The 57671-nt window shown below is 48.8% G+C and carries 49 protein-coding genes (1 of these 49 running past the window's edge); 21 read left to right on the top strand and 28 right to left on the bottom strand.

Annotated features, from left to right (window positions below; translation table 11 throughout):
* Both glnD and ACVA58_RS22260 read left to right on the top strand, forming a co-directional pair.
* On the top strand, window positions 1-1979 hold the 3' portion of the coding sequence (gene glnD / locus ACVA58_RS22265; protein ID WP_446512592.1) for a bifunctional uridylyltransferase/uridylyl-removing protein GlnD. Its footprint begins 595 nt before the window's first position; only the last 1979 of its 2574 coding nucleotides appear in the window; the start codon falls outside the window, past its left edge; it ends in the stop codon at window positions 1977-1979.
* A gap of 102 nt (window positions 1980-2081) precedes the next feature.
* Window positions 2082-2462 (top strand): DUF3461 family protein, encoded by a 381-nt coding sequence (locus ACVA58_RS22260; RefSeq protein ID WP_446512551.1) that lies wholly within the window; start codon window positions 2082-2084, stop codon window positions 2460-2462.
* 79 nt (window positions 2463-2541) lie between these two features.
* On the opposite strand, the gene ACVA58_RS22255 is transcribed toward ACVA58_RS22260, so the two are convergent.
* The 3 genes from ACVA58_RS22255 to ACVA58_RS22245 form a co-directional block, all read right to left on the bottom strand.
* Window positions 2542-3006: a flavodoxin gene (locus ACVA58_RS22255; protein ID WP_446512550.1), complete on the bottom strand. Its 465-nt coding sequence runs from the start codon at window positions 3004-3006 to the stop codon at window positions 2542-2544.
* Between the two features lie 65 nt (window positions 3007-3071).
* Window positions 3072-3812, bottom strand: coding sequence for a tRNA pseudouridine(65) synthase TruC (gene truC, locus ACVA58_RS22250; RefSeq protein WP_446512549.1), 741 nt, complete (start codon window positions 3810-3812; stop codon window positions 3072-3074).
* 2 nt (window positions 3813-3814) lie between these two features.
* The gene (locus ACVA58_RS22245; RefSeq protein ID WP_446512548.1) at window positions 3815-4135 is read right to left on the bottom strand and encodes a YqcC family protein; all 321 of its coding nucleotides are present in this window, start codon (window positions 4133-4135) and stop codon (window positions 3815-3817) included.
* Between the two features lie 111 nt (window positions 4136-4246).
* On the opposite strand from ACVA58_RS22245, the gene ACVA58_RS22240 reads away from it, so the two are divergent.
* The 4 genes from ACVA58_RS22240 to ACVA58_RS22225 all read left to right on the top strand — a co-directional run bounded on the left by ACVA58_RS22240 (window position 4247) and on the right by ACVA58_RS22225 (window position 7862).
* Complete coding sequence (locus ACVA58_RS22240) at window positions 4247-5293, top strand: DUF3549 family protein (RefSeq protein WP_446512547.1); 1047 nt, start codon at window positions 4247-4249, stop codon at window positions 5291-5293.
* Between the two features lie 58 nt (window positions 5294-5351).
* The gene (locus ACVA58_RS22235; protein ID WP_446512546.1) at window positions 5352-5657 is read left to right on the top strand and encodes a DUF3301 domain-containing protein; all 306 of its coding nucleotides are present in this window, start codon (window positions 5352-5354) and stop codon (window positions 5655-5657) included.
* Between the two features lie 1619 nt (window positions 5658-7276).
* A complete protein-coding gene (locus ACVA58_RS22230) occupies window positions 7277-7507 on the top strand; it encodes a DUF2789 domain-containing protein (protein WP_446512545.1) in 231 nt (76 codons plus the stop codon).
* A gap of 76 nt (window positions 7508-7583) precedes the next feature.
* Window positions 7584-7862 carry a hypothetical protein gene (locus ACVA58_RS22225; RefSeq protein ID WP_446512544.1) on the top strand — a complete coding sequence of 93 codons (279 nt, stop codon included), beginning with the start codon at window positions 7584-7586 and terminating at the stop codon, window positions 7860-7862.
* Window positions 7863-7938: 76 nt separating this feature from the next.
* Here the strand turns inward: ACVA58_RS22225 and ACVA58_RS22220 are convergent, their stop codons facing one another.
* Together ACVA58_RS22220 and syd are read right to left on the bottom strand one after the other, a co-directional pair.
* A complete protein-coding gene (locus ACVA58_RS22220; protein WP_446512543.1) occupies window positions 7939-8715 on the bottom strand; it encodes a Zn-ribbon-containing protein in 777 nt (258 codons plus the stop codon).
* A gap of 3 nt (window positions 8716-8718) precedes the next feature.
* Window positions 8719-9285 (bottom strand): SecY-interacting protein, encoded by a 567-nt coding sequence (gene syd / locus ACVA58_RS22215; protein ID WP_446512542.1) that lies wholly within the window; start codon window positions 9283-9285, stop codon window positions 8719-8721.
* 63 nt (window positions 9286-9348) lie between these two features.
* Between syd and queF the strand changes: the two genes are divergently transcribed.
* From queF to xni, 5 genes are all read left to right on the top strand, one after another.
* Window positions 9349-10194, top strand: a complete 846-nt coding sequence (gene queF / locus ACVA58_RS22210; protein ID WP_446512541.1) for an NADPH-dependent 7-cyano-7-deazaguanine reductase QueF — start codon at window positions 9349-9351, stop codon at window positions 10192-10194.
* A gap of 154 nt (window positions 10195-10348) precedes the next feature.
* Window positions 10349-12628, top strand: coding sequence for a GGDEF domain-containing protein (locus ACVA58_RS22205; RefSeq protein WP_446512540.1), 2280 nt, complete (start codon window positions 10349-10351; stop codon window positions 12626-12628).
* Window positions 12629-12762: 134 nt separating this feature from the next.
* A complete protein-coding gene (locus ACVA58_RS22200; protein WP_446512539.1) occupies window positions 12763-14319 on the top strand; it encodes a diguanylate cyclase domain-containing protein in 1557 nt (518 codons plus the stop codon).
* A gap of 497 nt (window positions 14320-14816) precedes the next feature.
* Complete coding sequence (ppnN, locus tag ACVA58_RS22195; RefSeq protein ID WP_446512538.1) at window positions 14817-16193, top strand: nucleotide 5'-monophosphate nucleosidase PpnN; 1377 nt, start codon at window positions 14817-14819, stop codon at window positions 16191-16193.
* A 100-nt stretch (window positions 16194-16293) separates the two neighbouring features.
* Window positions 16294-17070, top strand: coding sequence for a flap endonuclease Xni (xni, locus tag ACVA58_RS22190; protein WP_446512537.1), 777 nt, complete (start codon window positions 16294-16296; stop codon window positions 17068-17070).
* 45 nt (window positions 17071-17115) lie between these two features.
* Here the strand turns inward: xni and rlmM are convergent, their stop codons facing one another.
* From rlmM to ACVA58_RS22170, 4 genes are read right to left on the bottom strand one after another with little or no spacing between them, the layout of a single operon-like run.
* Complete coding sequence (gene rlmM / locus ACVA58_RS22185; protein ID WP_446512536.1) at window positions 17116-18198, bottom strand: 23S rRNA (cytidine(2498)-2'-O)-methyltransferase RlmM; 1083 nt, start codon at window positions 18196-18198, stop codon at window positions 17116-17118.
* A 9-nt stretch (window positions 18199-18207) separates the two neighbouring features.
* Complete coding sequence (locus ACVA58_RS22180) at window positions 18208-18588, bottom strand: DUF423 domain-containing protein (RefSeq protein ID WP_446512591.1); 381 nt, start codon at window positions 18586-18588, stop codon at window positions 18208-18210.
* 12 nt (window positions 18589-18600) lie between these two features.
* A complete protein-coding gene (locus ACVA58_RS22175) occupies window positions 18601-19281 on the bottom strand; it encodes an alpha/beta family hydrolase (protein WP_446512535.1) in 681 nt (226 codons plus the stop codon).
* A 14-nt stretch (window positions 19282-19295) separates the two neighbouring features.
* Window positions 19296-20216 (bottom strand): transcriptional regulator GcvA, encoded by a 921-nt coding sequence (locus tag ACVA58_RS22170; protein ID WP_446512534.1) that lies wholly within the window; start codon window positions 20214-20216, stop codon window positions 19296-19298.
* Between the two features lie 477 nt (window positions 20217-20693).
* On the opposite strand from ACVA58_RS22170, the gene csdA reads away from it, so the two are divergent.
* On the top strand, window positions 20694-21914 hold the full coding sequence (gene csdA / locus ACVA58_RS22165; protein WP_446512533.1) for a cysteine desulfurase CsdA: 1221 nt from the start codon (window positions 20694-20696) through the stop codon (window positions 21912-21914).
* A gap of 8 nt (window positions 21915-21922) precedes the next feature.
* Window positions 21923-22354: a cysteine desulfurase sulfur acceptor subunit CsdE gene (gene csdE / locus ACVA58_RS22160; protein ID WP_446512532.1), complete on the top strand. Its 432-nt coding sequence runs from the start codon at window positions 21923-21925 to the stop codon at window positions 22352-22354.
* Window positions 22355-22433: 79 nt separating this feature from the next.
* On the opposite strand, the gene tcdA is transcribed toward csdE, so the two are convergent.
* Window positions 22434-23246 (bottom strand): tRNA cyclic N6-threonylcarbamoyladenosine(37) synthase TcdA, encoded by an 813-nt coding sequence (gene tcdA, locus ACVA58_RS22155; RefSeq protein ID WP_446512531.1) that lies wholly within the window; start codon window positions 23244-23246, stop codon window positions 22434-22436.
* Between the two features lie 101 nt (window positions 23247-23347).
* Complete coding sequence (gene mltA / locus ACVA58_RS22150; protein WP_446512530.1) at window positions 23348-24436, bottom strand: murein transglycosylase A; 1089 nt, start codon at window positions 24434-24436, stop codon at window positions 23348-23350.
* Between the two features lie 248 nt (window positions 24437-24684).
* Here mltA and ACVA58_RS22145 point away from each other — a divergent pair, with 248 nt between their 5' ends.
* Window positions 24685-24918 carry a hypothetical protein gene (locus ACVA58_RS22145; protein WP_446512529.1) on the top strand — a complete coding sequence of 78 codons (234 nt, stop codon included), beginning with the start codon at window positions 24685-24687 and terminating at the stop codon, window positions 24916-24918.
* 13 nt (window positions 24919-24931) lie between these two features.
* On the opposite strand, the gene ACVA58_RS22140 is transcribed toward ACVA58_RS22145, so the two are convergent.
* On the bottom strand, window positions 24932-25309 hold the full coding sequence (locus tag ACVA58_RS22140; RefSeq protein WP_446512528.1) for a DUF2850 domain-containing protein: 378 nt from the start codon (window positions 25307-25309) through the stop codon (window positions 24932-24934).
* A 274-nt stretch (window positions 25310-25583) separates the two neighbouring features.
* On the opposite strand from ACVA58_RS22140, the gene argA reads away from it, so the two are divergent.
* Window positions 25584-26909: an amino-acid N-acetyltransferase gene (argA, locus tag ACVA58_RS22135; RefSeq protein ID WP_446512527.1), complete on the top strand. Its 1326-nt coding sequence runs from the start codon at window positions 25584-25586 to the stop codon at window positions 26907-26909.
* A 41-nt stretch (window positions 26910-26950) separates the two neighbouring features.
* Here the strand turns inward: argA and ACVA58_RS22130 are convergent, their stop codons facing one another.
* The 14 genes from ACVA58_RS22130 to ACVA58_RS22065 all read right to left on the bottom strand — a co-directional run bounded on the left by ACVA58_RS22130 (window position 26951) and on the right by ACVA58_RS22065 (window position 48743).
* Entirely contained in the window at window positions 26951-27643 is a 693-nt protein-coding gene (locus tag ACVA58_RS22130; protein ID WP_446512526.1) for a hypothetical protein, read from the bottom strand.
* 27 nt (window positions 27644-27670) lie between these two features.
* Window positions 27671-29122, bottom strand: coding sequence for a hypothetical protein (locus ACVA58_RS22125; RefSeq protein ID WP_446512525.1), 1452 nt, complete (start codon window positions 29120-29122; stop codon window positions 27671-27673).
* Window positions 29123-29618: 496 nt separating this feature from the next.
* The gene (locus ACVA58_RS22120) at window positions 29619-30677 is read right to left on the bottom strand and encodes a mechanosensitive ion channel family protein (protein WP_446512524.1); all 1059 of its coding nucleotides are present in this window, start codon (window positions 30675-30677) and stop codon (window positions 29619-29621) included.
* Window positions 30678-30852: 175 nt separating this feature from the next.
* Complete coding sequence (locus tag ACVA58_RS22115; protein WP_446512523.1) at window positions 30853-31437, bottom strand: hypothetical protein; 585 nt, start codon at window positions 31435-31437, stop codon at window positions 30853-30855.
* Between the two features lie 11 nt (window positions 31438-31448).
* The gene (locus tag ACVA58_RS22110) at window positions 31449-32750 is read right to left on the bottom strand and encodes a hypothetical protein (protein ID WP_446512522.1); all 1302 of its coding nucleotides are present in this window, start codon (window positions 32748-32750) and stop codon (window positions 31449-31451) included.
* Window positions 32750-33904 carry a hypothetical protein gene (locus ACVA58_RS22105; RefSeq protein WP_446512521.1) on the bottom strand — a complete coding sequence of 385 codons (1155 nt, stop codon included), beginning with the start codon at window positions 33902-33904 and terminating at the stop codon, window positions 32750-32752. The genes ACVA58_RS22110 and ACVA58_RS22105 overlap by 1 nt, the downstream gene beginning before the upstream one ends.
* Window positions 33897-34550: a hypothetical protein gene (locus ACVA58_RS22100; RefSeq protein ID WP_446512520.1), complete on the bottom strand. Its 654-nt coding sequence runs from the start codon at window positions 34548-34550 to the stop codon at window positions 33897-33899. The genes ACVA58_RS22105 and ACVA58_RS22100 overlap by 8 nt, the downstream gene beginning before the upstream one ends.
* Window positions 34540-35481: a hypothetical protein gene (locus tag ACVA58_RS22095; protein WP_446512519.1), complete on the bottom strand. Its 942-nt coding sequence runs from the start codon at window positions 35479-35481 to the stop codon at window positions 34540-34542. The genes ACVA58_RS22100 and ACVA58_RS22095 overlap by 11 nt, the downstream gene beginning before the upstream one ends.
* Window positions 35481-36785, bottom strand: coding sequence for a transglycosylase SLT domain-containing protein (locus ACVA58_RS22090; RefSeq protein ID WP_446512518.1), 1305 nt, complete (start codon window positions 36783-36785; stop codon window positions 35481-35483). Before ACVA58_RS22090 ends, ACVA58_RS22095 begins: the two co-directional genes overlap by 1 nt.
* A gap of 14 nt (window positions 36786-36799) precedes the next feature.
* On the bottom strand, window positions 36800-37522 hold the full coding sequence (locus ACVA58_RS22085; protein ID WP_446512517.1) for an ETEC_3214 domain-containing protein: 723 nt from the start codon (window positions 37520-37522) through the stop codon (window positions 36800-36802).
* Between the two features lie 606 nt (window positions 37523-38128).
* Complete coding sequence (gene recD, locus ACVA58_RS22080) at window positions 38129-40252, bottom strand: exodeoxyribonuclease V subunit alpha (protein WP_446512516.1); 2124 nt, start codon at window positions 40250-40252, stop codon at window positions 38129-38131.
* Window positions 40245-43874, bottom strand: a complete 3630-nt coding sequence (recB, locus tag ACVA58_RS22075) for an exodeoxyribonuclease V subunit beta (RefSeq protein ID WP_446512515.1) — start codon at window positions 43872-43874, stop codon at window positions 40245-40247. Before recB ends, recD begins: the two co-directional genes overlap by 8 nt.
* A gap of 287 nt (window positions 43875-44161) precedes the next feature.
* Complete coding sequence (recC, locus tag ACVA58_RS22070) at window positions 44162-47620, bottom strand: exodeoxyribonuclease V subunit gamma (RefSeq protein WP_446512514.1); 3459 nt, start codon at window positions 47618-47620, stop codon at window positions 44162-44164.
* Window positions 47621-47762: 142 nt separating this feature from the next.
* Complete coding sequence (locus tag ACVA58_RS22065; RefSeq protein ID WP_446512513.1) at window positions 47763-48743, bottom strand: TDT family transporter; 981 nt, start codon at window positions 48741-48743, stop codon at window positions 47763-47765.
* A gap of 151 nt (window positions 48744-48894) precedes the next feature.
* On the opposite strand from ACVA58_RS22065, the gene ACVA58_RS22060 reads away from it, so the two are divergent.
* Window positions 48895-49806 carry a LysR substrate-binding domain-containing protein gene (locus ACVA58_RS22060; protein WP_446512512.1) on the top strand — a complete coding sequence of 304 codons (912 nt, stop codon included), beginning with the start codon at window positions 48895-48897 and terminating at the stop codon, window positions 49804-49806.
* Window positions 49807-49810: 4 nt separating this feature from the next.
* Here ACVA58_RS22060 and ACVA58_RS22055 read toward each other — a convergent pair whose 3' ends face one another.
* Entirely contained in the window at window positions 49811-50497 is a 687-nt protein-coding gene (locus ACVA58_RS22055; protein ID WP_446512590.1) for a DNA-3-methyladenine glycosylase I, read from the bottom strand.
* An 83-nt stretch (window positions 50498-50580) separates the two neighbouring features.
* Here ACVA58_RS22055 and ACVA58_RS22050 point away from each other — a divergent pair, with 83 nt between their 5' ends.
* The 5 genes from ACVA58_RS22050 to ACVA58_RS22030 all read left to right on the top strand — a co-directional run bounded on the left by ACVA58_RS22050 (window position 50581) and on the right by ACVA58_RS22030 (window position 54685).
* On the top strand, window positions 50581-50880 hold the full coding sequence (locus ACVA58_RS22050; RefSeq protein WP_446512511.1) for a YebG family protein: 300 nt from the start codon (window positions 50581-50583) through the stop codon (window positions 50878-50880).
* A gap of 273 nt (window positions 50881-51153) precedes the next feature.
* Window positions 51154-52185, top strand: a complete 1032-nt coding sequence (gene dapD / locus ACVA58_RS22045) for a 2,3,4,5-tetrahydropyridine-2,6-dicarboxylate N-succinyltransferase (RefSeq protein WP_446512510.1) — start codon at window positions 51154-51156, stop codon at window positions 52183-52185.
* A gap of 258 nt (window positions 52186-52443) precedes the next feature.
* Entirely contained in the window at window positions 52444-52743 is a 300-nt protein-coding gene (locus ACVA58_RS22040; protein ID WP_446512509.1) for a hypothetical protein, read from the top strand.
* A 360-nt stretch (window positions 52744-53103) separates the two neighbouring features.
* Window positions 53104-54303 carry a multidrug effflux MFS transporter gene (locus ACVA58_RS22035; RefSeq protein ID WP_446512508.1) on the top strand — a complete coding sequence of 400 codons (1200 nt, stop codon included), beginning with the start codon at window positions 53104-53106 and terminating at the stop codon, window positions 54301-54303.
* Between the two features lie 37 nt (window positions 54304-54340).
* A complete protein-coding gene (locus tag ACVA58_RS22030) occupies window positions 54341-54685 on the top strand; it encodes a DUF2799 domain-containing protein (RefSeq protein ID WP_446512507.1) in 345 nt (114 codons plus the stop codon).
* A 63-nt stretch (window positions 54686-54748) separates the two neighbouring features.
* Here ACVA58_RS22030 and ACVA58_RS22025 read toward each other — a convergent pair whose 3' ends face one another.
* Window positions 54749-57244, bottom strand: coding sequence for an FG-GAP repeat domain-containing protein (locus ACVA58_RS22025; RefSeq protein ID WP_446512506.1), 2496 nt, complete (start codon window positions 57242-57244; stop codon window positions 54749-54751).
* Between the last annotated feature and the right edge of the window lie 427 nt (window positions 57245-57671).

Below are 57671 nucleotides of genomic sequence, written 5' to 3'. Positions count from 1 at the left end.
TCCATACCTTGAGCTGGGTAGCCCGTCGTCATTTCGGGGCCACCAGCCTGCTCGAAATGAGCCGCTTTGGTTTCCTGACCGATGCCGAATACCGCGAGCTGGTCGAATGCCAAGACTCGTTATGGCGGATCCGTTTCGCCCTCCACAGCGAGCTACGCCGTTATGACAACCGTCTGACCTTCGGCCACCAAGCCTCGGTGGCAGAGTTGCTGGGCTACCAAGGTGAGGGCAACCGCGGGGTTGAAATGATGATGAAAGATTTCTACCGTACCTTGCGCCGCGTGGCCGAGCTCAACAAGATGTTATTACAGCTGTTTGACCAAGCCATTCTGAATAAGGGCACAGCCCCCGCCCCTATTGCACTTGATGACGATTTTCAGTTGCGTGGCCACCTTATCGAAGCAACAAAACCGGCGCTATTCCAAGCAAGGCCGGAAACTATCCTCGATATGTTCCTGCATGTTGCCCGCAACTCGCAGATTGAAGGGATTGCCGCCCCGACCCTGCGACAGCTGCGTACCGCCCGCCGTCGTCTTAACCGTTTTTTAATTGAGATCCCTGCTGCGCGGGATAAATTCATGGAACTGGTTCGTCAACCCAACTGTCTGCAAAAGGCCTTCCGCCTGATGCATCGCCATGGTGTGTTGTCAGCCTACCTACCACAGTGGAGCCAGATTGTCGGTCAGATGCAATTTGACCTGTTCCATGTCTATACTGTCGATGAGCATACCGTCAGGCTGCTAAAAAACCTCAATAAATTCAACGATCCGATCAACCGGGACCGACACCCGATCTGCTGCGAAGTGTATCCTCGGGTTGCCAAAAAAGAGATCCTCCTACTCGCTGCCATATTCCATGACATCGCCAAAGGACGCGGCGGCGATCACTCCGAGCTCGGTGGTGTCGATGCCTATGATTTCTGTCTTCAGCACGGCTTGTCCAAACCCGAGGCCAATCTGGTCAAATGGCTGGTCAACCAACACTTGCTGATGTCGGTCACCGCCCAGCGCCGTGATATCTACGATCCGGAAGTGATCACCGAGTTTGCCAAGGAAGTACGTGACGAAGAACGACTCGATCACCTGGTCTGCCTCACCGTGGCTGATATCTGCGCTACCAACCAGGAACTGTGGAACAGCTGGAAGCGCACCCTACTGGCCGAGCTGTATTACTCCACCCAAAAAGCCCTGCGCCGCGGGCTCGAAAACCCGCCCGATATTCGTGAGCGGATCCGCCACAATCAACAGATGGCTTCAGCCCTGCTTCGAAGTCAGGGATTTGCACCTCGCGATATCGAAGTATTGTGGCAGCGCTTCAAGGCAGACTATTTCCTGCGCCATACCCACAAGCAAATCGCCTGGCATGCCGAAGCTATCCTCAAGCATGAGGATCATAGTAAGCCTCTGATCTTGATCAGCCAAAAGCCGACTCGTGGCGGTACTGAAGTTTTTGTCTACTGTCGCGATAAAGCAAAATTATTTGCTATCGTTGTCTCCGAGCTGGACAAGAAAAACCTCAGTGTCCACGATGCCCAGGTCATGACCAGCAAGGATGGTTTTGCCCTCGATACCTTCATGGTGCTTGATCCTACCGGTAAGGCCCTAAGTGAAAGCCGCCACCAAACGGTGCGCCGGGCACTGATCAACGCCCTGACCCATATGAAGTCCGATCGCAAGAAAAAGCGTCCGCCCTACAAACTGCAGCACTTCAACGTCAAAACCAAGGTCGACTTCCTGCCAACAAAATCGGGAAAGAAAACCATGATCGAGCTGGTCGCACTGGATATGCCGGGGTTATTGGCCCGGGTCGGCTCGGTGTTTGCCCGTCAGCATATCAGCTTACAAGCCGCGAAAATCACCACCATCGGGGAACGGGCCGAAGATTTTTTCATCGTCACCAATAAAGACGGCGAGCAACTTAGCGAAGAGCAACAAGTTCAGCTGAGGGATGCGCTGATAGAGCGACTAGAAAAACAATAATAAAAAACAACGGGAGGGCTAGCAACAGTCACTCCCGTTGCCAAACCAACAAGAACAACAACACTCCAACATCAACACCAATAACAGAAGCACGAGGCCAGTATGTACCCCAACCTCACAGCCATCGGCATTGAAAAGCCGGAAACGATTGAACGCTACAGCCTGCGGCAGGAAGCCGCCAATGACATTTTAAAAATCTACTTTGCCAAACAAAAAGGCGAGCTATTTGCCAAAAGCGTGAAGTTCAAATTTCCCCGCCAGCGTAAAACCGTCATGGTCAACAGCGGGAGCCGGGAATACAAAGAAGTAACGGAGATCAACCGCACTCTGACGTTTATCATCGACGAACTGGATCGCATCACCAACAAAAAGCATAGTGAAGTTGATATTAAGAAGAAGATCCTTGGTGACCTGCGCCACCTGGAGCAAGTAGTCAGTCACAAGATCGCCGAGATCGAGGCTGATCTAGAAAAGCTTAAGTAACCCCCTCCCCTCTTCACTGATACAAATGGAGCCCAATTAAGGGCTCCAATCTCGAATAGTATGTTAACTCGAATAAAAGCTAAGCCGCATCAGCTTGCTTGGCCCAGCCCTCGATCCAAGGCATCGCAACTTCCAGTGCATCGAAGTGAACGCAAGCATCCACATCCAACCGCTCCGTCAATGGCTTGGCCTGCAACTGAACCAGCAGCTCATCAAACTGACGTCCGCCACCACAAAAGCGATCTTCACCATAGCTCGAATCACCCAGTGCAATCACCCCGTAACGCAGCTGGGGCATCAGAGGAAAGGAATCATTGAGCGCTTGGTAGAGCGGCAGCAAGTTATCGGGGATCTCCCCTTGGCCCGTGGTCGAGGACACCACTAACGCCAGCTCTTGTTGATAACCGAGGAACTCATCCAATGTCGGCTCTAGAAACAGTTCAACCTTGTGGCCAGCCTCCACCAGATAACGCACTACTTCTTCTGCAACCTCTTCAGCTCCGCCGAATACCGAGCCGACAAATACACCTATTCTTGCCATCATCCAACACCTTCCTTTGTGTTCTAGTTACATGTTAAATGTGGTCTTTTAAGCGGTTAGATGCAAGTTTAATCGCAAGGTGCCATCAACTCGGTTTCCCAGCCAAATGCATCCATCACCCGCAGCCATGGCTCATCGACACCGGCACGGATATCCAGCTGTTCGCCCGTTAGGGGGTGCTGCAGTTGCAGGCGCGAAGCATGCAACATCAATCGGCGGCAGTCATAATTTTCGCGGAACATCCGATTATGGCGGCCATCACCGTGATTAACATCACCAATAATATGGTGGCTCAGGTGGTGCATATGGCGGCGCAACTGATGCTTACGCCCTGTCTCAGGCTTCATTTCTACCAAACAATAACGACTAGTCACATAGCGGCCAACCGGAATATCGGTTTCCACCTTGGCCAAAGGTGCGTACGCGGTAACAGCCGACTGAGCTTCTTTGTCTTTATTGGCATCTTTATCGGCAATTTTATCTAACTCTTCTTTGAGTGGGTAATCCAATACCGCCGCTTCCTTCACCCAGCCTCGCACCACTGCATGGTAGGTCTTTTTCACATCCCGCCCGGCAAACAAAGGCATCATCAGCGCTGCAGTTTCACTCGACAGGGCAAACAGCAACACACCGGAAGTCGGCCGATCCAACCGGTGTAACGGAAACACATGCTGGCCGATTTGATCGCGAAGGGTCTGCATAACAAACACCGTCTCATGACGATCAAGCCAAGAGCGATGCACCAGCATACCGGCAGGTTTATTAACCGCAACCAGGTGTTCATCACGGTAAAGGATTTCGAGTTCCATCACTATTTACTCTTAAATAATTGGTCAAGTTCGCGAGTCACAGCCAAGGTTGCCGCTTGACCCTTGTTTTCCTTCATCGCTTCCTCAACATAGGGGGAAATTTCAAATGCCGCAGGCAACGCCATCTTCATGGCAAGCATGTGGTTCAATTTGGGGATAAATATCCACTGCAGCCACTGCTCGCAGCGCAGGGTATCAATGGCGAACGGTTGGCAGCTGTTCAGCGCCTCAGCCGGTGGTTGCTCGGCCTCCCAATGATCATACGTTTGCAAAACCGTGGTTAGCTTATCCAGCAACAGCTGGCAATGACGGAATTTATCCATCACACCCCCTCTAAATGATGAATGTTATTTTGATAAGGGGCGAAGGATACCACCTCAATGAAGTTTGGGTATATACTCGTTCTCCTTGATTAAAGAGCACTGAGACTGCCCATGGATAATTTTCATACCCTAACCCAACTCTTAGACAATGCCGGGTGCCAGTACAAGATTTTTGACCTTGGCCGCCGCGTCAGTGAAATCGATGTTGAACAATTCAAGGCAGTAGAAGAGAACCGCCAGCCCTATCCATGGCCTCTGCAGCAGCATGCCCACCTGTCGATCTCATTTTGGCAAGCTGACAACCCACCGTGGATATGGTTCCTACGCTTACCGCTCGATGAACGCGGCCTACTAAAGCAAGCCGCTGTCGGTGACTTCATCAAATATGTTATCGAAGCGATGGGAGCAACCCTTAATAGCACCCCGACGGAAGAAGAGCAGGAAAAGCTCGCAGCTAATCCGTATACCTTCAAGCCAAGCGATGACAAAATGGCCATCTTCCATGCTCAGTTGCGCAGCCAACTTTCTTTGTCTACCAGCCACTACTACGAGCATGCCCAGCACTACCTTACCGGTGAACAGGGCTGGGACAAGTGGCAGGGTGTCGGTCTACAAGGCTTAGCTGATGTCTGCGCTCGCATCAAGCAAGAGAACAATGCGACTTTGCTGCGCAAAGCCACCAACAACCTGCCTCTGACGCCGCTTTATGCTTTGCTCGGTTGTTTGGAGCACTGCCAACTACCTGAACCACTGGCTGCGCGCCTCGCCGAACGCCTGGATGAAGAAACAGCTGTCGATACCCCTGATCTGTTTCTCGTTGCTGCATTGATCCGCGCCCTATCCGGTGCTGAAACCACCCAGCTTCGTCAGCCGCTTGAGCGCTTGCTAGCCCAACCAGAACTTTGCCACCCAGAGGTTTTGGTTGCTATCGCTGGTCGCTGCTGGAATGGCCTGGCTGATCCCAAAATAGCGAGTACCTTCCTGCTGCGCCTTGCTGAAACGGGTGATCAAGCCCTATTCAACCAGCTATTTGCCGATTTGGTGATGCTGCCAATGCTACGTGGCATAATGTTGCAGGTACTACACGGGCAAGCAGACCCAGCACTGGTTGAGGCTATTATAAAGCTTCAGCAACATGCCCGAAGCCCACAGCAATAAGGATGTTCTAGGCCGGAAGGCCCGGAAAAACAAGGATGTAATGGAGTCAATGTAAGAAATGGATAACCTGTTAGGTATTTTACTGCTGGCAATTGTTGGCTACCTGTTCTGGCAACAGCGGCGACAGACAGAGCGTGCCAATTTTTTTATCAACCAACGCTGTGAGCATTTAGGGCTACAACTGCTCAATACTGCACGGGGAGAACACCGCCTTCGTGATCGCAACGGCCGTTGGGGGTGGCATACCACTTATTTGTTTGAATTTTCCGCCAGTGGGCAAGATGCCTATCAGGGGCATATTGTGATGAAAGGATTTCACTTGCTGACTATCCACATACCGCCCCACAGGATGCCGGGGGAGTAGAAAAAAGAACGGGCGCAACTTTCGTTGCGCCCTTAGGTCTTACATGCAGCAGTCCGGCTACTATGGTGCTCCCTGCGACAATCCTTGTTGTTCTAAATCCTTAGCGGTAATCCCTAAACCCCATCCCCGGGTTATCCTTGGTAGTTCCTTGACCTGCCGCGTTGTCCTTTTGCGACTCTCTCATCCTTCCTGGCGGTGTCCCTGCCTTCATCCTGAAGGGTTCCTGACACTTATCCTTAAGCTATCCTCTTGCCCTGTCCTAGAGCGCTATCCTTAAAGCCCCAATCCCTGAGGTGTTCCAGCCTTTCCAAAGCAGTCCTGTTCATCCTGACGGTAATCATCCTGATCCCCGACGGTATCCATTCCGTGTCCATGACATCTTGTCAGCTAACAACCCTGTTAGCACCGCCCTTCCTAGGCTTGCAGTATCCTACTGCGTTCCAGTTCCTGTGCCGCTATCCTGTCGACAAGGGCCATATTACGCCTTTTGCTCACTCATACAATTGACTATCTGACCGCATATCTCCACAGAGATCATTCACCATAAAAATGAAAAGGTTAATTATTTGATTAATAAAGACAAAACAAGAATAACTTCCTCTTTTATCTAAATATGATCTTTGCAATTCTTACAGCTTTGTAAGCGATCTCTCACAAGGAGGCAAGGCCATAACTGCACTCAATTGCACAAGCTTAAAATACCGTATTTCAATTTGATTACAGAGAATAGTCAAAATTATTACGAGTTTAACAATATGATCTGCAGATAATGGGTTATTTAGTGATATAGAAGCTAGACAAAGTATTTCACTCGCCTAGTGCCAAATACCAACAGTCGGTGCAGTGTTTATAAAGAAAAGTGAATAAGCCGAAGAGTAAACGATGGGGTATCTGGAGCTGGTTTTGAGAAGCAGAAAAAAGAGCGGGCGCAACTTGCGTTGCGCCCTTAGGTCTTACGTGCAGCAATCCCGCTACTATGGTGCTCCCTGCATCATTCCGTTGACAGCTGTATTCCTTCAGCATTGTCCTTTTTTACTTCGTCCTGAAGTGATCCTGTGGCCTTCCTGACCCGCCAGTCCATCCTGTCCTGACTCTCAACATCCATCCTGGAGGTGTCCCTAACTTCGTCCTGAAGTGGTCCTTTGTCATCCTGACTGGTAAACATCCTGCTTACCATTGTGCCGTTCCTCGGCTATCCCTTCACAGTCCTTGTTCGATATACCATCCTAGTACACCGGTCTCATCCTGAGACTAACCAAATCCTTGGTTTATTTCCTGTTCCGTTCCGTCAGTTCCTTCCGACAGGATTAATATTACGGATTTCTCCCCTGACAAAACAGCCACCTTAGAGATAATCTCTGGCCCTAAAGATAACCGACAAATAAGAAAAAAACACAAAAACAATGATAAACAACAACTTATAGAGAAACAAGTAGCTTGTTTACTAACTACCTCTCCTAAATGTCCCACACCCTTGTAAGAGATCTCTCACACAGCAATGAGATGAATGGACGTTTTCGATAAATTAATCAGAGCTAGCGGTCTGAAATATTTCTCTATAATTACCCTTATAGCCAAGTTACTGGGTATAAATCAATTGCGCTAGCCAAGGAGTGTCCATGGAAACCTTCAACCACAACCTTGCCTCTCTTTTCAGCCAATTAGGGCTGAACAATTCCAAAGAGTTTATCGAAATCTTTCTGGCAGAGCATCGTCTAGCCCAGCATGAACAGTTATCTGAAGCCAATTTCTGGCAACCTTCACAAAGACTCTTCCTCAAAGAATCACAAGAGCAGGATGCCGACTGGTGTGAGGTGATAGACCAACTTGATGCGTTACTGAGAAAATAACCGCACTTGTGGCTATTGTGTTGATTAGCCCGTTCGAGGGAAAATGCTCGATATAAGACAGCAACAAGGAAACCGCATGTCCTCAGAAATCACCCAAGCCCTTACCAACGCTATCGACGCTTTGGTCGCAGAAGGCAAAGAGCCCTCGGTGGCCTTAATTAAATCGAGGTTAGTTGATCCCCTGCCAATGCCGCTGATCATCAAAGCATTACAGAGTTGGAAGTCGAACTCACGGGTGCCCAAAATAGAAAAAGTTGACCAGCAGCCTAGCGCCGAAGTTCGAATTGCCACTCTGGAGCAGCAGGTTGCGGCACTGACAGCACGGCTGGAGCAACTGGAAAGCAAACAGGCTTAGTTTACCGTAGTAATATAACGGTCTAGCGGCGCAGGTTAATCCTGCGCCTCGCTCGTCACTCAATTGGGTATACCGCCTATTGGAAGTCCCAAGATAGATTAGAAACAATACGGCACTTGTCGCACTTGTAATGGAAAATACCATGCAACGGCTCATCCAAGTGCCATTGGCCACCGCATTTCGGACAAGGACGGTTCAGTTCGCTTTCAAGACTTTCTCCGCCGACCCGATACTGGTAATAGTAAGTCGGGATCTTGGTAATAAACTCAATTCGTCCGCGTAAGTCCCAGCCTCGGCGGAAAATATCACTGTCGGCATCACGAATTTCATGCAGTGCCGCATGCTCGGCTTGGCACGCCCCTGCCATTTGTAACTCATCACAGGCTTGCCATTCGGTCTGCCACTTGACCACCGCTTTATGATCACCATTCAGTGTCGGCTCAGGCAAGCGGTAAAGTGGTATCGGCATCAGGGTATCCCCGCAGCGCAGTGGCGAGCAGGTATGCACATATGTGGTATACATCACCTGCCAGCTCGGTGAGAAATCCTCGGCAGCCGCTTCTGAATTGAGATCCCTTCCCAACAGCTTTACCTTGGGACTTAGCAGGCTGGCCTGGCTCAGGCGGTTTATACAGGCTTTCACCTGCGGGCTGTTGAAGCGGGCATGTAGGCTTTCTTCTTCAGGACACACAGCCCTCACTTTAAAGGTGGCCTCATCCATCACGATGGGAAATTCGCGTCCCAGCACCTGGCCGTTATAGCGCAGAGCATCCATCAAACCGTTGATGGCGGTGTCCACTGCCGCAATGGTGGTGTTATCAAAACATTCAAATTGCAATTCGACGACGTACATAACTTATTCGGCCTTTACCACAGGTTGCAGGGCTGCCAAAAATTGCTCAAGGTTTGGTGACAATACCTCTCGCTTGTTTTTGCCCAATGTCTCCAGGATCACTTCACCGGTAAGGTTACATACCGATACCACTTCACTTTCAGAATCCATTGCGCCGATAAATACCGTCGGCTTGAGCTTTAAGCGACGCTGGGTCACCAGATGGCCAAGAATATTTTCCTGCAAACGCTGCACATCGTCTTCATTGAAAGCCTGTAGCAAATCAAACTCGATAGTACCCGTCACGGTTTGAAACCTAGCAGCCATATCACCGCTGAACTGGGTGCCGTAGAATGCAACGATATCTTCATGCAGACGAAGCTCTATGCCTTTTTCCACACCAGCAAGATCCCCGATTGGTGAGCGGACAACCGGTTGCCAGCTCACTTCGTAACCATCATCGGCCTTCACGCAAGGCGAAGGTAGACCAATCAAGTCATCACTGCGAGGAAAACCTTGATCGGCATCACACCATGCTTGCAAAAAACGGGAAGAAAATTCAGATAACGCCGTTGCAACGGGATGATTCATTCGCAACCTCTCAAAAGATTAAGTAAACTTTGCCTATTCTAATCCAAGTGTGTCCAGGACAGTATGAGCAAATATCAAGACGCGAAAGAATTAGCCGGTTTGACCTTAGGTCAGGGTACCGAATACAAAGATCAATACGATGCCTCCCTTCTTCAACCAGTGCCTCGTAGCCTGAATCGAGACGATCTCGCTCTTGGCGAAACATTGCCATTCACAGGCTATGATATCTGGACACTCTATGAGCTTTCTTGGCTAAACAGCAAAGGCTTGCCACAGGTTGCCATTGGTGAGGTTCGCCTACCAGCGACGAGCCCGAATTTGATTGAGTCAAAATCATTCAAGCTATACCTAAACAGCTTTAACCAAACTAAGTTTGCGAGCTGGCAGGAAGTCGCCGATATTCTGCAGAAAGATCTAACCCAATGTGCCGGTGAAGATGTTGATGTCACCATTCAGCCGATATCGGACTTTGACGACCAACCTATCGCTAACTTCTTTGGCGAATGTATTGATGATCAAGATATCGAAATCACTGACTATGAATTTGATGCATCCTACCTTGAAGGGGCTGCATCAGAGGAAAATGTCACTGAGATTTTACACAGCCACCTGCTAAAATCTAACTGCCTGATCACCAGCCAGCCAGACTGGGGAAGCGTACGCATCTCTTACACCGGTAAGAAAATTGATCGTGAAAAGCTCCTACGTTACTTAATTTCATTCCGTAACCATAACGAGTTCCACGAACAATGTGTCGAGCGTATTTTCACCGACATCATGAAATACTGTAAACCGGAGCTATTGACTGTTTACGCCCGCTATACCCGCCGTGGTGGTTTGGACATCAACCCATACCGTACCAACATGGGCAAAACCCCAAGCGATAACTTCCGTTTGGCAAGGCAGTAATACAGCGCTGTGATAATACCTAGCTGATTAATACACAGAAATGTGCAAAATGTTACTCAGTTTGTTTTAAGTCCAGCAAATTCGAAGACTTTGCTGGACTTGATAAGCTAACCCATTAATATTGGTAATACTGTTTTTTTGGGTTCTTGAAAGTATGTCTGCTAGCCGTTGGCTGTTCCGTTTGCTGTTCATTGGCATCATCTCGTTCAGCACACAAGCTAAAATTTTTACCACGCCAATTCTGGCAGAAGCCAATGAGCTGCTCCAAACCAATCCTGAGCAATCTTTGGTTATCACCACCCGCTATCTCGACCAGCGTCGGTTAAGCGCTCCCAAAGAAACCTCCCGCGTCCACATCAATGACGAAACTGACCATTCGATCCGAACACCACTCAGCACCGTCAATGCGTTACAAATTTTAGCCAAGGCCCATTTGCTGCTCAATCAACCTGACAAGGCATTGGCGGCTATCAAGCAGGCAGCCGATATATCAGCTGAGGAAAACCTCACGTTCAGCCGGCTCGAAAGCCAGTTGATCCGTGCCGATATATACTGGGGCAACCTTAAAAATAACGTCCGTTCGCTAAAAATGCTGGATCAGATAGACGCAGAAATTACCGCTAGCACCAACCTGATGCTAGATAGCCAGATAAAACGACTGCAATATCAGTCACTGATGCAACGCTCGATCATCCAGTCAGCCACCGCAGAAGAAAACCTGGCAGAAAAAGGCTTCCTCAAGGCCAAACGCTACCTGATCAACCTCGATGATCCCAGTGAATTAATCCATTACCAACTGGTTGTCGGCCGACATTATTTCAAGCATGGTCACTACGATACCGCACTGGACCGCTTGCTGAGCGGCTACTGGCTTGCTGTCGAAAATGAAGACCAAGCACAAACGGCGATTGCCAATTACGAGCTAGCGGTTCTGTTCGAGCAACGTAAGGTCTTTGACAAAGCATTGGAACACGCCACCCAAGCCGGTGAGTTTTTCGAACATTACGATCGCAGCCGGCCACTTGCCAAGACACTGGAACTGATCGCTTCCATTTATGAACAGCAAGGCCGTTACAACCTGGCTCTGGTCCACTACTTCAACGCACTGGATCAGGAAAACCAACTTAACAGCGAAATTCGCTCGGCGAGGCTAAGACTTAACATCGCCCGGGTTTACCTCCAGCTATATAACTACCCGAAATCAGAGCAGTACCTGCACCATACCCGCTTGCTTGCTACCCAGACCGGTAACGAGGCCATTCTCGCCGACGCTCAAATTCTCCAAGGAGAGCTGGAGCTGGCCGAGGGCAATATTGAAGAGGCCATCTCCAACCTTCAAGCCGGATTGATTGCTGCCAGCCGTATCGGCAACAGTGATCTCCAATTGACTGGGGAAAGCTTGCTATCCAAAGCATTCGAACAACAAAGCGATTTCTACAATGCCTTGCTAAGCCAGCGCCGTTACGAACAACTGTTCACGACCAAACAACAGGCGCAGGTAAAAAGCAACGTCGAAGTCTTCAAGCAGCAACAGCGTATGCTTGAGCGCTCGTTGCATCTCGAAGAGCTGGAGCGCCAGCAGTTTGAGAACAGCAAGGCCTTGTACAAACAGAAAAACGTCACCATTTTCCTGTTCTGCCTGACCGGTGTCATCTTCATCATGCTAATGAGGCGCCACAAGACCGCCAAACAACTGCAGGCACGCTTGCTACGCCTGCGTAATGACTTCTATACCCACCCGCGCAGCGGGCTGCGAAACCTACGGATGCTGACCGCCAAACTGCCTAATTCTCTGCAGCAGAGCAGCGCCAACTTCGAGCAATGGCACCTTGGCGAAATCATCAACGAACCACTGAGTGATCGCTTGCGTTTCGCCCTGTTCGAGGTCCCCTTCCTCAAGCACATTTATCTCAAGCATGGCTACCAGCAAGGGTTGGAACTCGAGCGACAATTTGGTGAGTACCTCACAGAGCAAATTTGCGAACCGGCTCGGCTATACCACTTCTCCGATGCGATGTTCCTGTATATCGAACCGAACTCACGGCTCGATTCGGCACCGGAGCAGCTGGCGGGCTCTCTCCAACAGCTGGTTGACCGCTTCCTCGAAAACAAGCACATCGACAACCGGGTCAGGATTGGCATGGCAGAATACCCATTCCTCCCTCGGGCCTACACCGCGATCAATGACCACGAGCTGCTCGATATCTTACTGATGGCAACCAATGCCGCCCGGGAGATCAGTAAACAAGAATCCGGCAGCCAATGGGTTCACCTCAGTGCAATAGATGCAGCCCCTGCCGCCAGTTTTGCCAGCGATAATATCCGCCGCTCATGTATCCAAGGCATCCAAAATGGGCTGGTAAAAGTACAAACGTCAGGTAGTTGCGACATTAGCTGGAACAACGATCACGTTTCTGACAAAAATATCAGTTAATCTGATGGAATTAATCGCTTCATGGCCGATAACTATGAATTAGAAGGGCGTTTTTGTTAGCATGAACTTCCTTATCACCTTATTAAACATCTGATAAGAAACAAGTTTACCACCATGGACCGCACTTTAGCCCTGTGACAGACATAAATGCCGTAGCTTCCCAATTGAGTCAGTTGAAGTTGCGTTTAGATCAAGCTCAACTTACCCACCGTGACGCCACTCTGAAGTCCCGGCGGGAGATCGCGATCCTGAAACGTCTGATCAGCAGGCTATCTGTGGCTTGCCGTGGGTTAGACTCAGAGCTGGATGATAAACTGAGCATGCTGCGCCAGGATCTGGAACAGCAGAAAGACATCAGCCTGCTCATCCCGCGGATTGCAGTCGTTGAACGGCTGGCAAACAGGATGGGAGATGCCCACCCCAAAGAGCGGGAACTGCTGGATAAACAGTTCCAGCGTAACAGTGAGATCCTACGCCGCTTCCCCGGCCTTCCCGCCCAGCTAAAACGCGACCTCCACCAGCTACTCTCCCAGCCCGCCACGACACTGTCCGGGTCACTCCAGCATGTGCTTGGTTTGATGTCGCTGTATGAGCGAGCCTTGAAGCTAGTCGCCACCCAGGGGTTGCAAAATAACCCGGCAGCTATTCAGCAAGACTTGCTGATGAAGCTGACCGCCGAGTTACAGAACTTAATCACCGAGCTCGACTTCGACGGGGAAGCTGGCGACAAACTGCTCACCATCAGGAATCAGTTGCTCAAAGGCGTACTGCCATCAGAACTACTGACAATCGCTCTCGAAGTATTGCGTCTGGTGCTCGCTGGCACCCACCAAGAGCGCCAAGCCTCACAACAGTTTCTTGATAATGTGAACGGAGAGCTGGGTACCCTTTGCAAGACCACTCAGCAAAGCGCCGAACAAAGTCACACCATATACGAACACCGTGGTGAGATGACCGACGAACTGGCCGAGCTGGCCCAGTCAATCAAATCTGGTCTGCAAACCCATAAGCAGCTTGATAGCTGGCGGCCCGAGCTGACGCACCTGACCAAAGAGTTACTGGTGCTTGCCGAGCGTAATAAAGCGCTGGAAAAACGGGAAAAAGCCTTACTTGAGCAGCTCAGCTACAACAAATCGAAGGTCGAACACCTTTACGATCAAACAATGGATTACCGCCAACGGCTAGCTGATCAAGAACAGCGAATCTTCCTCGACAACCTGACCAAGGTGTACAACCGCAGTGCACTCAATGACCGTCTCGAACACGAGTACCGGAGATGGTTGCGTTATCAACACCCGCTATGCGTGACCTTGGTCGACATCGACAACTTCAGCACAGTGAATCAGCATTATGGCCATCAGGCCGGTGATAAAATTTTAAAAATTATCGCCCGGACGATTCGCAAGCAGCTAGAGCCTACCGATTTTATTGGCCGCTTCGGCGACGATGCTTTCATGCTGATCCTACCGGATGTTAGCGAAGAGCAGCGCAACCAACGCCTTACCGCTATTCGCCAAGCCATTGCACAGCTGCCATTCCGCTTTCGAGAGAACAACATCGCCATCACGGTATCGATGGGGGCCACTCTATTCGAGAGCAACGATACCCCCGCTGACATCATTGAACGAACCGACAAGGCCCTCACTGGTGCACGCAGCGCTGGCAGCAATCGAATTTTCTGGATTTTCTGATCTAACACTAAATCAGCAACCTATCAATGTCTGGTAAAAAACGGCATCTCTGTGTATTGTTATACCAAACGCAGTAATATTCTGTTCATATCAGAGTCATATCTGCCGTTTGAGTTCAACCCAAGTTGATGAAGATATAGTCGCTCTACATCAAAGCAATTTGGGGTAGAAATCGAGAGGCAGAGAAACTCCCGAAGGGCGAGTTAAAAAGACACTGCTACTGTGTTACTTGATTTTGATGGATATTAATACACCAGCAATCAAGTGCCTTGTACCTGTGCCTTTTAATTCTCGCTGATAGGCCAGAGTATTATTGAGTTTGGTATAGATATATCAGTCACTTGTATTTAACATTTTTCTCATAGGCTGATCTTCAGGAAACAGAGTGTACTCCCGACCGGTTTACTTTCTGCTTCACCCGGCAGTATTCACCAATTCTTCCTACAATGAATACACCCAGTGGATACCGCCGCCTTGTCATGATCAAGGAGGTAATCATGATCACTCATATCAGTCCGGTAGGTTCAATGGACCTACTTTCCCAGCACGAAGTCGACTTGCTCAAGGCAACGGCCTCCAGTGACATCTACCGTCTGTACCGTAACTGCTCGTTGGCGGTACTCAATTCTGGTAGCCACACCGACAACTCGAAAGAGCTGCTCGAAAAACACAAAAGCTTCGATGTGAACGTCATGCGGCGTGAACGCGGGATCAAACTCGAACTAATGAATCCCCCAGAACACGCCTTTGTCGACGGTCGCATCATCCGCGGTATCCAGGAGCACATGTTTGCCGTCCTGCGCGATATTGTTTACGTCAGCATGCATGTCCAACAGCGCAAAGACATCAACCTAACCAGTGCACCGCACATTACCAACTTTGTCTTCAGCGTACTGCGCAATGCCAAAACCGTCCGTTCAGGGGAAGATCCCAATATTGTCGTATGTTGGGGTGGCCACTCCATCAACCCTGTCGAATACCAATACACCCGCGAAGTCGGCAACGAATTGGGACTGCGCGAGCTTAATATCTGTACCGGCTGTGGGCCCGGAGCAATGGAGGGGCCGATGAAAGGCGCGGCCATTGGCCATGCCAAGCAGCGCTATCACAACAGCCGCTTCATTGGCTTGACCGAGCCGTCGATTATTGCCGCCGAGCCGCCCAACCCAATTGTGAACGAGCTGGTGATCTTGCCGGATATCGAAAAACGTCTCGAAGCATTTGTTCGGGTCGGCCATGGCATTATTATTTTCCCGGGCGGGGCCGGTACGGCCGAGGAGCTACTTTATATCCTCGGTATTTTGATGGAGCCGGAAAATGCCGATCAACCCATGCCATTAGTGCTCACCGGGCCAAAAGAATCCGAGCCTTATTTCCGTACCCTCGACAGCTTTATTCGCGATACCCTGGGTGATGCCGCGACCAAGCATTACCAAATCATTATTGATGATCCCGCTCAGGTTGCACGGGTCATGAAATCGGCCATGCCGCTGATCAAAGAGCAGCGCCTGGCGACTGGCGATGCCTACAGTTACAACTGGTCATTGGCTATTCCGCCTGAATTCCAACTGCCGTTCGAACCCACCCATGAATCCATGGCCGGCCTTGATTTACACATGAACCAGCGCCCAGAGCACCTTGCTGCCAACCTACGCCGGGCTTTCTCTGGCATTGTTGCCGGTAACGTGAAGGAAGAAGGGATCCGAGAAATCGAACGGAAGGGACGCTTTAAAATCAATGGCGATATCACCCTGATGAAACGGATGGACAAGCTGCTCACCCAATTTGTCAAACAGCAACGGATGAAACTACCCGGCAGTCATTACGAGCCCTGCTACGAAATCATCACCGCAGCCCCACCGATTGCGAAATAATCCCCCCCGCAGGCTAGATGGCGGTGCACATTCGATACAACAATGCGTACAATGAAGGGTCTATTGACCCTTTTTTCTTTACAGCTACACGGTTTACGCTATGTCGTCTATCCACCTTGTCATCATCGATGCCCTCAACCTGATCCGCCGCGTCCATGCCGCCCAGCATGGCGAGCCTGATATCCCAAACACTGCCAAGGTCTGCTGTCAGGCACTGGGGAAAATCATCAAAAGCAGCCAGCCGACCCATATTGTCGCAGTCTTTGATCACCATGGTGAAGACAGGGGCTGGCGTGCCGAACTGCTCCCACACTATAAGGAAGGGCGAAAGCCTATGCCTGAAGAGCTGGTGACCGGGATGGATGCTATCCAGGATGCCTTCATGGATATGGGGATCGACTCTTTGCTGTCGGACGGTGACGAAGCGGATGATTTGGTCGCTACACTGGCACTGAAAGTCGCCTCGCGTGGCCAGCAGGTAACCATCATCTCTACCGACAAGGGCTACTGCCAACTGCTGCAGCCTACATTGCGGGTTCGTGATTACTTCCAGCAGCGCTGGCTCGACAGTCCCTTTGTCGAAAAGGAATTTGGCGTCAAGCCCGAACAACTGCCGGACTATTGGGGACTGGCCGGGATCAGCTCGAGTAAAATCCCGGGCGTCACTGGGATCGGCCCCAAAGCCGCGGTTGAACTGCTGGGCCTCTACCCTAACCTCGAGGCCATTCTTGCTGCCGGTGATCTGCCAGCCAAATGGCAAAAGAAAATCGACGCCTGCCGTGAGGAAGCCGTCGCCTCCAAGCAAGTTGCCTCATTGAAAACCGATCTGGTACTCGGCTTCAACCTGCAGGATATTCGTTTCGAAGCGGGAAACTAGATACAAAAACGCCACCCTAAGGTGGCGTTTTTTCAATATGACCGATTAATGCGGCGAGCGGTTATCCAAGCGCTGGATATGTACCGTGATTTCTTCACGGTCGTGGTACAGGTGCTTGGCTTGTAGCTTGAACTTCACCCCATTCTGGATCAGGTACACTTTCAGGTTCTCGATGTCCTGCAGTACCTCATCGTAACGACCTTTCATCGGCAGCTTAAGGTTGAAGATCGCTTCCTTCGCCCAGGCCTTGATCAACCAATCACCCATCAGGTGAGCCACTCGGGCCGGTTTTTCAATCATGTCACAAACAATCCACGTCACGTTCTTACGTGGCGGCTCAAACTTGAAGCCATCAACCGCGTGGTGCTTGACTTGCCCCGTATCCATCAGGCTCTGTGCCATCTGGCCGTTATCAATCGCGTGGACAAACATCGAACGCTTAACCAACTGATAAGTCCAGCCACCCGGGCAGGCCCCCAAATCAACGCCCCACATGCCGGGAGCCAGACGCTCATCCCACTCTTCGCGTGGAATAAAGACGTGAAATGCTTCTTCCAGCTTCAGGGTAGAGCGGCTTGGCGAATCCGACGGGAACTTAAGGCGTGGGATCCCCATAAAGAACGAGGAATTGTTGAATGTGTAAGAGTAACCCACAAAACAGCAGCCCGGCGCAATGAAGCACAGGTGCATAACCGGTTTTTTCAAGTTGTCCTTATTGTACAAAGCCCCAGACTTTCGCAGTGCCTGACGTAGCGGCACAGTGAACTTGCGGCAGAACTTCAGTAGCTCTTTAGCTTCGTTGGTATCTGGCGTTTCAACACGCAGATCGCCACAGCGAGGGAAATCCGCCACCGTCTCCATGATTGGAGAAATACGGTCTTCTTGCGGCAAATGTTCCAGCATTGGCATTACCGCAACCATCTGGCGGGCAAAGATCAGCTCGGCAAACGGTTGTTGCTGGATAAACTTATCCGCATCTCCCGACTGGTAGAACTCAAACAACACATAGCCACTATTGTTTTTCGCGCGAGGAAAGCCATACAACTCCAGTGCATTTGCTTTGTCTTGAACTTCACCGGCACACTCTTTCTCGAAGCCGGGACGGCAGTACAACAGAACTTGATTCACTCTCAACCCTCAAGCTGAACGCCAGGCAGCCACTGCAAGCGCTACCCAGCCTATGATAAAACAGACGCCTCCCATCGGGGTGATGGGGCCAAACCACTTGATACCCGTCAATGCCAGTCCATACAGGCTGCCACTAAAGAGTATGATCCCTGCCACAAAAAACAGGGCTGCGTATAATACCCCTTTTGTCGGAAGAATGCGTGCCAATATTGCACAGCCAAAGATCGCCAAGGAATGCCATGCCTGATACTGGACGCCAGTTTCAAATACTCCGAGCAGATACGGAGGCAATTGTGACTTTAAGCCATGGGCCGCAAATGCGCCCAGAGCCACAGTAACCGCCCCGCTCAAAGCAGCAAACACCAACAGCCAACGGCTTGCTTTATCCATCATATCCCCTCCCTAGGCCGTACATTCACAGATGAACTTTGCCAGTAACTTCACAGTCAACTGGCGATTGCCCAGCTCGGTATGACCAGATGCCTTGCGCGGCTTGAAACTGTGGTCACCATCAGGCAGAAAGCCAACCTCAACGCTCGGGGCATATTGCCAGCCTTCCACTTCGCTGCGGGTGCCGAACGTATCGCGCTCCCCTTGCAGGATCAAGGTCGACAGTGTGATGGTTTGCAAATGATCGCCGCGAAAATTCTCTGGCTTACCCGGCGGATGGAACGGAAAGCCCAAGCAAGCAACGCCTTTCACTTTATCTTGGCAGTTCACTACATCCGGCGACTCATTGGCAATATCGGTCACCATCAGGCTGGCCATACGTCCCCCCATTGATTTTCCGCCGATCACTAAGTTGCCCTCTTGGGCAAAAGCCTCAATGTGGCGCTGGAAATCCAACAACAGCTTAGGCTGTCTGTCTGGCGGGCGTTTCTTGCCATCTTCACGGCGCTTGATCATATAGGGAAACTCAAACCGCACCACCCTGATCCCCTTAAGGGCAAGGCCTTTGGCGATATCGGCCATAAATTCATGCTCCATCCCCGCCCCGGCACCATGGGCAAACAGGAAGGTCGCGCTATACTCGCCGCTTGGCGGCATATCAATAATGTACTCGGTCACACTCGTCTCCAACATAATCCCTGTCAACCCTACAGACCATCTTCCACATCTGGCATATCTTCCTGCTCACGGGCAGCCTTGGCCAACACCCAATCACGGAAGGCCTGGATACGGCCTGTTTCAGCCTGACGTTCCTGGCACACGAGAAAGAATGCATTCTTGCTCATCAGTACTTCATCGAATGGGCATACCAAGCGGCCCGCTTCCAACTCTGGCTGAGCCAGTACGTTGTTGCCAAGAGCAATTCCCTGACCGTGCGCCGCCGCCTGTAACACCATGGTCGAGTGACTGAAAATCGGCCCCTGATTGACGTTAGTCCCTTCTATGCCGTGATGTCGCACATAGTTTTTCCACTCCTTGCGCGAGGTGTCATGCAATAAAGTATGGAGTTTCAGATCATCCAGCGTGCGCAGCGGTTTAGCACCACTAAGCAGCATTGGGGAGCAGACCGGTAGCAAGAACTCTTGATACAGCTTATCGGCCCGAAGTCCCGGCCAATTACCCCGACCGTAGTAGATAGCGACATCAACATCTTCAGTCAACGAGCCCTCATCCAAGTCCACCGCTTTGATCCGCACATCAATATCTGGGTGTTGCTCGTTAAAATCAGCCAGACGAGGCACCAACCACTGGATGGCAAAACTAGGAGGTAAACTAATGGTTAACGCTCCTTTCGCGCCGCGTTCCAAGACCTTATCAGTGGCATCTGAGATTGCAGAAAAGATGTCTTTTATATCGAGAAAGTAGCTTTGCCCCTCTTCAGTTAGCAATAAAGAGCGATTACGACGACGAAATAATTTGAGACCCAAAAATTCTTCAAGTGCTTTAATTTGGTGGCTTACAGCCGCTTGTGTGACAAATAACTCTTCAGCCGCACGGGTAAAACTGAGGTTACGGGCCGCCGCTTCAAAGACTTTCAGTGAATTGAGTGGAGGGAGACGTCTAGACATACTTTTCCTGCATTAGTTTTTTTTATGGGAAACATTATAAAATGTCCATTGTTCAAGTGCTACATAAACCATATGATTTGCCCCGCAACGGTGAGCAAGGCCAAGTTTTTAGCCCTCAGGCATTTGACCGACCACATCGTTGCGATGTTGTGTTTGCATATTGTCCGGGTTATTCCGGAGCGGTAGTCAATCTACCAATTTTACTTCCTGTATTTTTGACCTGTCTGTCAAAAAAATTCTTGGCACTGCGCCTCAACGCAGTGCTTTTTTTTTGCCTGTCACCAACTCATCGTCTAATTACACATCACACCTCGACACAACCACGTCTCCACTGCAGCTGACTAGATGATTTATAGCCCTATCCAATCGAGCTTGCCTCTGTCGTTTGATATAATTGAAGCAACCGGAGAAATACTTGCCCTATTATTTTTTTCACCGCATGATCTCCCCCTTGTCTTTTTTGCTATGTGACACACCATGACTGCCCAATTTGATATCCAACGTATTCGCCAGCAATTTCCCGCCCTGGCCCAAGAATGCAACGGCCAGCCACTGGTCTACCTCGACAGTGCCGCTACAACCCAAAAGCCACTTGAGGTCATTGAATCAATCCGGCAGTACTACAGTGGCCACAATGCCAATGTCCACCGTGGCAGCCATACCCTGACGGCTACAGCGACGGCGCAATTCGAGCAAGCAAGAGAGACGGTGCAGCACTTCATCAACGCCGCCGACAGCAAGGAAATCATCTGGACCCGTGGTGCAACCGAAGCCCTCAATCTGATCGCCCAGACCTATGCCCGCAATACCCTCAAAGCCGGGGATGAGATTTTGATCAGTGAGCTTGAGCACCACGCGAATATTGTTCCGTGGCAAATTGTCGCCGAGCAAACCGGAGCCAAAGTCGTAAAACTCCCAATGCACAGTGATTGCACGCTAGATATGGATGCCTTCGCCCAACGCTTGACACCCAATACCAAAATAGTCGCTGTTGCCCATATCACCAATGTTACAGGCACCCGCAACCCGGTCGAGACCATTATCAAAGCCGCCCACGATATCGGTGCGATTACCGTAATTGACGGCGCCCAAGCCGTTGCCCACGAGCGTGTCGATGTACAGGCTCTGGATGCTGACTTCTATGTATTCTCCGGCCATAAAATTTTTGCACCGGCAGGGATCGGCGCACTGTATGGTAAAAAGGCCCTACTTGAAGCCATGCCGCCATGGCATGGTGGCGGTAAGATGGTCGAAAAAGTCAGTTTTGAAGGCACCACCTTCTCCGCTCTACCGGGCAAATTCGAAGCTGGTACCCCCAATGTCGCAGGCAGTTTGGCGATGGCTGCCGCTATCAACTGGCTGGGCAACATCGACCAACAAGGCGCCGAGCACCATATCCAAACATTACGCCAGCGGGCCATTGCAGGGATCCAAGACATTGAAGACTTGCGGATCATCGGCCTACAGCCTAATGCGAGCCTGTTTTCCTTTGTGGTCGACGGTGTCCACCACCAAGACATCGCCACCTTGCTCGATCAACAAGGTATTGCCCTGCGTGCCGGGCATCACTGTGCCCACCCGATGATGGATGCACTCAATGTAAGCGGTACACTCAGAGTATCCATTGCGCTGTATAATACCCAACAAGATATAGACCAATTTATTGCGGCGCTGCACAAAGCCTGCAGCCTGCTTTAGGAGAGAATATGACACTGCCAAGCCATCCTTTCGGAACCGAAATTACCTGCGAGGCAATCATTGCACAAATGGCCACCGCCAAAGGCTGGGAAGATCGCTACCGCAACGTGATACAGTTGGGAAAGAAATTGCCCGCGATGCCGGAAGCGCTCAAGCAGGATCAACTCAAGGTCAGTGGCTGTGAGAGCCAGGTATGGCTCACCCACCAACAGTTGGAAGATGGGACTTTCCATTTTTCCGCCGATTCCGATGCTCGTATTGTGCGCGGCCTGATCACTCTGGTACTGGCGGCTTTTGAGGGCAAAAACGCCCAGCAAATCCAGGCGTTCGATATTGATGGGTACTTTGAGCAGCTCAACTTGATCGCCCACCTTAGCCCTTCCCGAGGTAACGGACTCAAGGCGATTGTCGAGCAAATCAAAGCACTAGCTGAAGGTTAATTCTAGCCACTAACCATCAGACAAAAACAAAAAAAGCGAGGATACGTCCTCGCTTTTCTTTTATTCGTGCAGATATACGCTATTTCTTCAGATGCTTATCCACCAGCTTCTGCAAAATACGAGATACCGCCACAAAGCCAAATGTTGCCGTCACCATGGTGGCCGCACCAAAACCGCTGGCACAATCCATTCGCTTCGGCCCTTCAGCCGTCGACTTCACGCCACATACCGAACCATCAGCCTGTGGGTACTTCAATTGCTCGGTAGAAAAGACACAATCAATACCAAACTTGCGTTTTGGGTTCTTCGGAAAATTATGGTGGCGACGCAGGGTATCACGTAGCTTTTTCGCCAATGGATCCTGAATCGTTTTGGTCAAATCGGCGATCTGGATCTGGGTCGGGTCAATTTGACCGCCAGCGCCACCGGTAGTGATCACCTTGTATTTGTTGCTCTTGCAATGGGATAACAGTGCTGCTTTCGGCTTCATGCTATCAATCGCATCCAAGATATAGTCATAGCGCCCGTCGAGGTACTCAGACACATTCTCCGGGGTAATGAAGTCATCAATCAGGTTGATCTTGCACTCAGGGTTGATCAACTTGATGCGCTCTGCCATCACCTCAATCTTGCTTTGCCCAACCGTGCCTGACATCGCATGGATCTGGCGGTTGATATTAGTGACACAGACATCATCCATATCAATCAGGGTCAACTCCCCGATCCCTGAACGTGCCAACGCTTCTGCCGCCCACGAACCAACACCGCCAATACCAATTACGCACACATGCGCGGCACGGAATATTTCCACTTCGCTGTTACCATACAAGCGGCGGGTCCCGCCGAAACGTTGGTTGTAATTGTCTGATGCTGGGGTATCTAATTCTCGCATGGCTATTCCGCGCTGATTCACACATTCATAAAGAAAGAGTGCGATTTATACGCACTCTTTGGGAAATTGTCCAGTCAGCACAAAGCTAATACCACTATCAACTAGGGTGCCACCCAAGGTTGCTCGGTTTTCGTGCCCTGCAGCCCGAGTTTCCAGACCCGGCCAAAGTGCTTGTAATGGCCAGCATCTACACCAGCTTGAGCGCCCATGCCATGATACAAATCGAGGTGGTTTTTCTTCACTGCACCACCGGTATCTAGCGCCATTAATAACTTAAGCACATGCTGACCATTCCAGTTGCCAGCTTCGTCGAGCTGCGGTACCTCGGCCAACAACACACTGCCCATCGGTAAGTAGTCTCGGTCAGCAGCGACCGAGGCAAAAGCCTGCAGCGGGATCCCAGCCGTCCCCATCACATCAAGGTTATCCTGTGGTTTGAAGAACACATAAGACGGGTTCTGCTCCAGCAGCTCACGAGCTGTTTCCTCACCCTGTTGGCTGACCCACTCATCAATCGCCTTGAGTGACATTTTCTCTCGTGGGACTTCGCCTCGCTCGATAAGGATACGACCGATGCTGACATAGCGGTGGCCATTCTTGCCGCGATAAGCAAAATACTGAAGCTCGTCATTATCATCGAAATGCACAAAACCACTGCCCTGCACTTCCATCATGAACACATCAAGCATCGAGGCGCTGTAGCCCAGCTCCAATCCCTTACCTTCAAGCGCTCCGTCATAGATCTCTGCCCGGCTCGGGCATTTCCCATCACACTCTGGCATACCGTAAACCGGGTAGCGATATACGTCATCCGGTTGATGACGCAGTTCAATCACAGGTGAAAAATACCCGGTGAACATGACATTACCGTAGCCATCACCACCGCCCATCTGGGCAAGCTCGATGCCGAAGTTACCTAGTTCTGACAGATCGCCGCCTTGGGCAACCCAGTGCTCAATCTGTCGGTATAGCGCCTGATACGTCCCCGCCATTGATGGGGAGCGTTCGATTACCTTCTCCATCTGGCCCGAGAAATGGCTAAAGTCTTTCGGTTTGTCTGAATCTACAACCTCAACCCGGTTGAGTACCTGATCAAACTCACCATCCAGGTATTGCTGACCACGTTCTGTTGGCTTGGCACACCCTACCAATCCCATAATAAAAAGAGCAATCGTTGCTTTTCGAAACACTATGAATCCTATCGTCTTGTTTGGAATCCAATTTTCACCAGTGTAACCAACTGCGGCACGCTCGCCTACAAGCGGTTACTTACGAAAAGGTATTTTTCCCTATCTTCTTCTTTCCATTGTCAGTGATTTGTCTGAATTGCATCGCATTCCAAGCCAATAAGCCACCAGTGTCATATTTGTGTCATAGTTGTCATGTAGTTAATAAAAGCGTAACAGGAATGTCATCTAAACACGCAAGGAGGCGTCATATGTTCCAGCCGCTCAAAGTAGGTAAAGACACTCTTTTAAACATCAATTCAATTGAATATCAATGGATACGTAACTTGGTCAGTGAGGGGAATTCACCGCACCAAATCAATACCGTTATCCAGCGATGTTTAGGGGGTAACCTGACTACCGCCGATACGATGAGGAAAGTGGCACTCAAGCAGATCTCAGTTAACCAACTACTTCGTGAACTCCCCAAAGCACCAATAAACTAGTCGTACCGATGAACTACTGGGGTTGACGCAATGCGATTTTCTGGCGAGAAAAAGAAGAAATATAATGCGCTGGACTCTGGCGGATCAACCGACCAGACAAGAAAGAATAAGAATAAAGGGTCCCCCCCTTTAGATATTCAAGTGTGCTGCCATCCCATTGGTATTGGGTATTTACTTGGCGGCCACCGACAAACACCCCTTCCGGGCGAATTTCAAAACTGTCTGCCGCATAAGGGGCGACATCCTGCTCCAACCACATCCCGTTGATATCAGGAAGATTGCTCAAATGTGCTTTGCTGCCATCCAACAGACCAGCCAATAGCAACCCCAATGCTAGAGCACCGGTCGCGGCGATTGCCACGGCAAAGCTGATCAATCGATGTGTAAACAAGGGCGTTTTTTGCTCAGTGGTCATAACTTATAAAATTTAGCATTTTCACGCTAAATATACCCCATCGTGAGAGAGTTTCGGGAGTAATCTGTCAGCCAAAACAAATAACGAGATCTTGTCCCCAAGTTCATCGGGGGGAGTTGCATCCGCCAAACAACCAAATGATGAATTTTTATTGACATAAATCGCATAATCATTAATAACATCTCTATTACCTCGTCGTTAAGCACGATCATTGCCGACGTCGACAACACTGCTACAAGGAAAGCCAGCTGTGAAGTTCAGAAGTACCGCTTTGGTCAAAGGGTTCCGCCAATCGGCCCCTTACCTCAATGCCCATATCGGCAAAACCATCGTCATCATGGTTGGCGGGGAAGCCATCGCTCATGAAAATTTTGCTCATATTGTTAATGATATCGCCCTGCTCAACAGTCTAGGGCTGCGTATCGTGATGGTGTATGGTGCCAGACCGCAAATCTCCAGCCTCGCTGAGCAAATGCACTATACAACCCCATACCACAAAGGGGTTCGGGTAACAGACGAGCGAGTACTGGAAATCGCCAAACAGGCAGCAGGACACCTCCAGCTAGATATTACGGCAAGGTTCTCGATGGGGCTCAACAATACCCCGATGGCCGGTTCACAAATCAACATTGTAAGCGGCAATTTTGTTATCGCCCAACCGCTAGGAATTGATGACGGAGTCGATTATGCCCACAGCGGACGGATCCGCCGGATAGATACCGAAGCCATCCACCGCCAACTCGACCAACGAGCCATTGTGTTGCTTGGCCCGATAGCCAGTTCAGTCACCGGTGAATGTTTCAACCTGACTTCGGAAGAAATCGCTACCCAGTTAGCTATCAGGCTCAAAGCAGACAAACTGATCGGCTTTTGCTCCGAACAAGGGGTATTAGATAGCGAGGGGGACGTGGTTTCCGAAATGCTGCCTATCGAGGCTGAGCACGCTCTGCAGCGCCTGGTCGAACAACAACAGGAAGAGCGTGGCACTGGTCGCTTCCTGCGCGGCGCGATCACGGCCTGTCGAGCAGGGGTTCCTCGCAGTCATTTGATCAGCTACAAAGAAGATGGCGCTTTGATCCAGGAGCTATTTTCTCTAGACGGGATCGGTACCCAGATCGTGATGGAAAGTGCCGAGAAAGTCAGGCCAGCCACGATCAATGATATCGGGGGGATCCTCGAGCTGATCCGCCCGCTGGAGCAAGACGGCATATTAGTCCGTCGATCACGCGAGCAACTGGAGCAGGAAGTCGAGCAGTTCACCATTATCGAACGTGACGGGCTGATCATCGGCTGTGCCGCCATATATCCATTCCCTGACGAGAGAATGGCCGAGATGGCCTGCGTCGCCGTCCACCGTGATTTCCGTGATGGAGACCGCGGTGCCCTGCTGCTCAACCAACTCAAACTGCAAGCCAAGAGGATGGGCTTACTCCACTTGTTTGTCCTCACCACCCGCAGCCTGCACTGGTTCCGGGAGCAAGGCTTCAGTGAGTCCAGTGTCGAGAGTTTGCCGGTTGCCAAGAAGGCGCTGTATAACTTCCAGCGCCGTTCGAAGATCTTGATCTTGGATTTGTAATAATAAAGCGCTAATTAAATTAGCGCTTTATTTACTGATTATTACCCTCTAGGTGTCAGTGCAAAAGCCTCCGCAATGCTGCCACCTGAGCTACCACTAATTGAATAACGAATAACATTCACAGTTTGTCCCGAGCGAGTTGCCGAGAACGGGTACTGACTGTTTCCTCGATTACCTGCACCATACATTAAGCTATCACTCTTGTGCTCAAGCATGTTTTTGTAAGGAGTCTTAAAAGGCATCACTAGTTCATTGTTTTCCAAACCGCCCGTAGTCACCAAAATACTATGAGTATCTTTAGAACCGCAGCTTTCTAATCCCACATTATTTCTCACTATAGAGTAAGAAATACGATTAGAGGTCGTTCTCGATGGGCCGTCAATTAACCACTCACAACCATTTTGATCTTGGTACTTACCTGCTTGCAGTGTTGTACCAGAAGAAACCTGAGGCGGTTTGGCTGTTGGAATTGGGGTCATCTTAGCGCTAGTAATCCTGATGTTGCCTTCGGCATCAGTTGCTAAATCAAGACGCACATCCATATAACGGGCTTTGTCCGTTTCAGGATTGGTCACAAGGACATTTCGCATTGCCATAGTATCGCTATAGCCTTCAACCAACGCATTGGTCAGATCCATTGGCGACACCTCCACTGCCGATACACCTTCACCAGCAATTGCACCACTGGCCAGGGAGGCCATCACCATTGCCGGTAGCAGCTTTTTGATTAGCATAAGTTTTTCCTATTTGTTCTATGTTGCTTAAAAAATTGCATTGAGTTGAATAAACGGCCCATGCCAAAGATCAGCACGATCATAAAGTAGGTAGTAGCCATCACTGTCAGCACTGTCGGACTTGGACTGGAAGGTCCAATCTCCACGAGCTCGGTAACCAGCTTGAAGTGAATAACCCAAACCACGCAGACTGGTGCTTCGCTGTTGGAAGGTATAACCCAACTCCAGTGAAGAACTCAGGGCGAAAGCGTACTTACCATGAATTTTGCCATTGCGCTCACCAACGGCTTCTTCTAAGGCGTCACGGCTGACGTCAAGCTTATTCAGACCAAGACCCAACTCACCATTGATATAAAATCGGCTATAGCTGGTCTCATACCTGCCGCCATACGTTGCTTCGTCATAGCCGACCACCAACATGTAACGGTCGATATCAAAATCACGGTCAAATGCCGAACCGACATAACGGCCTCTTTCATTTTCAAATCCCACAGCGCTAGGCGCATGATAATTTGAAGAATGAAGGCCGAAGTACATCCCCTGCTCCAACATTAAATAAAGAGCAAATGAGTTATATTCCGTTTCAAATGCTTCACTTACTGGCACGTCGGTCTTGTCATCGGAGTAGGTCACGATGCCGCCAGACTCCATCTTCTCTAGCTCCAAGCGAAGAGTTGTCGCACCACCAAACAAACCGTTGAAATCAACCACTGCGTTTAGTGCTTCAGTGCCCTTGGAAACCAACTTGTTATCGCTGTCTTTCGCTTCGCTAGTAAGGTAATGAACTGTCGCCTGGGTATTGCCAAATCGTCCCTGAGCATAATAGTTATGCAGCAAGCTATCGTTCATGTCGTAACTTGCACGAGCACGGGTTTGATCATTCGATTTAATTTTCTGGTTTACTTCCCAACTCGTTTGAGCAACACCGTAACCAAACATGAGATCAACCAATGCATAACGAGAAAAACGATTGTCTTCCATCTCAATACTAGCAAGCTCATTTCGTGAAACATTATAGGTTTGGTGGGTTCGCTCCGAGCTATTTCGGGCATTGATATACACATCATTACCCTGACCGAATACATTAGTTTCAAAACCATAGTTAAACTCTGGGCTATTCGCCAAGGTGCCGTTAGATATCAGTCCGTCAGGGCCAAAGTAGTAAACATTCACGCCTTTGTTGAAGACATTGACATACTCGTAGACCCCTACAGCAGTGTAATTTCGGTTAATAGGGTGTGTATCAAGGATTCCTGAATAGTCACTACGATGATGTAATGTGGTATCAGCTTGATGCCAGTTATCATAAGTATTCGACGTATATAACCTGTAATCATCCTCACCAATAAAGGCCACCGATGTCGAGCCCGCCAAATTATTATTAATAACTCCGGTACCAGTAATAGCCTTAGCTGGTAAGTCCACACCTCGATTAGCGCGACCGGAATGGAAAGTTAACTTGTCACGATACAGACACATTAACTCTCCGCTGTAATTTACATGGCGATCTATTGCTTTTGAACAATTAGGACCGCTAAATGAAACTGGCGCCCCTGACGTCGAATACATCGTATGCTCATTACAGCGTTTACCATCCTTACATTTATATCGCACCCGTACATAGGAGAATGCTCTCGAACCATACCGGGCGCTCGCAAGTTCCTCAACGCTACCAGCCCGGGTTTCATAACCTCGGCCATTTCCTAAATTAACGGTATAACGGCATTCACCACTACAGTCTTTATCGCTTTTTCTGATAGTAATTTTAGGAGCTTGCTGATCGGAGTAATATTGCTCTTGATTAATATGTTTTTCTAATGGTTGTTTGAACTGATAGGCATGGCTAAAGCTTGCCCAACATAAGACAATAAATAGTAAATACTTCAAAATTTCACTCTAGTTATGATTTGAGAACGCTAATTTTATCCCTATGGTCAGGAATATTTTAAAGAATCCTCTTAAAGACCAACATTCTTTATTCTGTCAATGGTAATTTATAGCTATCCGTTAGGTCCTGATAAACTCGAAGCTCAAAAATGTGTAGAACTGAATATAAGTGTTCGAATATCTCAGCTTGTACCGATTCAAAGTGGTTCCAGTCAGTATTTTTAGTAAAACAATAAACCTCAAGTGGAACCCCTTTGGCTGTTGAAGCTAATTGGCGAACCATCAAAGTAAGATCTTTATTGATATCCTCTCGGGAATGCAAATAAGCCTCAACATATAAACGAAAAAGCCCTGCATTAGTTAAGCAGCGCTTGTTAATATTATCACCTTCAATTTTCAGCTGATATTTATCACATAACATATTAATCAGTGAACTTATCAAAGGTACTTCAGACAAAGTATTGACTTTTTCCATATTAAGAAATTTAATACTATTCGCATCAATCGCAATGTCCCTTTTAATTCTGCGCCCTTGAACCGTCATACTTCGCCAGTTTTTCAAACCAACATTCAATATTTCATACGTGGGTATGATAGACGTGGTCTTATCCCAGTTTTCAACCGTTATCACACTAAGCGTAATGTCTTTTATAACGCCATCTGCACCATATGAGCCGACCTCTATCCAGTCACCTTTTTTTACCAACCGATGAACATTAATTTTGACCGCCGTCACCGTTCCTAAGATACTATCTTTGAACAGTAACAAGATAATGGCTGACATAGCACCAATACCGCTAATAAATGCCATTGGCGAAATTTCTAGCAAGATCACGATAATTATGACTGACATGATCGCAAAACTGGCTAATTTAATAATCTCAGCAAAGGGTTTAATCGGTATTTCATTAGAACCCTGACGTCCGTTAAACCGAACTTCAAGAAAATCAAGTACAGAGTGCAACATCAGCACAGCAAAGATGACAGCCCCGACTTCTGCTAACTTGCTGTACCAACCAGAGACATCAAAATATTTAAACCAAAAGATAGAAAAAACAAAGCCAACAAAATATTGAGCTCGATGAATAAACTTACGCTCATACTCCTTTCTTTCCTTATTGGCCCTAAAATCTAAAAAACGGGTCAATGCCGTTCTCACCAACCAAGGAATAATACAGAAAGACAGTATAGTGACCGCAATCTGGAAGAAATGCTGCTCCATCTCTGAAAATGAGAGGTACAAACTTTTTAAATATTCTAAATAGTACATAGGCTAAAGGGAGACGTGAATACTCACGCCTCTATCTACTTTTTAACAGTGATTATTGCATTAAGCGCTCAAGTTCCTGTTCCAATTCAGTCATTGCCTTTTGGGTTCGGAACTCTTCATACATGGCGGCCTCATCCTGAGGATCAATTGGCATACCAGCTTGAGCAACAACATCGTCAAAGATATTGGTAACCAGTGATTCATCAATTACCGCCATCGCACACACCTGGGCTTGGCCATTGATATTACCCATTCCCACTTGCGCAATTTGAGAGCGCTGCATACGTACTTCAGAAATACTCTTCGCTACAGTTTCAAAGGTCTCACCCGTTTGAGTCCCGGCTTCACTGGTATTCAAACGTGAATATGAGCGATCCATGACGCTGGCTTTCACATTGATACTCTGTGCCAGCGCACTGCGAGCCCCCGCTTCAGCATGTCGCTTATCAATATTGAAATTATTGCTAGCGTTAACACAACTGGCTGCGGCAAGACCACTTTGAAACGATGGCATCAGCACCCACTCAGGTACATCATAGCCATAGTTAGTTTCTACAGGTACATCCTCTTTCTCACTTGCTGCGCAGGCTGATAACAATAGAACAGCAGCAAGAGAAACACCTAATTGACGTTTCATTTTCTTCCTTACTAACGAATTATGATTTGATTATTACTAACTGCATTAACCGCCACTTTATTATCCAAAATCGCCAATAACTCAGGGATTAAGGTATCCATCAGGCTGTTGTTTGCCATCCGGCTGCGAAACGCCAATACTGTTTGCTCACCATCTGTTAATAATTGTGGTGAATAAATGTAGTGATGTTGACCCAATAAACGCTGAAGCTGAGCTTGGCTGGCCAATGTGTTTTTAGGAAAAACAATTTTGTTATATCGACCACCGGCTTGACTCAGTTGCATCAAACCTGACTGCAGCATCGTGACGATTGAATGTTGATTATCTTCAGAGGCCAAGTGGACGCCAAACAAGCGTGTTTCAATACCCTCTTTGGTCGGTAACGCAACCACCGCAGGTTCATTTTGCCATTCCCCCAAACGGGCAGAAGCTTTATCCAGCAAACTCAATGACAATGCTAACTGTGACCGATCACCTGCGGTTCGCAGCTCAGTTGTTACTCTCAACACAATATCAGCGCTATCAAAGCTTTGAGTTATCTGATATCCCTGCTGGATTAATAGGGCAATCAAAGGCTCGGCAAAACGAGGCTGCTCCGCATGTACCAGAAATACAGGCTCACCGGCGGCCAAATAATCATTGTTGGCAATACGGTTTAGCTCGGCCATATTGAGGTCCGCATTAACAACAACGGTGGCAGAATCCCCCTGCTGATGGTTTTCTAATACCATCCATTCACTCACAAACTGCCTCGGGGCGGCCTGTAAATGAATAAACGGCGAAGGATCATCAACAATTAAATTCAATCCTTGCCATACCGCTTGTTGCAATGCAGCAAACTCTGCAGCCTGACTCGCCGACAGGCCATCAGATGCGTTAGCTGTTGCTTGAACCCTAACGCTTAATTCATCACCAGCCTCATCCCAAAGCCAATCCCCCTCACCTTGCTGGGCTTCGATGGACAGAGGCAAATTCACTGCAACACAGGTTTCGCTTCCCTGAAGGAAACTGTCACCGGTTTGCAATCTCCCAGGGTTGCTCTCAATGGCATTGAGCAACGAGGACAGTTCAGGCAACAAGCTAGCAAGCTCTCTTTCCTGTGAGGATGACAAAGCATTTTTCGCGCTCTGATAAGCAGCAGCGACTCCATCGACGGCGCCATCTGTAGCTTCTTGAATGACGGCACTTCCTCTTCCCCGAGAGCAAGAAGAAAATTCCAATGCCCAACCTTGAGCTGACTCAGTGATCTCAGCAGCTGACAAAGTACAAGAAAATAAGATGGCGCCCAATAGCGCCAGTCTTGTTTGGGTCATTACAGGTTTCCGCTCGCTGAAATACGGTTCTCAAGGAAGCTCTTAGGCGTGCCGACACTCACAGCAAACAATTTTGCATCATTGGCTGGTCGGTAGATGCCATCTTTGGCTTCTCCCTGAATACGCTTGGCATCACGAGAGTTCTTCCAGCGCATGATCCGGCCTTGTGATTCAATATCACTTGGGTTAACCGTGGCAACACCAACCGGCTCGGCAAAGCCATAGCTGTACTCGAAGATCACCATGGTTTCATCCGGTAGGATCCCTGCATTCTGGCCACGATCGAGAGAGATACGCTCACCGCGAATACCCAGTACCTGAGCCGTCGCTGGCATTTCCGATAACATACGGCTTAATGCAATACCAAAGCCACGAGATGACATATCATTCAATACCGCCGACACCGCATTGGCATCATAGATATCAAAGCCACCTTCAACTTTTCCTGATTGCATCCAAAACTGCATTTCATTGAGTGGCTTCACATCTCCGGTACGAACCTTGATCTTGCCGACATTTGGATAACTCAGCTTTTCATTGGTATATGGGTCAAGAAAACCCAATGTGAAGTCCAAGCTAAAATCGACAAGGTTCGTCGAACCGCCAGTAACCAACTCACCGGTTTTAACTGTATCAACCGTCATCGCATAATCAGGGTGCAAAACACCACCTTTCATACGACGAGCAAGTTCGGCATCAGACATCCCTTGAGTTGCATCACCCAAGATTGATGCCGTACGTACATCACCAGTCACAATACGGAAGCGATTAAGGCCAACCAATTGGTTTTCAAATTGATTCAGTAGGCTACGATTGTCATATTCTCGTACAGATGACAGCCAATCATTCGGATTGTCACTCTGAGTCGTAATAGGATCATTCATGTACAGACGAAGCACTTTCTTGCCTAGTGGGCAGTCAGGATGCTCGTTGTTCACCTCGAACGTACACTTATCAAGCCCTGCCGTACTGTAGTACGCCGGTAACTCAATATCGTTATCAGTAAACTGCTCAGCAGGTTTACCATACTCGAAGCCCGATGCGCCGTTAGCCGCATTGGTCTGCATCCGAGATTGCGGTGTACCGTTGCTCTGACACCCCGCAAGCACCAACGCAGATAAAGCGGTGAGGATTAATGTATTACGCTTAGCCATCAATACGTTCCTTGATAGCAGCATCCGCTGCTTTCATATCATCGATAAACTGTTTTTCCGCCAAAATCAGGTTATTACTTTCCAGGATCAGATCGACACGCTCTTTCATCTCTTTAGCTGCAATTGCAGTATTGTTTTCTTCGGAATCTTCAATCGTGTTATTGAATAGCGAAGCCGCTTCGATAATTGCAATTTGCTGGGCATTTTCAGCATAAATCAACGTCACTTCCGCAGCCTGCACAGCTAATTGCAATGCTAGCTCAACATTCTCATCGAAAATCTTATCTTGAGCTGCTGTGTACTGATTAAATTTCGCCTGCATTTCAGGGGTATCAGCCAAACGCTCTGCAACTTCCTCATTGCTTAGCTCATTATGCATAGCAAAAAACTGTTCAACGTCCTTGTGATTCTCACGAATATCACGGTACTGTGATTTAATCGCACACTGACGCTGTACAATCGTTAGAACTGCACGAGAGCCGGTATCGATTGTTGGCGTTGCAGAAGTGTAAGTTTCGGAATGAATGGCACACTGCTGAGCGAGTTCGTCCAAGATTTCATCGCGGTCATCCCAAACACCAATCGTGGATGAACAAGCCGAAAGCAGTAGGCTTCCAAGTGCAACCGTTAGAGCTTTAATTTTCATTATCTGAGTTTCCTAAAAGTGTAAACAACATATTTTGGCCAAACTTTTCAGCTAACTGATTATCGAGAGAATCAATCGTTGCTTCATGAGTTTTTCCGGGTTCACTTATTAATGTGAATTGATGAGACATCACTGATTGCAATCGGCCTTCTTGCCGTAATTCAACCTTGATATCTCTCTTTGTTAGAAACTGTTTATTTCGCTGTGCACTTTGTTCACGGGTAGAAAGAACAAACTGATAATTTACGTCACTGTCAGTGATTAATTCATTCTCAACAATTGATTGAGAGAGAAGGTTAGCCATAGTTTGACTTCTGTTATCACTGACAACACTCCAGCCTCCACGGTGCAATACAGCAATGATTCCTTGACGTAAGCTAATATGTTGTTGATGTAAATCAGGTACTCTAAGCTCACTATTTAGACCTGCAATCACCTGCAAAATGGTCTCATTAACATCCATTTTTTCATTAACACTTAATATCAAAGGTAAGGCATTAAGTGGATCCTGATTCTTTACTCCAGCTAAAGTAGTGGATATCTGTTGGTATTCCATTGCTAAATACTGCTGGTAGAAATCAAGTAATTGTTTTTTACCCATAGAGATAACAACTTGAATATTATCTTCGTAGCTATCATCTCGCGCGATAACACGGTACGGCGGAAAAACCAACCGCCCAGAAGAAATATTCACTACCTCTTCAAATGATGAAGAGCTATGGCCATCCCTTGATATTAGATGCTCTTTTTGCTCAACCTGAATATTCGCCGATAATTTAACCGCAATAGCAGACAGTGCAGCTCTTTCTGCTTCCAATTCAGTTTCAGCGATTCCTAACCCAAATAATTCGTTATCTGTATCAACGGGTACCTGTATATCGGCTAGCACAAGTTGACTGACAAAAGCCAAGGCAATAACAAAATAACGCATTAGACTGTATCCTCACCCTGGCGGTACATGTCCTTTCTGTCGGTGACTTTTTTCAGGTAATTAACGGTCTCGTCATACGGCAAATTATTAATCAGGGTTTCATATACGGCATCAGGGGCCATACTGTTAATTTTTGCTACCGCGGCTGATAATCGACGTTCGCCAAACGCCCTTGCCACATTTCCGGCACCAGTATTATATGCAGCAATAACACAGTACTCTCGGCTTAAAGGGTCTTCGATACTTTTCAAGTATCTTGAATTAAGAATATCCAGATAAGCGGTGCCAGCCTCAATATTGTATTCTGGTTGATAAAGGTCACTTTCATCCATTGGCTTATCAACCTTGTGAACTATCCGGTTCACATCATGTCCAGCGCTAGTTGTCACAACCTGCATCAAACCGAATGCTGGAACCGGCGAGCGAGCACGAGGGTTGAAGCTCGATTCGGTATGCATAATCGCTAGAATCAACGCAGGCTCTACATCAAAGGCTTCGCTTTGCTTATAGATATCATCAAGGTATGGCGAAATGCGCTTTTCCAAACTATCACTTGGCATCCGAACTTGATAACTGACAATCCGAGGCATGTCCTCTTCTTTAGCCGCTTCTTCGCGCTGCTCAACATAGAATGCATTTAGCTCTTGCATCCTTGCCCTCGCATCATCGACTAATTCTTGTTTCTGCTCATCGACCAGTTTTGAATCAACATCAACGCCAGAGACCTCTGTCAGCAACTCAACTTCTTTTTCCATTTCCTGAAGTTGCAGGTTAGTCTGCGTCATAATTTCCATCAACGCTGCTTTTTCTTGATTCTGGGAGTAATCTAGATCGCGCTGCGTCAATTCATCATAGGTCACACCAGCAGCCAACGATGTACCTAGGTATGGCTCTAATTGTGTTGACTCTTCAACCTTTTGGTTAACCAGAGCTTCTATATCGCTTTGAGCCATTGAATCGTCAACCAACACCTCTATCGTGACAACTTCACTTTCAAAATCGATAATCGTTCTGGTGTTATCCTCTTCATCAGCTTGCACCAACTGGTGCTCACTACTGATCACTGTATCCCCCCAGCTCTGAATAGACACCTTCCTTTCGCCATCCCATTTTTTTATATATTCCTTTCTCCAACTAGCAAACTCAGCTAGGTGATTGGAATACCAGTCTAGGAATTCAGCACGCTCTATATGAGCTGGCTTATTCAACTCAGTAACAGCATTATCAAGATCTTTAAATGGATCTGCCGTCGCTACTGTTGCACACAATGACAATGCAATTAGGATAGAAAGTTTCTTCTTCATGTTTATGTCCATACTCACGAGAAGTAAGAAGTATATTCAAACTTGGTTAACATCATTTCTAAAACAACATCTCGGGATAACTCAGAAACAGAGAAGGTGTTGACCTGGCTTGATCTTATCTGCTCCAAATTAGAGTTAATTTTTTGCTTATCTTCAAACAAATAAGCATCATCCAAATTAGCAATAGAACTAGATTGCAACTCATTTTTGTTGGTGTAGTTATACATACCGACCATCAATTGATGGAATAAGGCATCCCGCCCTAATTCAATTGCATCAAGGTAGAAGTTTACACTTCCACTCTCAAAAAAATTCTCATCTGCCTGTCGAATAATCATGTCAAGTGGTGATGAATAAAGATTATGTTCGGTATATGGAATCTGAGCCATAAAATCATCTTGTAAAGCTTGAATAGAATAAGCCGCAACACGATTGTCTTTTACCGCAATGCTTAAAAGAAATTTACCGTAATTGAAGTAATTAAATTGTACGCCATCATCAAGACTAGATGCTTTTACAGCCTGAGGTAACCCTGCGGTTTGCTTTACGTAGTCAAATGAGTGCCCTACCGTCAATTGCGAAATAAGACGGTATTCATTTTCATGGGTAAAATTTGCTTTTATTTTTTGATATGTATTTACCAGAACAGCTTCAGTATCGTTCCAACCGCCAATAGAAATAATTACAGCGGCAATAGAAAATATTATCGACTTGGTTTTCACCATCAACGTTGTCATAAAAATGTCAAAAATAATTAAATCGTGATATTTACCCAGATAATATCACCTATAAAAAATAATACTGAACCAATATCACGCTTTTATACTTTGACGATTTAGTGTCACATTTAAAATAAAAACGACATTTTATTGCCGCTTAAAAAACAGCCTAAAAAACAAAAAAAACAAGAAATAGAAACAAATAAAAATAACTAGAAACCAATTGAAACGTAAGAGATCAGAAAAACACCAGCTCAACCTAAACTTATAAATCTAATTGGCACCCATTAATTATGTAACCATTTATTTCAACACTAAAAAACAGGAAGCTAAATTCAGCTTATTCATTTTTTTGAACGGCGTTTTTATATAAAAAAGCCACCTACCTGGGATAATTAGAGATATTCCGCATTGCACAACAAAGTCAGTTACTCACTAATGATTATTACGACAAGGTTAATAATAATAATCTTTGCTAGTAAAAGAGAGGTTTACAATGAAATAAAGTAAGACATATCTGAATAAAAAAGAAGACAAGTGTAAACAACTTGGAGGCATAGCCTTTGCAAAAACACCAGCAGAGCGCTGGTGTTTAAGAGTATAAAATCAATACAACCTAATGAACTAACTGAGCAAACTCGCCAAACCACTTGCCCGCTCGGTACGCATGGTCACCGAGCGCTTGAGTACCTCATGGGTAGCGAACATATAGAGCTTGGATTTCGCCCTCGTCACCCCGGTGTAAACCAGCTCTCGGGTCAGGATCGGGCTAAAGTCGGGTGGCAGTACCATCAGGGTATCGGCAAACTCTGAGCCCTGTGATTTGTGGATCGTCATGGCATACACCGTATCGTGCTCGGGCAAGCGGCTTGGTAGCACGCCACGAATAGTGCCGTCCGGCATCTCGAAGTACACCCTGAGTTTGCGATTACCCGTTTGCGGATCGATCTCGCTGTCATACATCGCAATTCCAATATCACCATTGTAGAGCCCCAAACCATGGTCGTTCTGACTGATCATCACCGGCCGGCCGACATACCAAGTCTCATCACCCGGCGTAATTTTGCCCTTGCGCGTCAAGGCCCGTTCGATACGTTGATTCAAGCCAGCAACACCAAAATCACCTTCACGCACCGCACACAACAGACGCACCTGGGCAAAGGCTTTGAGTACCTCGCCCGCAGCCTTGCCTTCGGCAATGGCATCGAGATAATCGCTATAGAAGGTCACCACATTGGTGATCATCGTCTGGTAACTTTCGCTGCCCAGTGGATAGTGTTGGATGTCGCGAAAGCCCTTTTGCCAAACCTGTTCAACCTGATAGGGCTTACCACTATTGATCGCCTTGGCCAACTGGCCGATCCCCGACTGGGCATGAAAGCGATAGCTCTTTTGCAGCATACACAAGCTATCTGCCACCGCGGACGGGGCAGCCTGTGCTTGTTGGAAGCGAAAACCCGTCAATTGGCCAAGTAACTGGCTTTGCTCAGTCGTGTAGCCTTGCTCAGCAAAGCCACAAATATCACCCAGTACCGCACCGGCTTCTACCGAAGCCAGCTGATCCCTATCACCCAGCAAGATCAGCTTGGCATGAGCAGGTAATGCATCGAGCAATCGCGCCATCATCGGTAAGTCCACCATCGAGGCTTCATCCACCACCAAGACATCCAAATGCAGCGGGTTATCGCGATTATGGCGAAAGGCAACCCGGTTAGGGATAGCTCCCAGCAAGCGGTGAATGGTGCTGGATTGAGTCGGGATATTACTTTTAACAACGTCATCAACCGCAAGAGAATCCACCGCCGAACCAATCGACTCGGTCAACCTTGCGGCCGCTTTACCCGTAGGTGCCACCAGCTTGATATCAGGTAATAGCAACGCTCCCTGCTCGTCCCGCACATCACGCTGGATGGCTTGGGTCACCAAGGCGGCCAGCAATTTGGCGACCGTGGTTGTTTTACCGGTACCGGGACCACCGGAGATCACCGCAAACTGACGGGTCAGGGCAACAGCTGCCGCGACTTTCTGCCAGTTAAGGCAGCTCTCGGCAGGTACCAAGGTATCCAATACCGATAACGCCTCGACACTGTCGGCAGCGACAAGAGCGGCGTCTATTGCCGTCCAATCCAAAGCGGATGAGGTGACAACATCCAGCTTGTCACAGACTTCCCGCTGACACTCCTGCGCGGTGCCCCCTTGTTGCTCAAGCTGTTGCAAGGCGGCAAACAAGTAACGGTAATCACGGGCAAACAATTCATCGAGTTTGGAGGCCATCAATTCAGGCTGAAGATCATTTCCTCCTCCTTGCGCCCGCAGGCGAAGCTGGGAAGCGACCAGTTGCTCGAACTGCCAATAGCGGTTGAGGTAAACCCTTTCGCCATCCATCACCAGTGGTGTTGCGCGGCTACCGTCCGAGACTGCCCCTGACTGTGCCAGCAAGGCTTGCCATAAGTGGGGCTCTGGCAAGTCATCGACCAAAGGTAAACTGAGCTTGCTCGGCAGGCTAAATAGCCGCGCCGTATCAATCTGCGACAATAGTAAGCACACATGACCCTGCCCCAGTTCATAGCTTGCCAGCGCGGCGATTAACGTGACTAAACGGCTCACCTGCGGGTCAGCCGATCCTGTCACTTCAGCTTGGCTTCCAACAACTAGCTGGCTACTGCTTAATGCAACGAATTTGGCAAACTGGTGATCCAGCGGACGCAGACTCCCCTGGCGGACAAGAGTCTCTAGGTGGTTAAGCATCTGGTGATTCTCCATCAATCAAAGTCTCCAGTTCGGTCAACAAAGCCAAGGATGGCTTGGCACTAAAGATACCGCTATCGCTACCGGCCTTAACTCCCCGCAAGAATAAGTAGTAGACACCGCCGAAGTGAGCATCGTAGTTATAGTCAGCCTTGCGGCTCTTCAGGAAGCGGTGCAAGGCCAGCGCATAAAGCTGATACTGTAGATCGTAGCGGTGATCGACCATTGCATGATCCAGCATGTCTCCCCGATACACGTTCGGGTCGTCACCCAGCCAGTTTGACTTCCAGTCAAGCACGTAATATCGGCCATCGTACTCGAACACCAAGTCAATAAAGCCCTTCAGCATACCACTGACAGTGGCGAAACCCAGTTCGCCGGCCTTGGCCGACAATTTGTCGTGGCGGGCAATCACCTTGTTGAGTAACGGTGCCGACAACAAATTGATCGGCAGCATAAACTCCATTTCGGTCAGGCGTTGGGCTGGCGCCATCTCGCCCAACCGCATCGCATCACCATCGAGCGGACACGCCAGTACATCGCGGATCATAGTCTGCAATACCGGCAGCCATTCCTCGTCATAATTTTCCAGCCGTAGCAACTCCAGGATCTTCTCTGTGGTTTCCGGGCTATCGACCGGTGCAGTAAACTCCACTTCCTCAAACAATGTATGCAAGAAGGTCCCCGGTCTTGCGCCTTTCGGGAAGGTGTAAATCGAGCGGGCTGGTTCAACGTCTTCATCACCCAAGGCTTCATCACCCGATGAATCGGTATCAAAACCCGGCAACTCGAAAGAGGCATCATGGTGGCTATGGCCTTGCTTGATCAGCCCCGAATAACTGGTGACCCACCAGCTACGGTCAATGTGTTTATCAAACACGGATGCCGATAACTGCGGCTTCTCTTCCTCAAGCGGTAGCCAAGGACTATCCGGCAACGGCGGAGGTGGCAATACCGTAACCGCCTCAGATTGCGCAGCCAGTGCATCCAGCGCATTTGCCAATTCGGTCAAGCCGCCCTCTTGGGCGTTTTGTACCAACCAGCCGATTGCCGAGCGATGAAGCCCGGTAGGCTCCTTGCGGCTCAAACCGTTGCGGATCGGTGACATCCCGATATAACAGCCATACACGGCACGAGTCAGTGCCACATACAGCAAGCGCAGATCTTCCGCTAACCGCTCTTTCTCGGCCAGCTCCATACTTTCTTCGCTGGCGGCGATATCCAGCACCGACTGCTGGCTCTGCTCATCATGGAACAATGCGGTACTGGCTTCACGGTAACTACAGACAAAAGGTAGGAAGACGATGTCATATTCAAGTCCCTTGGACTTGTGGATCGTTACAATCTGGACCAAGTTACGGTCAGACTCCAAGCGTAACTGCTGCTCATCGGCATTGCCGTTGGGCTCTTCAATATGCTCGGCTAGCCAACGCAACAGGCCGTGATCACTGTCGAGGGTTTGGCTCGCCTGTTGCAGCAACTCACCAATATGCAGGATATCGGTCACCCGCCGCTCCCCCCCATTTTGGCTCAGCAAGGTTTCCGGGATCTTACGCTGGGCCAGCATATGGCGCAGCATCGGCAGCACCCCGCGGCTTTGCCACAGCTTGCGGTAACCACGAAATTCCGAGACATATTGCTCCCAGACGGTTTCACTGGTGTTCATCGCATCAAGCGAATGCGCTGTAAGGGCAAATAAACTTGAAGCCAGTGCGGCGCGCATATTGCGGTCATCTTCAGGGGTCAGTACCGCCTGTAAGAAACGCAATAAATCCACCGCTTCGATACAGGCAAATACGCTATCGCGGTTAGAAAGATAAACACTGGCAATGCCTTGATCGGCCAAGGTACGGCGGACCAATGCTGCTTCGCTACCGGTTCGCACCAACACCGAAATATCACTGGCATGAATTGGCCGGGTTTGCTCACCGTCCACCAATACGGCTTTGTTCTGCTGCGATTGGGTGAGGATTTTCTGAATTTCGGCGGTCGTTGCTTCGGCCATTACCTGCTGGTAATCGCCTTTCTTAACCGGCTCTTCGGCTTGCTGGTGCCAAAAGCACATTGCAGGCTGCTTCACGCCATCAAGTTGCCAACCGCGCCCTTGGGCCTTCGGGCTGTGATCAACCGGCAAGAAGGTAATGTCTTCATCGTAGATAAACGGCCGGTCCGGATGCTGGAATATCCGGTTTACGGCACCAACCATTTCCGCGGTCGAACGCCAATTGGTACCCAGCGTATAGTGAGCAGTGACCTGACGGCGTGCCTGAATATAGGTAAAAATATCGGCGCCACGGAAGGCATAAATAGCCTGTTTGGGGTCACCAATCATGAACAGACCGCAAAGGGAGCTCGTATCTTCTGGCTGCTCACTTTCAAGATGGTCTTCACCATAGCGCTCCTCACCATAAATGGTGCTGAAAATACTGTACTGCAACGGGTCGGTATCTTGGAATTCATCGATCATCGCCACCGGGAACAAGTGCCGGATCCGGCTCGCCAGCAATCCGCTTTCATCTTGGCTAAGCGCCGCTGAAAGCTGGGTTAGTAGATCGTCAAAAGAAAGCCAGCCTTTGCGCTGTTTGGCATCAATCAAAAGCTGGCGACACTCTTTTATCGCATGGGCCAGCAAGGGATCACGCACATTGGGTTTGTCCGCCAGCAGCTCACCGATAGCCACAAATACTGGATGCTCCGGTGGCTGGCCTTTGCTGGTTTTCTCACACAGCACGTGCTGGTCAAATTTTTCCAGCGATTTCGGCAATTGATAACCGGTATTGTCTCGCTCGGCCCATTCGCCGACTTCAGCCAGCGCTTTGGGCAAACTGGTTTTGGTATAGCTGCGCTTGTTCACGCCAGAGCTGGCAATAATGTCATGCAGATCACCGGCACTGTCGCGCCACAATCGTTTGACGTGATTGATGCGCTGCAAATTTTCTTCATGTACTTGCTCAAGACTGCCGCTCAGCTCTGGGGCACGAACGGTTATTTCAGCACCAGACAAAAAGCGGTTGATCTCTTTTAGCAATGCGCCCGGTGCTGCCCAGATTTTTCGAACTTCCGCCGCCAGGCTTCGCGGCAGCGGGTAAAAATTACGGCGCCAGAAATCGGCCACAACCTGAGCCCGCAAGTGGCTCTCTTCTGTAACGAACTCATTGTTGAACAAGCTACCCGACTCAAAGGCATTCTGGGTTAACATCCGCTGGCAAAATCCGTGGATAGTAAAGATCGCGGCCTCGTCCATCTGGCGCTCAGCCTGCAACAAGATCGCTGCTGCCGCCTTGTGATCAGAGATATCGACCAACAGTGGCTTAATCACCGGATCATTACTGCTGCCCCGACTAAAGGCCAAGCGAGCATCGTGGATCCGGCGACGAATACGATCACGCAGCTCAGCGGTCGCCGCTTCGGTAAAGGTCACGACCAAAATATGATCAACCGTCAGCTCACGGGGGAATCGAGTTTTATCGTCACCATGACCAAGCAGCAAGCGCAAATACAAACTGGCAATGGTGAAGGTTTTCCCGGTGCCGGCCGAGGCTTCAATCAAGCGGTTGCCGTGAAGAGGAAAACACATCGGCTCCAGCGGCTCCGGAGTAATGAGAAGAGATTGTTGAGTCATAGAATACGCCGATTCCTATTAGTGAACTGGGCCACGTTTTCATCAGAAAACCCCGCCCACCCAAAATTATTTTTTGTGATCCAGTACAAATTCAAATAAATATATCGAATTTAAGCACTAACTCATCTATCAATATGAGAGATGTTTCACGGTTTCCACCGGGGGGGTCCGCTAGTATCTCAGCCACGAAATCTGGTCACCTCTGGACCGGTGGCCGTACAGCGAACACCCTACAATCAATAATGATTTGCTGGCGGCCACGCTACACCTTCTTACCCACAGTACAACTAACCCTGTTCGACCTCTCGCAACTGCATCACAGCAGGCTTTAGGATATGGGTTTCCCACTGCAATAACTGTTCAGCAAGTTCGTCATCCCATAACGGCCACACCCGGTGGATATAGCTGTTATTACCTTCACCGTCGAACATATAGCCACCGTTAAACGCCTCAGCCCTTTTGCCGTCGGCTTTCGTCAAGGTCGCTTGATCGTCACACCATTGCCCTTTTTTATCGATACACGCCTGGATCCCGGCATGAGCAGTACGAGGGAAATACGGTAATGGCAGGGTTAGACCCCTATCATAGCCTTCAATCAGTGCTGCCAATTGCTCCATTGCATACTGCGCCGATACGGGTTCTAGCTGCCAGCAGCCATCTACTCCGATAAGGTATGTAGGTTGGCTTGGCTTCATAACGGCCAAACTTAAATGCTCAAGCCAACAGGCCAGAATATCCTGCGCCCGGATTTTACCCGGCCGATAACGGACCAACCCTTGCTGGGTAACATGTTTGAGCCAGCCCTGTAGGCGAATACCGCGCCCTGCAACCGTCACGATACAATCTACCTCAACATCCGGTCGCGGTTGAGCCATAAACTGGGCCACACTATCGGCCAATTGCTCTATCTGAACACGCTCTTCCAACAATTCCAGCTCACCAAATTGTGCCACCGGTAAGCCTCCAGCCGCCTGCTGGTAACGGGAGAACTGATCGAAAGCTTGATCGCGACTTATTGGCTTGCCTAGTGAGGATTGTCTTTGACAATCAAGGAAGGTCGTCAACAAGGCTTCACGTAACTGGTAGCGTCCCAGGCCATCAAGGGCAAACGGCTCATCATCTTCCGGCCCACCCTGATGACCATCAAAGAACACTTTCAAGCGACGATTAAAGAAATACTGTACTGGCAAACGCCAGAACCGGCTCAGTTCCGCCAATTCCAATACGCCCTCAGCCCTGTCGTCGCTCAAATCCGGCTCTAGCGGCACCGACTGGAATATATCAGGCTCGATAAAGGCCTGATTGGCAACCGGAAGCCATTCTGCGGCATAACTATTATTACCACCGCTAAAAGACTGCGGACTGAAAGGCACCAATGGATGGGTTTTGGTTAGGTTGGTCACCAACAGGTGCGCCGACGCATCGACCGGCAATGTTTCATCACCGGCCAGGCAATACCCCTGCTGACAATACTCAAGTAATTCGCTCACCAGTACCGATGGGACTTTCTCACTGTTATCCTGGATAGAGCGCCCAACATAACTGATATACAAGGCTTGTTGGGCTGACTGGATAGCCTCGAGGAATAGGTAACGGTCATCATCCCGGCGCGAGCGGTCACCGTGACGAGTTTGGCCCGCCATAAGATCAAACCCTTCGGGCGGGATCGAGCGAGGGTAAACACCGTCATTCATCCCCAGTAAGCACACGACCTTGAACGGGATAGAACGCATCGGCATCAAGGTACAGAAGTTCACTTGGCCAGCCAAAAAGCGCTGGCTGATCCGCTCACCCGATAGCTTACCGTTGAGGTAATCGCGCATCACTGCAGGCGTAATATCCGCAGAGTAACCGGCATCCGCCAACTGCTGCTCAAGCTGCTGGAGCTTGTCGCGGATCATCCGGAGCACCATCTCGCCGTCAATATCGACTGCAAAGCAGTCATCCAACATTTGGTTGAGTACCGCTATCCAACCGGCGATCGGCTGTGGCCGTGCCAATTGCTGGCGGTAATGCATCAAGGTTTCGATGAACAGACCGAGCTGACCGGCCATCTCGGCATCCATCCCTTGCACTTCTTCATAGGCCAGCACACCTTGGTACAACCCGGCCTCTTGTGGCATGGCATAACCTAGCAGCATACGCTGTAAACCGAACAGCCAAGTATTCTGCTGCTGGCGTGGTAAGGCGAATTCCTCGGCGGTGTCATCATCCAGCCCCCAGCGGATCCCCACTTCTTCAATCCACAGCTTAACCCGCTCGAACTTGTCGCTATCAAAGCCAAACCGAGCCATGACCGCCGGAACTTCAAGCAGCTCCAAAAGCTCCGATGCCTGACAGCGGCTTTCCGGCAATGCCAATAGACGCAAAAAGGCGAGTAATGCGGGGTTTTCTTGATCAGCACTGCGATCCGAAATAGAAAACGGTATATAGCGATCACCCGGCGCATTGCCAAATACCGCTTGTATATATGGGCTGTAGTTGTTGATGTCTGCCACCATCACCACAATATCCCGGGGTGATAGTTCAGGACTCTCCGCCAGCATCGCCAATAGATTATCGTGCAGTACTTCCACTTCGCGCATCGGCGAGTGGCAGGCATGGACACTCAGCGAGCTGTCATCGGCGGCAATGGCCAGTTTATGATGGCTAGACTCGGTAATTTCATCATTGATCCTATCGTCCAGATTGAGGATGTCGGCCTGAATGGCATGGAGCAGGGAGTCAGGCTCGATATCGACAAACGCCTCAACCTCATGGGCTTCCATATCTGATAACAGATACAGGTTATCCCGGCCCAGCTTACCGAGTGATGCCAGCAAGGTATTACCGACAGCTCCCTCATGGGTTTCATCTACCACATTGGCTTCAATATCCCCTTTGAGCGGCGAAATCACCGCACCGTGTTCACTGTGATCAGCACACCACTGCAACTGCTGGCGCTGCTTGGCCGCCAATCGGGCAAGGAATTTACGATCGCGTACATCGCCCCAGTAATGCCGGCAAGGGTTGGTGAACATCAGGTGAACATCGATATGTTTGCCCAGCGCGGCTAACGCATCGAGATAGCGCGGCGGCAGCGCAGAGATACCAAAAACAAACAACCGCTTAGGTAATCCTTCAGGTAGTGGCGAGCCACTTTGTAAATAACCTTCGAGGGTTTCGATAAAATGGTCATATAAATTGGCACGGTGATACGGCGACTGGCCCAGAGCCAAGGTGTGATCATAGAGCGACTGCCACAGCAAGGGCTGCCACGGGTGTTCTTCCACCAACTCAGGATCGATCACGTCGGATTCCCAAGACTGGATCCACTCCGGTCGATACACCAGGTATTGGTCAAAAATATCGGCGATTTTCTCAGCTAGCTGGTAGCTTTTAACCAAGTTGGGGTCGTCATTGAGATAGTTGGCCAATGGTGCAAACTCGGGACGCGACAGCTGCTCTGGCAGCACCTGCAACAGCTTCCAGGTCATGGCCTCTTTGTTGAAGGCACTACGTGCAGGCACATCACTCAGTACTTGAGTGAACATATTCCAGATAAACGTCGCCGGCAGCGGAAATTCGATATTAGCGGCAATCCCCTGAGACTTCGCCAGTTCCAATTTCAGCCACTGTGACATACCAGGACTTTGGACCAAGATCTGCTCTTGCTCGAACGGATTGGCCAATGGATCCAAACGGATTAGCTCAACAAGCAGGGACTTAAGAAGATCCAGTTGATTTGAGTGATAGACAGTAAACACGCAAGTGACTCACCGGTAGAGGAAATTACCTTTGATTGTCTACCATCAATGGATTAGCTGCAAATTCAAATCATTAAAAAGCCCAGCGTTGCTGGGCGATTAATCAGATGGCTTCTAAAGTACTGAACCTCTCAGTGTCCTATCACGCACGGCTAGGTGTCAAGCAATGCAGCAACTGAGCAACTGGGCGGTAGAACGCCGCATAGCGAAGAGCCACATAGCTCACGACCCCAGTAGCGATATAGAGTTCCAAGTGTGCTAATGAAGACACCTGTTGAATATATTCCACATCATACCCCTGAGTGGTCATCCAAGCTGCTGCTTTGAACATCGCTGTCGCACCAATCACCAATGGGAAAGTGAAAGCGGCATAGCCTGGGCTAAACGACAAACGAAGCAAACGGAAGAACGCTAGGTAAATGACAAAGGTCATCAATACTGCAATCCCACCCAGCAACGCAATCACAACCGGTGATGGCTCTTGGCTGACAGTCAAATATCCAGCCAATGATAGACTTGCTGGCGCCGCCATAATCGCAATGGTTGGTTTGGCCGCATCAGGAATTTCATGGCTAAAAATTAGACGATATACCATCAAGGGCAACATAACGGCATAGATCCCCATACCAAATAGCTGTAAACCTTCTGCCAATGGACGCAATGCACCGCCAGGAAAAGCCACGTCAGCCACTATGATGCCAATAGGTGGCACAAACCAGCTTGGTACCATATGGTGCAATTCAAAATCTTTTACCCGGTGGTAAGTAAACAGCGCCAAAAAGATCAGGTGCAGCACAACCGCCGCAAGCCATAATGCCTGCCCTGCAATCGGATAGTAGATACCCAACGCCTTAGAGACGACCATGGTACCCATTGCAAAGGTTGGTACGACGCTACCAACAACGGGGTGGCTGATATCTTGCCATAATGCTCTTGGATGGATAAGAAACTTAAACAGCAACACAACCAATAAGATACTAGCAATCCCTGCTCCGATAAGCTGTCCACGCCCACCAAGATCAGCAGCATTTTCCCAACACCAACCGAGACTCCCGATACCTAGTGCTAAGCCAGCCATTGGGGTTGGTGCGCCCAGCACTTTTTGCTTTGTTACTGTAATCATATCGTTACTCCCCAAGACAGCACGTCACTATTATTGAACACCCCGGTAGTGTAGCGACGCCCTAGTGTTTATGATACTTGAATATATTTAATGTATAGTTAAGAAAAACGGAACGACATACAGAATAAATAGACAGAACAAGAGACACCGAATGAATATAGCCTTACGCCAATTGAAAGTGTTTGTCACCGTCGCCCAGGAGCTGACCATTACAGCCGCGGCTGAGAAGCTATTTCTCTCTAAACCCGCCGTCAGCATGGCACTTTCAGAACTAGAAAAGCAACTTGGGCACAAGCTGTTTGACCGCAACAATAACCGCTTGTTGATCAACGAACAAGGTAAACGCTTATTACCGCTGGCCGATGAGTTACTGGCGCGTAGCCAGGATATCGAGCAACTATTTAGCCAAGAAGGCCCAGTAACGGGAAAGTTGAAGATCGGCTCAAGTGATACCGTGGGTAACCAAGTAACCCCGTTTCTGTTGCGGGACTTTCGCCAAGACTCAGGCCATAGTGATCAGAGCTTATTTATCGCCAATACCGCCCATATCTGCCATATGCTCAGTGAGTTCGAATTAGATATCGGCCTTGTCGAGGGCAAAGTACAAGCCGACAACCTCGCCGTAATACCTTGGCTGGGCGACGAAATGGTGGTGGCCTGCCACCCCAACCACCCACTGGCACAGGCTGAACAGCTAAGCCTGAGTGATCTTGAACACAGCGAATGGATCCTACGCGAACCGGGTTCCGGTACCCGAGAATACTTTCTTGGCCGCCTAGCCCCGCGGTTGGAAGACTGGCATCAGGCTTTCGAGCTCAACAACACCGAAGCCATTATCAACTGTACTGCTGCCGGCCTTGGCCTTACCTGTCTCTCCCGTCGAGCTGTAGAGCATGCCGTCAAAGATAACCGCCTCACCATTCTGCCGCTACCTCTCGATATGCAGCGCCAGTACTGGATGCTCTACCACAAGGAAAAATACCAGAGTCCATTACTAAAACTGTTTATTGCTTTTTGCCAGCAGTGGAAGTCGCCTCTATGCGACACTACAGCAGAAAGGTGAATGATCAAACTCGATTATCACCACCACTAAAAGCAATGATTTGGCTGATCTGACACATTGATCGGCCAGATTCCTGCTGCCAGCCACAGAAAGCAGATTGTGCCGCAGTCAGAGATTTCTGTGTATCTCGCCCACCATCAATAATTCCGACCTGACGCAGATAGGCTTCAACATCCCGGCTCAGAATAAAGGTATCTTTACCCATAATGCGCAATGTATAAGGGCCGGTATTACCGCCCAAGCGCTTACCGTGCTTTTTCAAATAGCGCCATAGCCCGGTGATATCATCCTGCGGCCAGTCGGCGACCATGGCTGCAAAAGAACCATGCTCAAGCGCCGCTTCATGGATCATCTGGGCATTATCTGGAATGGTCATTACTTTGCCCAAGTGACGAATGATAGCCGGCTCGGTCGCTTTGCGCTCCCACATTTCAGTCGGCATTAACAGCATCTTTTCGATATCAAAGCCGAAGAACACCTCTTCGAAATTGGGCCATTTGTTACGTACTACCTGCCAACTGATCCCGGACTGAAAGACTTTCTGGGTAAACGCCGCCAGCCAGCGATCATCTCCTATTTGTTTCAGCTGTTCAGCTGACCATGGGGTCGCTAACATGCTCTCTAGCACACCCTCTCCACCCTTGCGCTCCGCGGCTCGGGCATATATTTGCGAAAATTTTTCTTTTGCCATCACATTAACACGCTTATCACTGGACATTGCCCTTAATGCTACTGTATAAACAGCCAGTAAATCAATTTCGGGAGAGGGTGACCATGGCTGTTATCATCAAATATGTAGTTGAGCGCAACGGAGAAGAAAAGATGACTTTCACCTCTAAGTCCGAAGCCGACGCATACGACAAAATGCTAGATATGGCGGACGAGATGTTTACTTTGCTAGGCGAAAGTGAGCTTTTCGAGGATGAAGCCAAACAAGAAGAGCTTTCGCTATTCTTGGCACAAAAACGTGAAGACGTGCTTGTTGCACTGGGCGCGAAGAAAAAAGCAGCGCCAAAGAAAAAAGCGGTAAAACCTGAGCTTGTTGAAGAGCAACAGGATGATGCTGCGGCTTAATCACTAAGCTTGCCAACATGCTTCATGACAAACCTCCTTTCAAGGAGGTTTTTTATTTGCTCTCGAAGATAGGTCAACAAGCCCTAACTTTATGTTCCAGTAATCAAATCATCAGTAGTGATAGCGCTGCACATTGTCATAATTTCATCATTTTTCACCGATTACTCCCTCCCCCCTTCAATATCGACGCAAGTGTCTTTATGATGGGTTCATCACACTTTGCCGACCTACAGCGTCCGGCATGAATTACTTTGACATGGAGAACCAACAGTAATGGCCAGCTTTTCACTAGCCCTTGGTACTGCAACCAAAAACCGCGATAACAAAATCATTGAAGCGTTTTTTCCAACCCCGATCCTAAACCCAGCTGACGCGCTAGTTGACGCCATTGCCGCTATCGTCGATTACAAGGAAGGTAATCAGGCTATCGAAATCACGGCAGCCCAGAGCGCTGACCTTGCAGCCGCTTTCAGCGCTGCAGGTGAAGAAGCCTGTGCAAGCTTCGCAACTAAGGCTGCGGCATCAGAGCAACCGCTTGTTGTTGTTATCCTTGCGACTGACGAAGCACCAACTTCAGTCTCTGAAGGCTTCCTGAAGCTACAACTTATCTCTCACCGCCTAGTTAAGCCACACGGCGTGGTACTAGACGGTATCTTCGGTCTGCTTCATAACATTGCCTGGACCAGCCAAGGTCCTATCGATTTACCTGAGCTGGCTGATCGCCAAATGGAAGCTCGCCTGAATGGCGAAACTATCACTGTCGATTGCGTCGACAAGTTCCCGAAAATGGTCGACTACGTAGTACCGACTGGCGTGCGCATTGCTGACACATCACGTGTTCGCCTAGGTGCCCACGTGGGTGAAGGCACAACCGTTATGCACGAAGGCTTCATCAACTTCAACGCTGGCACAACAGGTGTGAGCATGGTTGAAGGCCGTATCTCTGCGGGTGTTGTGGTGGGCAACGGCTCTGACATCGGTGGTGGTGCTTCTATCATGGGTACTCTGTCTGGTGGCGGTAAAGTCGTTGTATCGATTGGTGAAAACAGCCTACTGGGTGCCAATGCCGGTCTGGGCTTCCCAATGGGTGACCGTTGTACTATCGAGTCTGGTCTTTACGTGACGGCGGGTTCAAAAGTCCGCATGCTAGATAAGAGTGGCCAAGAAGTTGAAATGGTTAAAGCACGCGATCTTGCTGGTGTTTCTGACCTACTGTTCCGTCGCAACTCTGTGACTGGCCAGATCGAGTGTCTAGCCAACAAATCAGCAGTAGAGCTCAACAGCGAGTTGCACAGCAACAACTAACCGCCGTTGAAAAACGCCTCATATGAGGCGTTTTTTCTTTATCGATACTTGCCTGACCATCCTGTTACTCCCCCTTACGACTTTGATAGCCTAATCTACACTCGTTCACTTTTCGCGTGTAAACCTGATATAACGACTGCTCTAGATAATCAATAACAGCAAAGTAACTGTCTCTACCTGTATCATGAAGCCCCCCCAGATTGCCAACCTATAGGTGTTTGTGAGAGGGTATCGGCAAACAAAAACAAGGAGAGAGAAATGACGTTTTTCTTTGAGCGGGAAGAAACAGACAGCGAGATCAAAATTATCCTTAAACCCCATTCATTGTATGTAATGCTGTCAATGTTGGCAGTATGGCTAATCAATGAAATGGTCCTACATATTATGCCGGTAACTCAAATCATCATGCCCATGTTCATCATCTTTATGGTGATCCGATTCTTCTCCTTGGTCAAGGTGCAAAAAGAAGTACTGGTCGCGATGAAGCAAGGCAAGGTACAAACCACTGGCAGTAAGTTCTCCTTCGGCAATCCTTTTACCTACATCATCAGCAAGTAAATAAGCGCTCGTTCCGATTGGGAAATAATCCCGTGAGCCCGCGCTGCTTATCCTTCCACTCCTAACCATGCATACTATTCATACCCAAGTCACTTACTATGCTTGGGTCTGCGAGAATTGACTGGAGGTCAGGATAGGCAGCAATTTGTCGATTTCGTTATGATTGAATAGCAATCACAGCACAGTCCTTATTCATCTCGCCCTTCGGGAGCAAATCAATGCCCCCACTTCAGCACCAAATAACCTCGCAATTGGCTAGATATTCCATTCGGTTATTTTCCTTAAACGGAACACAGTGATTCAGCTCTGGACCCAGCAACGTCCAGTCACTTGGGTATAAGCCACAAAACAGGAGGGAATATGACAGGATTCAACTGGAAACCACTATTGCTTGCATGCTTGATTGTCAGTATCGGCCAATTAAGCTTAGGGCTTGTCTTTCCTGCACTCCCTGCCATAGCAGACTCCCTTCAGCTCTCTACCGAACAAGCTCAGTTATTAGTTTCAGGGTATTTATTCAGCTTCGGTGTCTCACAACTTATCTATGGCCCGTTATCCGATGTCCTTGGCCGTCGGCCCGTATTGTTAAGCGGCCTATTAATTGCCGCATTAGGGCTGGCGGTCACTGTCTTTGGTGCCGACACGTTCCATTGGTTGCTGCTAGGCCGGATTATCCAGGGTATGGGCGCAGGCAGTGTAGCGGTATTAGCACGGGCCACGATTCGTGATAGCTACCAACGCCAAGATCTGGTCAAAGCTATGACTTGGTTGGCAATTGTCGCCGCCTTCACTCCTATTATGGCCCCCGTCGTCGGCGGTATTGTGAACCACCATTTTGGTTGGCTAATCGTGTTTGTCGTACTGCTGGGCTATATCGCCATCGTCTGGTTACTGTTACTACTGTGCTTTTCTGAGACCCTATCGGCTACCCAACGTCCCCAATCAGTAGGCCAACTGGCAAAATCCTACCAGTCATTGATTCAAGAGCGGCACTTCCTGTCCTTCGCCGGTATCGGCTGGGTTAACTTCTCGCTGGTTGTTCTGTCTATCTCGATGATGCCGTTTATCATGCAGATACAGATCGGAATGAACTCCGAACGTTACGCTCTTTGGGCGATGGGTCCTGCGTTTGGCTTGCTATGTGGCGGCTTAATCTGCCAAAGGCTACGGCCAAAGCTGGGAACGCAAAAAATGTTAATGCTCTCCCCACTGCTACACCTTGTGGCTGGTTCGGTATTGATCGTAGCTCCCCTATCACCAGTCTGGATGGTCACCGGCCACTTCCTGATGGCGATGGCAAACGGCATTGCTTTTCCTTGTGCCCAATCACTGCTGCTTGTTCCCTATGGCAACAAAGCCGGCACGGTTTCAGCCCTGTCAGGTGCCTGCCAAATGGTGTTTGCTTCACTGCTCAGTAATGGTTTACTGAAGTTGGGGATCAGCCAAGCGTGGCACTTAGGTGGACTGATGGTGATAGGAGCCGGTCTAGGGCTGTTACTGGCTATACTAGGTACAATGAGCGAAAGCGGCCGCCGTGCAGTGGCAACTCTCAACGGATAAACCATAATTAACTCAGATCGTTAATTGAGGGTTAACCATGGCTAGGTTACTGGGTCTTTGCTTGCTGGGCATTTCACTCACTTTTCTGGGAGCTTGTTCAAGCCAGTACGAAACCAACTTGGCGAAAAACAAGCAATGGGAAGAGCTTGGTGCCTATCATGGAGAGCAAGGCTATAGAGAGTTGAATGAAATTGATCTCGGAAAACGTGGCGGCTTTTCTGAAGTTGAGTATGAAGAATACCGTGCAGGCTACCTGAAAGGACGATTTGATTATTGCGCCGGTAAGCAAACCGTAGACACTGTCATCAATCCAGGCTATCCGGATGACTGCCAAGATAATCAATCAAGCTCAAGTTATGGCTTGGTTGATCGAGGTTATTAGTTCGGCATTTGTGGGCACTAATATCAATGAAAAAATGGCAGCCGAGGCTGCCATTATGATGATTTAAGAGGCTGGTTGGTTGAGGTAAACCCCACTTCCACTCGAATAAAACAGGATTAAATCCAAATCACCGTCACCATCCAGGTCGCCAAATAATGGTCTATCATGATGAGTGCCGAAGTTACCACTAGCTGATGGCGTAAATCGGCCAGTGCCATCATTGAAGTAAAGCTGGGCATCCTCAGTATATGAGCCAGTTAATACCACATCCAAATGGCCATTACTGTTTACATCAGCAAAGGCTGCAGCCCGACCATTAACACCAAATGGAACATCGGATTTTTCAAATACTCCGGTGCCATCATTGATATACAAGTTATTTTGCTCAACGCCCTGAAAGTCCATATTGGTAAGGAGAATATCCGGCTTGCCATTGCCATTCACATCACCCACGGCAACATTAAAGCGCTTCTCTTTTTGGCTGACGCCAAAGCGTTGGCCTGAGTCACTAAAACGCCCCTCTCCATCATTGAGGTAAACCATAGTGCTATTGTCACCACCACCATAGATAATGTCTAATCCGTTTACCCCATCAACATCCGCAAGCGCCACGTTGGATGAATAAGATGCAGCACTATGCTCACTCAAATACTCATCGCTATCAATAAAGCCACCCTGGCGATCGTTGAAATAAATCAGAGGAGCCCTCCATTGTTGGCCAACAACAATATCTAGATAACCATTGCCATTCAAATCACCGACAGCAATAGTCCTTGTCACCCCTTTCCCAAGCAATACACCGGAATCAACGAGCTTGCCATTTCCATCATTAAAGAAGATCTGATCACCATCAGGCGTTGCTCGCACAAGATCCTGGCGGCCATTACCATTTAAATCAGCAGCAGCAATGGCATTGGTACGGCGTTGATCAACAAAGCTCATTTCAGACTCGGTGAAATTACCTTTGCCATCATTTTGGTAAATCATTACACCATTAGTTCGCTTACCCGCAACGAGATCAATATGACCGTTACCAGTAATATCTGCTAGCGCAGACGCATCTGCATAGCGATCCTCACCACTGCCCCCATAAGTGATTTGTTGGTGTTTCACAAAGTGACCATCACCAACATCATCACGCTTTTCCAAGTACATTAGCAGGTTTTCAACCGCCAAAGGTTTCATCTCCAATATCTCTGATGCACCGTAGATACTGTCACGAACCTCAATGCTGTGCTCGCCAGCAACCAAGTGAGCCTTAAGCGACCCAGTATTATATTCAGTGCCGGTCAAGCCAACTAACTTGTCATTGATGTAAACCTCTGCACCAATCGCAGGCTGCCAACCCTTATCAAGGACGCTCAGCATCATCGTTCCCAAGATGCGCCCTGAAATAATGCTTTCCCGTTTTAGCTCCAGTTTACAACCCAGAGTCTGGTTAATTTCAACGTTAATCGAAGTATTGCAGCTTGCGAACGGGACAGAATTGTACTGCTCCAAAGCCTCATTAACATCATGGAATGCCAAATACGCCGTCACTTGGCCTTGACCACCAGTTAGAAAATACTCACTGGCCTTAAAGACGCCATTCATATCCTCAACATTCAGCACTTTTTCTTGAGCTGGGACATTATCGCCACCTAGTCGAACAATCATCGCAAGATTTTGTGCGGAACCAACTTCATCGACAACTTCATTTGGAATAACAAAGCTAAATAAGCCTTCGTCTTTGAGTTCATCCAAGGTGAAGTCGACATCAGTCTGAAGAGGAATAACATCCATCTTGGCATCTTCACCTTCGACAAAGTTGACTCGATTGTCCTCGTCTTCACTCTTACCTACCATCAAGTTGCCATCATAAAGACGCATCGCCAGCAGGTACTCCCCTGGCTCCACATTCATAATTAACTCAGCAATACCTGTTTCTTTGTTGATGGTGTAAACCGTTTCAGCATCATTGTTAATCGATAACCCAAACTGTGGATTTGATAATGACGCCAATTCCTCCGCTGGCCAAGAGAAGGTCAGTTTAGAGACATACTGTACCTTGTCGAAGTCACTGATGGTCTCGCCAAGGTTTGGTAGTAAGATAAAATCAATTTCAGGCTCCTCGCCATCAACAATTTTCTCACCAAGTGCTTGGGCCACATACTGACGCTGCTGGGCCCCCTGAGAACTAAGCAGCAAGACAAAGTCATAAGTCCCTGGCTTAAGAGCTAACGAACGGTGCGAAATCGTCTCTACATTTCCATCGCTGTCCACCTTCTGTGTAACAGGCCAATCAAATGCTTGCTTCTCTTGAGTAAGGACATTCGTCACTTCAAGCTTACCGTCATAACGCTTGTCTTGCATGACTGGCGTCGCTTTAGCCGTTTTGGCTGAGAATACTGACGCTGAAGTTGGTTGCTCATTACCAATAGACTGTAAGTATGTCGCTGCAAACTGAGTATTTACATCGAATTTGGAATTTTGTTCATCCTTGCTATCCCCGTTACACCCTGCCAGCAAAAAAACTATTAAGGCATTAGTGAGGAGACGTTTTTTTCTAATTATGTACATTGTCTTTCCATATATGAGTATTAACGAATTGCACACCAAGGCATACATCGCACCAAGAAGCTAGCACAAACTCATTCAATACAACAACTTACAATCATTTCAAAACATTAAAATAGAGTGCAATAGGACAAGAAGTAATGACAACTAAAGGACGAATATAAAATAAAGAAGCAGAGCGACGGGGACGCCTAGTCTTGGGCTATTTGGCCGTAGGCCAAACATTGACAGATACAAAAAAGCCTCAGCATTTCAGCTGAGGCTTTCGAAGAAGTGGCGGAATGGCCGGGGCGCATTCGACCGCTGGGCGAACAAATAGATTCAAACGTAAAAAAGCCCGAGTCTTTCGACTCGGGCTTAGTATAAGTGGCGGAGCGGACGGGACTCGAACCCGCGACCCCCGGCGTGACAGGCCGGTATTCTAACCAAC

The organism is Photobacterium sp. DNB22_13_2 (genome assembly GCF_052873915.1).
The sequence above is the reverse complement of the archived record's forward strand: the minus strand, read 5'-3'. Positions and strand labels throughout refer to the sequence as shown.

Coding starts and splice junctions, on each gene's coding strand:
- ACVA58_RS22260 (WP_446512551.1), top strand. CDS start 2,082: ATGTACCCCAACCTCACAGCCATCGGCATTGAAAAGCCGGAAACGATT.
- ACVA58_RS22255 (WP_446512550.1), bottom strand. CDS start 3,006: ATGATGGCAAGAATAGGTGTATTTGTCGGCTCGGTATTCGGCGGAGCT.
- truC (WP_446512549.1), bottom strand. CDS start 3,812: ATGGAACTCGAAATCCTTTACCGTGATGAACACCTGGTTGCGGTTAAT.
- ACVA58_RS22245 (WP_446512548.1), bottom strand. CDS start 4,135: ATGGATAAATTCCGTCATTGCCAGCTGTTGCTGGATAAGCTAACCACG.
- ACVA58_RS22240 (WP_446512547.1), top strand. CDS start 4,247: ATGGATAATTTTCATACCCTAACCCAACTCTTAGACAATGCCGGGTGC.
- ACVA58_RS22235 (WP_446512546.1), top strand. CDS start 5,352: ATGGATAACCTGTTAGGTATTTTACTGCTGGCAATTGTTGGCTACCTG.
- ACVA58_RS22230 (WP_446512545.1), top strand. CDS start 7,277: ATGGAAACCTTCAACCACAACCTTGCCTCTCTTTTCAGCCAATTAGGG.
- ACVA58_RS22225 (WP_446512544.1), top strand. CDS start 7,584: ATGTCCTCAGAAATCACCCAAGCCCTTACCAACGCTATCGACGCTTTG.
- ACVA58_RS22220 (WP_446512543.1), bottom strand. CDS start 8,715: ATGTACGTCGTCGAATTGCAATTTGAATGTTTTGATAACACCACCATT.
- syd (WP_446512542.1), bottom strand. CDS start 9,285: ATGAATCATCCCGTTGCAACGGCGTTATCTGAATTTTCTTCCCGTTTT.
- queF (WP_446512541.1), top strand. CDS start 9,349: ATGAGCAAATATCAAGACGCGAAAGAATTAGCCGGTTTGACCTTAGGT.
- ACVA58_RS22205 (WP_446512540.1), top strand. CDS start 10,349: ATGTCTGCTAGCCGTTGGCTGTTCCGTTTGCTGTTCATTGGCATCATC.
- ppnN (WP_446512538.1), top strand. CDS start 14,817: ATGATCACTCATATCAGTCCGGTAGGTTCAATGGACCTACTTTCCCAG.
- xni (WP_446512537.1), top strand. CDS start 16,294: ATGTCGTCTATCCACCTTGTCATCATCGATGCCCTCAACCTGATCCGC.
- ACVA58_RS22180 (WP_446512591.1), bottom strand. CDS start 18,588: ATGGATAAAGCAAGCCGTTGGCTGTTGGTGTTTGCTGCTTTGAGCGGG.
- ACVA58_RS22175 (WP_446512535.1), bottom strand. CDS start 19,281: ATGTTGGAGACGAGTGTGACCGAGTACATTATTGATATGCCGCCAAGC.
- ACVA58_RS22170 (WP_446512534.1), bottom strand. CDS start 20,216: ATGTCTAGACGTCTCCCTCCACTCAATTCACTGAAAGTCTTTGAAGCG.
- csdA (WP_446512533.1), top strand. CDS start 20,694: ATGACTGCCCAATTTGATATCCAACGTATTCGCCAGCAATTTCCCGCC.
- csdE (WP_446512532.1), top strand. CDS start 21,923: ATGACACTGCCAAGCCATCCTTTCGGAACCGAAATTACCTGCGAGGCA.
- tcdA (WP_446512531.1), bottom strand. CDS start 23,246: ATGCGAGAATTAGATACCCCAGCATCAGACAATTACAACCAACGTTTC.
- ACVA58_RS22145 (WP_446512529.1), top strand. CDS start 24,685: ATGTTCCAGCCGCTCAAAGTAGGTAAAGACACTCTTTTAAACATCAAT.
- ACVA58_RS22130 (WP_446512526.1), bottom strand. CDS start 27,643: ATGCTAATCAAAAAGCTGCTACCGGCAATGGTGATGGCCTCCCTGGCC.
- ACVA58_RS22125 (WP_446512525.1), bottom strand. CDS start 29,122: ATGTGTCTGTATCGTGACAAGTTAACTTTCCATTCCGGTCGCGCTAAT.
- ACVA58_RS22115 (WP_446512523.1), bottom strand. CDS start 31,437: ATGAAACGTCAATTAGGTGTTTCTCTTGCTGCTGTTCTATTGTTATCA.
- ACVA58_RS22110 (WP_446512522.1), bottom strand. CDS start 32,750: ATGACCCAAACAAGACTGGCGCTATTGGGCGCCATCTTATTTTCTTGT.
- ACVA58_RS22105 (WP_446512521.1), bottom strand. CDS start 33,904: ATGGCTAAGCGTAATACATTAATCCTCACCGCTTTATCTGCGTTGGTG.
- ACVA58_RS22100 (WP_446512520.1), bottom strand. CDS start 34,550: ATGAAAATTAAAGCTCTAACGGTTGCACTTGGAAGCCTACTGCTTTCG.
- ACVA58_RS22095 (WP_446512519.1), bottom strand. CDS start 35,481: ATGCGTTATTTTGTTATTGCCTTGGCTTTTGTCAGTCAACTTGTGCTA.
- ACVA58_RS22090 (WP_446512518.1), bottom strand. CDS start 36,785: ATGAAGAAGAAACTTTCTATCCTAATTGCATTGTCATTGTGTGCAACA.
- ACVA58_RS22085 (WP_446512517.1), bottom strand. CDS start 37,522: ATGACAACGTTGATGGTGAAAACCAAGTCGATAATATTTTCTATTGCC.
- recD (WP_446512516.1), bottom strand. CDS start 40,252: ATGCTTAACCACCTAGAGACTCTTGTCCGCCAGGGGAGTCTGCGTCCG.
- recB (WP_446512515.1), bottom strand. CDS start 43,874: ATGACTCAACAATCTCTTCTCATTACTCCGGAGCCGCTGGAGCCGATG.
- ACVA58_RS22065 (WP_446512513.1), bottom strand. CDS start 48,743: ATGATTACAGTAACAAAGCAAAAAGTGCTGGGCGCACCAACCCCAATG.
- ACVA58_RS22060 (WP_446512512.1), top strand. CDS start 48,895: ATGAATATAGCCTTACGCCAATTGAAAGTGTTTGTCACCGTCGCCCAG.
- ACVA58_RS22055 (WP_446512590.1), bottom strand. CDS start 50,497: ATGGCAAAAGAAAAATTTTCGCAAATATATGCCCGAGCCGCGGAGCGC.
- ACVA58_RS22050 (WP_446512511.1), top strand. CDS start 50,581: ATGGCTGTTATCATCAAATATGTAGTTGAGCGCAACGGAGAAGAAAAG.
- dapD (WP_446512510.1), top strand. CDS start 51,154: ATGGCCAGCTTTTCACTAGCCCTTGGTACTGCAACCAAAAACCGCGAT.
- ACVA58_RS22040 (WP_446512509.1), top strand. CDS start 52,444: ATGACGTTTTTCTTTGAGCGGGAAGAAACAGACAGCGAGATCAAAATT.
- ACVA58_RS22035 (WP_446512508.1), top strand. CDS start 53,104: ATGACAGGATTCAACTGGAAACCACTATTGCTTGCATGCTTGATTGTC.
- ACVA58_RS22030 (WP_446512507.1), top strand. CDS start 54,341: ATGGCTAGGTTACTGGGTCTTTGCTTGCTGGGCATTTCACTCACTTTT.
- ACVA58_RS22025 (WP_446512506.1), bottom strand. CDS start 57,244: ATGTACATAATTAGAAAAAAACGTCTCCTCACTAATGCCTTAATAGTT.